The 57,671-nt window shown below is 33.5% G+C and carries 56 protein-coding genes, 2 tRNA genes and 1 riboswitch (2 of these 59 cut by a window edge); of the genes, 30 read left to right on the top strand and 28 right to left on the bottom strand.

The window, feature by feature from the left end; genetic code table 11:
* On the bottom strand, positions 1-113 hold the beginning of the coding sequence (gene ahcY / locus P0R33_RS09895; RefSeq protein ID WP_276175280.1) for an adenosylhomocysteinase. It extends 1,204 nt beyond the left edge of the window; only the first 113 of its 1,317 coding nucleotides appear in the window; the start codon lies at positions 111-113; the stop codon falls past the left edge of the window.
* Positions 114-432: 319 nt separating this feature from the next.
* On the opposite strand from ahcY, the gene P0R33_RS09890 reads away from it, so the two are divergent.
* The gene (locus tag P0R33_RS09890) at positions 433-1,083 is read left to right on the top strand and encodes a 4'-phosphopantetheinyl transferase superfamily protein (protein WP_276175279.1); all 651 of its coding nucleotides are present in this window, start codon (positions 433-435) and stop codon (positions 1,081-1,083) included.
* Positions 1,084-1,239: 156 nt separating this feature from the next.
* Here the strand turns inward: P0R33_RS09890 and P0R33_RS09885 are convergent, their stop codons facing one another.
* From P0R33_RS09885 to P0R33_RS09875, 3 genes are all read right to left on the bottom strand, one after another.
* Positions 1,240-1,638 carry a group III truncated hemoglobin gene (locus tag P0R33_RS09885; protein ID WP_276175278.1) on the bottom strand — a complete coding sequence of 133 codons (399 nt, stop codon included), beginning with the start codon at positions 1,636-1,638 and terminating at the stop codon, positions 1,240-1,242.
* Complete coding sequence (locus P0R33_RS09880) at positions 1,635-1,922, bottom strand: hypothetical protein (RefSeq protein WP_276175277.1); 288 nt, start codon at positions 1,920-1,922, stop codon at positions 1,635-1,637. The genes P0R33_RS09885 and P0R33_RS09880 overlap by 4 nt, the downstream gene beginning before the upstream one ends.
* A gap of 81 nt (positions 1,923-2,003) precedes the next feature.
* Positions 2,004-2,600 carry a Crp/Fnr family transcriptional regulator gene (locus P0R33_RS09875; RefSeq protein ID WP_276175276.1) on the bottom strand — a complete coding sequence of 199 codons (597 nt, stop codon included), beginning with the start codon at positions 2,598-2,600 and terminating at the stop codon, positions 2,004-2,006.
* Between the two features lie 94 nt (positions 2,601-2,694).
* Here P0R33_RS09875 and P0R33_RS09870 point away from each other — a divergent pair, with 94 nt between their 5' ends.
* From P0R33_RS09870 to P0R33_RS09850, 5 genes are all read left to right on the top strand, one after another.
* Positions 2,695-3,423, top strand: coding sequence for a geranylgeranylglyceryl/heptaprenylglyceryl phosphate synthase (locus tag P0R33_RS09870; RefSeq protein ID WP_276175275.1), 729 nt, complete (start codon positions 2,695-2,697; stop codon positions 3,421-3,423).
* A gap of 22 nt (positions 3,424-3,445) precedes the next feature.
* A complete protein-coding gene (gene pnuC, locus P0R33_RS09865) occupies positions 3,446-4,069 on the top strand; it encodes a nicotinamide riboside transporter PnuC (protein WP_276175274.1) in 624 nt (207 codons plus the stop codon).
* Positions 4,030-6,144, top strand: coding sequence for a DUF4301 family protein (locus P0R33_RS09860; protein WP_276175273.1), 2,115 nt, complete (start codon positions 4,030-4,032; stop codon positions 6,142-6,144). Before pnuC ends, P0R33_RS09860 begins: the two co-directional genes overlap by 40 nt.
* A gap of 1 nt (position 6,145) precedes the next feature.
* Complete coding sequence (gene arfB, locus P0R33_RS09855; RefSeq protein ID WP_276175272.1) at positions 6,146-6,547, top strand: alternative ribosome rescue aminoacyl-tRNA hydrolase ArfB; 402 nt, start codon at positions 6,146-6,148, stop codon at positions 6,545-6,547.
* Between the two features lie 288 nt (positions 6,548-6,835).
* On the top strand, positions 6,836-8,998 hold the full coding sequence (locus tag P0R33_RS09850) for a TonB-dependent receptor (protein ID WP_276175271.1): 2,163 nt from the start codon (positions 6,836-6,838) through the stop codon (positions 8,996-8,998).
* A gap of 54 nt (positions 8,999-9,052) precedes the next feature.
* Here P0R33_RS09850 and P0R33_RS09845 read toward each other — a convergent pair whose 3' ends face one another.
* Positions 9,053-9,469, bottom strand: a complete 417-nt coding sequence (locus P0R33_RS09845) for a hypothetical protein (protein WP_276175270.1) — start codon at positions 9,467-9,469, stop codon at positions 9,053-9,055.
* Between the two features lie 157 nt (positions 9,470-9,626).
* On the opposite strand from P0R33_RS09845, the gene greA reads away from it, so the two are divergent.
* Both greA and P0R33_RS09835 read left to right on the top strand, forming a co-directional pair.
* Positions 9,627-10,103, top strand: a complete 477-nt coding sequence (greA, locus tag P0R33_RS09840) for a transcription elongation factor GreA (RefSeq protein WP_276175269.1) — start codon at positions 9,627-9,629, stop codon at positions 10,101-10,103.
* Positions 10,104-10,169: 66 nt separating this feature from the next.
* Positions 10,170-10,559, top strand: a complete 390-nt coding sequence (locus P0R33_RS09835; protein WP_276175268.1) for an HIT family protein — start codon at positions 10,170-10,172, stop codon at positions 10,557-10,559.
* A gap of 80 nt (positions 10,560-10,639) precedes the next feature.
* Here the strand turns inward: P0R33_RS09835 and P0R33_RS09830 are convergent, their stop codons facing one another.
* On the bottom strand, positions 10,640-11,791 hold the full coding sequence (locus P0R33_RS09830) for a HAMP domain-containing sensor histidine kinase (protein WP_276175267.1): 1,152 nt from the start codon (positions 11,789-11,791) through the stop codon (positions 10,640-10,642).
* A 159-nt stretch (positions 11,792-11,950) separates the two neighbouring features.
* Between P0R33_RS09830 and P0R33_RS09825 the strand changes: the two genes are divergently transcribed.
* The 4 genes from P0R33_RS09825 to P0R33_RS09810 all read left to right on the top strand — a co-directional run bounded on the left by P0R33_RS09825 (position 11,951) and on the right by P0R33_RS09810 (position 14,780).
* Positions 11,951-12,826: a flavin reductase family protein gene (locus P0R33_RS09825; RefSeq protein ID WP_276175266.1), complete on the top strand. Its 876-nt coding sequence runs from the start codon at positions 11,951-11,953 to the stop codon at positions 12,824-12,826.
* 34 nt (positions 12,827-12,860) lie between these two features.
* The gene (locus P0R33_RS09820; RefSeq protein ID WP_276175265.1) at positions 12,861-13,232 is read left to right on the top strand and encodes a DUF3127 domain-containing protein; all 372 of its coding nucleotides are present in this window, start codon (positions 12,861-12,863) and stop codon (positions 13,230-13,232) included.
* Positions 13,233-13,338: 106 nt separating this feature from the next.
* Positions 13,339-13,983, top strand: a complete 645-nt coding sequence (aat, locus tag P0R33_RS09815; protein ID WP_276175264.1) for a leucyl/phenylalanyl-tRNA--protein transferase — start codon at positions 13,339-13,341, stop codon at positions 13,981-13,983.
* Between the two features lie 2 nt (positions 13,984-13,985).
* Positions 13,986-14,780 carry an MOSC N-terminal beta barrel domain-containing protein gene (locus tag P0R33_RS09810; RefSeq protein WP_276175263.1) on the top strand — a complete coding sequence of 265 codons (795 nt, stop codon included), beginning with the start codon at positions 13,986-13,988 and terminating at the stop codon, positions 14,778-14,780.
* On the opposite strand, the gene P0R33_RS09805 is transcribed toward P0R33_RS09810, so the two are convergent.
* From P0R33_RS09805 to P0R33_RS09755, 11 genes are all read right to left on the bottom strand, one after another.
* Complete coding sequence (locus P0R33_RS09805) at positions 14,777-15,487, bottom strand: HesA/MoeB/ThiF family protein (protein ID WP_276175262.1); 711 nt, start codon at positions 15,485-15,487, stop codon at positions 14,777-14,779. The genes P0R33_RS09810 and P0R33_RS09805 overlap by 4 nt on opposite strands.
* A gap of 86 nt (positions 15,488-15,573) precedes the next feature.
* Entirely contained in the window at positions 15,574-16,701 is a 1,128-nt protein-coding gene (gene thiH / locus P0R33_RS09800; protein ID WP_276175261.1) for a 2-iminoacetate synthase ThiH, read from the bottom strand.
* Positions 16,702-16,860: 159 nt separating this feature from the next.
* The gene (locus P0R33_RS09795) at positions 16,861-17,637 is read right to left on the bottom strand and encodes a thiazole synthase (RefSeq protein WP_276175260.1); all 777 of its coding nucleotides are present in this window, start codon (positions 17,635-17,637) and stop codon (positions 16,861-16,863) included.
* Positions 17,618-18,256: a thiamine phosphate synthase gene (locus P0R33_RS09790; protein WP_276175259.1), complete on the bottom strand. Its 639-nt coding sequence runs from the start codon at positions 18,254-18,256 to the stop codon at positions 17,618-17,620. The genes P0R33_RS09795 and P0R33_RS09790 overlap by 20 nt, the downstream gene beginning before the upstream one ends.
* On the bottom strand, positions 18,249-19,001 hold the full coding sequence (locus P0R33_RS09785; RefSeq protein ID WP_276175258.1) for a hydroxymethylpyrimidine/phosphomethylpyrimidine kinase: 753 nt from the start codon (positions 18,999-19,001) through the stop codon (positions 18,249-18,251). The genes P0R33_RS09790 and P0R33_RS09785 overlap by 8 nt, the downstream gene beginning before the upstream one ends.
* Complete coding sequence (locus P0R33_RS09780; RefSeq protein ID WP_276175257.1) at positions 18,959-19,570, bottom strand: thiamine phosphate synthase; 612 nt, start codon at positions 19,568-19,570, stop codon at positions 18,959-18,961. Before P0R33_RS09780 ends, P0R33_RS09785 begins: the two co-directional genes overlap by 43 nt.
* A gap of 30 nt (positions 19,571-19,600) precedes the next feature.
* Positions 19,601-21,424 (bottom strand): phosphomethylpyrimidine synthase ThiC, encoded by a 1,824-nt coding sequence (gene thiC / locus P0R33_RS09775; protein ID WP_276175256.1) that lies wholly within the window; start codon positions 21,422-21,424, stop codon positions 19,601-19,603.
* 85 nt (positions 21,425-21,509) lie between these two features.
* Complete coding sequence (thiS, locus tag P0R33_RS09770) at positions 21,510-21,716, bottom strand: sulfur carrier protein ThiS (RefSeq protein WP_276175255.1); 207 nt, start codon at positions 21,714-21,716, stop codon at positions 21,510-21,512.
* A gap of 64 nt (positions 21,717-21,780) precedes the next feature.
* A riboswitch (TPP riboswitch) is annotated at positions 21,781-21,877 on the bottom strand.
* A gap of 81 nt (positions 21,878-21,958) precedes the next feature.
* Complete coding sequence (locus tag P0R33_RS09765) at positions 21,959-22,519, bottom strand: DNA-3-methyladenine glycosylase I (RefSeq protein WP_276175254.1); 561 nt, start codon at positions 22,517-22,519, stop codon at positions 21,959-21,961.
* Complete coding sequence (locus P0R33_RS09760; RefSeq protein WP_276175253.1) at positions 22,519-23,067, bottom strand: hypothetical protein; 549 nt, start codon at positions 23,065-23,067, stop codon at positions 22,519-22,521. Before P0R33_RS09760 ends, P0R33_RS09765 begins: the two co-directional genes overlap by 1 nt.
* Positions 23,068-23,144: 77 nt before the next feature.
* The gene (locus P0R33_RS09755; protein WP_276175252.1) at positions 23,145-23,819 is read right to left on the bottom strand and encodes a queuosine precursor transporter; all 675 of its coding nucleotides are present in this window, start codon (positions 23,817-23,819) and stop codon (positions 23,145-23,147) included.
* Positions 23,820-23,988: 169 nt separating this feature from the next.
* Between P0R33_RS09755 and P0R33_RS09750 the strand changes: the two genes are divergently transcribed.
* A complete protein-coding gene (locus tag P0R33_RS09750) occupies positions 23,989-26,106 on the top strand; it encodes a M3 family metallopeptidase (RefSeq protein WP_276175251.1) in 2,118 nt (705 codons plus the stop codon).
* Between the two features lie 280 nt (positions 26,107-26,386).
* On the opposite strand, the gene tsf is transcribed toward P0R33_RS09750, so the two are convergent.
* The 6 genes from tsf to P0R33_RS09720 all read right to left on the bottom strand — a co-directional run bounded on the left by tsf (position 26,387) and on the right by P0R33_RS09720 (position 31,050).
* Positions 26,387-27,349, bottom strand: coding sequence for a translation elongation factor Ts (gene tsf / locus P0R33_RS09745; protein WP_276175250.1), 963 nt, complete (start codon positions 27,347-27,349; stop codon positions 26,387-26,389).
* Between the two features lie 140 nt (positions 27,350-27,489).
* On the bottom strand, positions 27,490-28,254 hold the full coding sequence (gene rpsB, locus P0R33_RS09740) for a 30S ribosomal protein S2 (protein ID WP_095927954.1): 765 nt from the start codon (positions 28,252-28,254) through the stop codon (positions 27,490-27,492).
* Between the two features lie 176 nt (positions 28,255-28,430).
* On the bottom strand, positions 28,431-28,817 hold the full coding sequence (rpsI, locus tag P0R33_RS09735) for a 30S ribosomal protein S9 (RefSeq protein ID WP_008466792.1): 387 nt from the start codon (positions 28,815-28,817) through the stop codon (positions 28,431-28,433).
* A complete protein-coding gene (gene rplM / locus P0R33_RS09730; RefSeq protein ID WP_276175249.1) occupies positions 28,817-29,272 on the bottom strand; it encodes a 50S ribosomal protein L13 in 456 nt (151 codons plus the stop codon). The genes rpsI and rplM overlap by 1 nt, the downstream gene beginning before the upstream one ends.
* 193 nt (positions 29,273-29,465) lie before the next feature.
* The gene (locus P0R33_RS09725) at positions 29,466-30,278 is read right to left on the bottom strand and encodes a ferritin-like domain-containing protein (RefSeq protein WP_276175248.1); all 813 of its coding nucleotides are present in this window, start codon (positions 30,276-30,278) and stop codon (positions 29,466-29,468) included.
* A gap of 25 nt (positions 30,279-30,303) precedes the next feature.
* Positions 30,304-31,050: a ferritin-like domain-containing protein gene (locus P0R33_RS09720; protein WP_276175247.1), complete on the bottom strand. Its 747-nt coding sequence runs from the start codon at positions 31,048-31,050 to the stop codon at positions 30,304-30,306.
* Positions 31,051-31,256: 206 nt separating this feature from the next.
* Between P0R33_RS09720 and P0R33_RS09715 the strand changes: the two genes are divergently transcribed.
* Positions 31,257-32,282 carry a LacI family DNA-binding transcriptional regulator gene (locus P0R33_RS09715; RefSeq protein WP_276175246.1) on the top strand — a complete coding sequence of 342 codons (1,026 nt, stop codon included), beginning with the start codon at positions 31,257-31,259 and terminating at the stop codon, positions 32,280-32,282.
* 217 nt (positions 32,283-32,499) lie between these two features.
* Here the strand turns inward: P0R33_RS09715 and polA are convergent, their stop codons facing one another.
* Complete coding sequence (polA, locus tag P0R33_RS09710; protein WP_276175245.1) at positions 32,500-35,343, bottom strand: DNA polymerase I; 2,844 nt, start codon at positions 35,341-35,343, stop codon at positions 32,500-32,502.
* 312 nt (positions 35,344-35,655) lie between these two features.
* Here polA and P0R33_RS09705 point away from each other — a divergent pair, with 312 nt between their 5' ends.
* The 6 genes from P0R33_RS09705 to P0R33_RS09680 all read left to right on the top strand — a co-directional run bounded on the left by P0R33_RS09705 (position 35,656) and on the right by P0R33_RS09680 (position 40,130).
* Positions 35,656-35,865 (top strand): hypothetical protein, encoded by a 210-nt coding sequence (locus P0R33_RS09705; RefSeq protein ID WP_276175244.1) that lies wholly within the window; start codon positions 35,656-35,658, stop codon positions 35,863-35,865.
* A gap of 182 nt (positions 35,866-36,047) precedes the next feature.
* Entirely contained in the window at positions 36,048-36,722 is a 675-nt protein-coding gene (locus tag P0R33_RS09700; protein WP_276175243.1) for a response regulator transcription factor, read from the top strand.
* Positions 36,723-36,731: 9 nt separating this feature from the next.
* Positions 36,732-38,066 (top strand): HAMP domain-containing sensor histidine kinase, encoded by a 1,335-nt coding sequence (locus P0R33_RS09695; RefSeq protein ID WP_276175242.1) that lies wholly within the window; start codon positions 36,732-36,734, stop codon positions 38,064-38,066.
* A 98-nt stretch (positions 38,067-38,164) separates the two neighbouring features.
* On the top strand, positions 38,165-38,353 hold the full coding sequence (locus P0R33_RS09690) for a hypothetical protein (protein WP_276175241.1): 189 nt from the start codon (positions 38,165-38,167) through the stop codon (positions 38,351-38,353).
* Between the two features lie 165 nt (positions 38,354-38,518).
* Positions 38,519-39,754 (top strand): metallophosphoesterase, encoded by a 1,236-nt coding sequence (locus tag P0R33_RS09685; RefSeq protein ID WP_276175240.1) that lies wholly within the window; start codon positions 38,519-38,521, stop codon positions 39,752-39,754.
* 73 nt (positions 39,755-39,827) lie between these two features.
* On the top strand, positions 39,828-40,130 hold the full coding sequence (locus P0R33_RS09680) for a thioredoxin family protein (RefSeq protein ID WP_276175239.1): 303 nt from the start codon (positions 39,828-39,830) through the stop codon (positions 40,128-40,130).
* A gap of 23 nt (positions 40,131-40,153) precedes the next feature.
* Here the strand turns inward: P0R33_RS09680 and P0R33_RS09675 are convergent, their stop codons facing one another.
* Together P0R33_RS09675 and P0R33_RS09670 are read right to left on the bottom strand one after the other, a co-directional pair.
* On the bottom strand, positions 40,154-40,795 hold the full coding sequence (locus P0R33_RS09675) for a polysaccharide deacetylase family protein (protein ID WP_229354738.1): 642 nt from the start codon (positions 40,793-40,795) through the stop codon (positions 40,154-40,156).
* Positions 40,796-40,890: 95 nt separating this feature from the next.
* Positions 40,891-44,169 (bottom strand): DUF2723 domain-containing protein, encoded by a 3,279-nt coding sequence (locus P0R33_RS09670; protein ID WP_276175238.1) that lies wholly within the window; start codon positions 44,167-44,169, stop codon positions 40,891-40,893.
* Positions 44,170-44,414: 245 nt separating this feature from the next.
* On the opposite strand from P0R33_RS09670, the gene P0R33_RS09665 reads away from it, so the two are divergent.
* Both P0R33_RS09665 and P0R33_RS09660 read left to right on the top strand, forming a co-directional pair.
* Positions 44,415-44,485 (top strand) — tRNA-Gln (locus tag P0R33_RS09665).
* Between the two features lie 109 nt (positions 44,486-44,594).
* Positions 44,595-44,665 (top strand) — tRNA-Gln (locus P0R33_RS09660).
* A gap of 63 nt (positions 44,666-44,728) precedes the next feature.
* Here the strand turns inward: P0R33_RS09660 and P0R33_RS09655 are convergent.
* Positions 44,729-45,553: a universal stress protein gene (locus tag P0R33_RS09655; protein WP_276175237.1), complete on the bottom strand. Its 825-nt coding sequence runs from the start codon at positions 45,551-45,553 to the stop codon at positions 44,729-44,731.
* A gap of 174 nt (positions 45,554-45,727) precedes the next feature.
* On the opposite strand from P0R33_RS09655, the gene rimP reads away from it, so the two are divergent.
* From rimP to P0R33_RS09635, 4 genes are all read left to right on the top strand, one after another.
* Positions 45,728-46,192, top strand: a complete 465-nt coding sequence (gene rimP / locus P0R33_RS09650) for a ribosome assembly cofactor RimP (protein WP_057117677.1) — start codon at positions 45,728-45,730, stop codon at positions 46,190-46,192.
* 19 nt (positions 46,193-46,211) lie between these two features.
* Entirely contained in the window at positions 46,212-47,465 is a 1,254-nt protein-coding gene (gene nusA / locus P0R33_RS09645; protein ID WP_223707140.1) for a transcription termination factor NusA, read from the top strand.
* A gap of 60 nt (positions 47,466-47,525) precedes the next feature.
* A complete protein-coding gene (infB, locus tag P0R33_RS09640) occupies positions 47,526-50,405 on the top strand; it encodes a translation initiation factor IF-2 (RefSeq protein WP_276175236.1) in 2,880 nt (959 codons plus the stop codon).
* Between the two features lie 127 nt (positions 50,406-50,532).
* Positions 50,533-51,042, top strand: coding sequence for a DUF4920 domain-containing protein (locus P0R33_RS09635; protein ID WP_276175235.1), 510 nt, complete (start codon positions 50,533-50,535; stop codon positions 51,040-51,042).
* A 67-nt stretch (positions 51,043-51,109) separates the two neighbouring features.
* Here P0R33_RS09635 and P0R33_RS09630 read toward each other — a convergent pair whose 3' ends face one another.
* Entirely contained in the window at positions 51,110-51,499 is a 390-nt protein-coding gene (locus tag P0R33_RS09630) for an SPOR domain-containing protein (protein WP_276175234.1), read from the bottom strand.
* Positions 51,500-51,718: 219 nt separating this feature from the next.
* Between P0R33_RS09630 and P0R33_RS09625 the strand changes: the two genes are divergently transcribed.
* The 4 genes in view from P0R33_RS09625 to P0R33_RS09610 are tightly spaced (at most 34 nt apart) and all read left to right on the top strand, a layout consistent with a single transcriptional unit that may run on beyond the window.
* Positions 51,719-53,047 carry a c-type cytochrome gene (locus P0R33_RS09625; RefSeq protein WP_276175233.1) on the top strand — a complete coding sequence of 443 codons (1,329 nt, stop codon included), beginning with the start codon at positions 51,719-51,721 and terminating at the stop codon, positions 53,045-53,047.
* Positions 53,048-53,079: 32 nt separating this feature from the next.
* Positions 53,080-56,136 (top strand): TAT-variant-translocated molybdopterin oxidoreductase, encoded by a 3,057-nt coding sequence (locus tag P0R33_RS09620; protein ID WP_276175232.1) that lies wholly within the window; start codon positions 53,080-53,082, stop codon positions 56,134-56,136.
* 34 nt (positions 56,137-56,170) lie between these two features.
* Positions 56,171-57,574 (top strand): NrfD/PsrC family molybdoenzyme membrane anchor subunit, encoded by a 1,404-nt coding sequence (nrfD, locus tag P0R33_RS09615; RefSeq protein ID WP_109191792.1) that lies wholly within the window; start codon positions 56,171-56,173, stop codon positions 57,572-57,574.
* A protein-coding gene (locus P0R33_RS09610) for a DUF3341 domain-containing protein (RefSeq protein ID WP_276175231.1) crosses the window boundary here: on the top strand, positions 57,567-57,671 show its beginning. 420 nt of this gene lie beyond the right edge of the window; the window shows 105 of its 525 coding nt (coding positions 1-105); it begins with the start codon at positions 57,567-57,569; its stop codon lies off the right edge, out of view. The genes nrfD and P0R33_RS09610 overlap by 8 nt, the downstream gene beginning before the upstream one ends.

Genomic DNA, 57,671 nt, shown 5'->3' with positions numbered 1-57,671 from the left:
GCCATTAAACCTGGCATTTCAGCTTCAGCTAGTTCAATTTCTTTTCTTCCCCAAGCAGCTAGAGAAATGTCTTTTACTTTGAAAGCCACATAAGGCGTAGTCGTTGTACTCATTTATGTTATATTTGTAGAATTGTAATTTTTTTGCAAATTTAAGGAATAGCTTTTGAATTTTACTAATTTCTGTAAGATTTGTGAAATCTTTAATTTCTTAATCTTTAGAATGTTAGTTTGCAAATCGTTTTAAACCATATAAGCGATATAAGTTCATTTTAAAAAAGATTCTTAAACTATTACCTTTGCTGTAAATTGCTTATATTTACTAATACAATTTTTTTAAGCCAGCAGATATATTTCTTATATGACTTACATGGTTTAAAATCAGCGATCTGCAATTTATAATTAACCATTCATAATTTACAATTAAAAAGTAATGCCTCTATTTCAGACCATACAGTTTAACGAAACCACAAAAATCTTAATTTGGGAAATAACAGAATCTTTTGAAGAGTTATTGAGCAGTGTTACATTGAAAGAAAAAACACAAAAAAGATTGGATGGAATGAAGTCTCAAATGCATCAGCGTGCTTTTTTGAGTGTTCGAATGCTGATTCAGGAAATGGGCTTTACAGATAAAGATTTACATTATGATGAATTCGGAAAACCTTATTTTGATTGTCATAATTACATTTCAATAACACATTCGTATCATTTTGCGGCAATCATTATAAGTCACGAAACTGTCGGAATCGACATGGAATTGCAGCGTGAAAAAATCCAAAGAATTGCAGATAAATTTACCGATTTTGAATGCAGTTATTTAAAACCAGAATTTACAGAAGAATACATAAAAAAACTTACCGTAATTTGGGGAGCCAAAGAGGCAATCTTTAAAATCAGAAATGAAAAAGGAATAAGTTTTAAGGATCACATTATGGTTGAGGATTTTTCTTTAAATAAACCACAAACTCAGGCAAGTCTTCATTTTGATGATTTGATTAAAGATTTCGATGTTCATTATGAAGAAATAAAATCAGATAATTTTGAAGGGACTTTTACTTTAGTTTATGCTTTCGAGAAGTAGTTTTTAGTTGGCAGTCTCAGTTTTCAGTCATAGCGTAATTTTGTCATTTCGACGTAAGGAGAAATCACACAAGAAACTCGCCAATCTTTGTAGACAAACTAGTGTGATTTCTCGTTCCTCGAAATGACATACTTGCTTGTAATTATTAACAAAGTTTTAAATCTCACTTTCTTTTTGTCGATGCTGAAACATGCTCATAAACAAAAAAGTACTCATTTTACGAGCACGGCGTTTTAAAGTTTCGGCATTTTCGCCTTCAAAATATTCTTCTATAGTTTGAAACCAATGATTTAACCAGATTCCGAACTCGTTTGCCGTTATTTTTTCGTCAAAATGTGCGTCAACTTCATTGTGTACCGCATGCGGATTTCCTTTGTATTTGCGAACTCCAAATAGATTAGTTTCCCAAAAATCAGTTAGCTTTTCTAGATGCGCATCCCAATCAGTAATTATTTCATTAAAATAAAAGCCGATTTCATTATCGGCTCTTATTTTATCGTAAAACTGATGAACCAAAAAGGCTACATCAGCTCTATTTTCTATTGGCTTTCTCACAGAATTAATGTGTTTAAAAGAATAAAAACAACACTTAAAATTGAACTTAAAAGTAAAAGGTTGAAAACTACTTTATGTTTCATTTGCGCCAAAATTGAAGTGTTTACAAAGATACAAGTTAATACAATAATAGCTAATTGCACCATTTGCGGAATTGAAGTTCCGTTAGATAAAACGTACATTGCAGCAGCGCCGCCTAAACAGCTTTGTCCAATTACTGCCATTGCAGCAGAACCCATATAATTTCTATTGAAAATGTCGAATGTTGTTTGGTATAGTGTCATGATATTCAGATTTTTATATGACAAAGATACGCCCGCAATACAACTGCATTTTATGATTAAAATCATAAAACAAGAACTTTTTTATCTGTATACTTTTCGATTAATAATCTTCAATTCGCCCTTTTTTTCGAGTGTTTTTATCGCTCTGATAACTGTTTCTACGCGTAAGCCTGTTAAATCTCCAATTTGCTGTCTAGTAAAATTAATAAGATAGCCATTTTGATCTTTTTGAAAATTGAAATACGCAATTCCGTGATCAATTAGTTTTAATACGCGATGTTCGGGATCTTGAGTAGATATTTCTGCTGCCATAACCGATTTGTAGTACAATCGTTGTGCTAGATTTTCAATAATTTTAATGCTCACTTTTGGGTTTTCTTCTAAAAGCTTCATGAAGTTTTCTTTTGGAAGAATAAGAATTTCGACATTTTCTACCGCAATGGCGTTGGCAGGATATTTTTGGTTTAGAAATAAAGGCGGTTCGCCAAAAGATTGTCCGCTGTAAAATATTCCCTGAATAAATTCACGTCCATCATCATTATAATTGCTCATTTTGATTTCGCCTGAAACAATTTGATAGTAGTTCAATGGCAGGTTTCCTTCTTCAAAAATAAAATCATTTTTGTCGAATATTTTTTTTACCGCACCATATTTTTCTATTAATTCGACTGTAATCATAATGTATTATTTCCGTTATCAAAACTCGTCACACAAATATAATTTATTCAAAATAGTTTTATGAGATTAAAAAACTTTTACTTTTACACTCAAGATGCAAGAACAAATACTCACGATAAGACAACAAATTTTAGAGGCTAAAAGTAGCGGTCAGAAATTATTGGCGATACTTTTGGATCCTGATAAAATCGAACTGAAAAACTTAGATAAATTAACTGAAAAAATCAATCAGTCGCCTGCAACTCATATTTTTGTGGGAGGAAGTATTGTTCAGAATAATATTTTAGAAGATTTAGTTTTGACATTAAAACAAAAAACGAATCTTCCAGTAATTTTATTTCCAGGAGATCCGTCGCAAATTTCCCCAAAAGCAGACGGTATTTTGTTTTTGTCTTTATTATCTGGTAGAAATCCAGATTATTTAATAGAATATCAAGTTCAAGCGGCACCAATTCTAAAGAAAACCAATTTAGAAGTTATTTCAACAGGCTATATTTTGATAGAAAGCGGAAACGAAACAGCCGTTGCGCGTGTAAGTAAAACGAAACCTTTAAGCCGAGAAAATCTTGATTTGGTTCTTGCAACTGCTCAAGCTGGTGAATTATTAGGAAATCAATTGATTTATTTAGAAGCTGGAAGTGGTGCAAAACAGCCTGTTCCGTTAGAAATGATCGAATTAGTTGCTCAAAATGTCAGAATTCCTGTAATTGTTGGAGGAGGAATTGTAGATTTGCACGGAATTCAAAAAGCATACGCTGCTGGAGCAGATTTGGTTGTTATTGGAACTGCTTTCGAAAATAACAGTCATTTTTTTGAGTTTTAATCTCTAAAATACCACAACTTCAATGATAGATTTTTTTCTAGACAGTTATAAAAATGCACCACTATGGCATATTGCTTTAGAGTTTTTAGTATTTGTTTTTGGAATTTTGAGTGTTTGGTTTGCTAAAAAAGAAAATATCTTGGTTTATCCAACCGGATTAATCGCTACCGTAATTTCGGTATATCTTCTTTACATAGCAGGCTACATTGGAGATATGATTATAAATGGATATTTTTCAATAATGAGTATTTACGGTTGGTATGTTTGGGCAAAAGGAGGAACCGTTGAAGACAATCTTCCAATTACTCGTACAACTTTTAATGAAAAAATAATTGGAATCTTACTGTTTATTGTAACCGTTTTTGTAGTTTTCGGGATTTATAAATATTTTGATTACGAAATTCGTCAAGACAATTATGTTGACATGATTTCATCAGGAATATTTTTCGCAGGAATGTGGTATATGGCCAGAAAAAAAATAGAAAACTGGACACTTTGGATTATTGGTGATATTATTGTTGTACCTCTCTACGCTTATCGTGGTTTAGGGATGCTGTCACTTCAATATTTAATTTTTACAATTTTGGCTATTTCAGCTTATTTAGAATGGAGAAAGATCTTAGACAGCAAAAAACAACAATCATAAAAATTGCTTTATTTGGTCCTGAGAGTACAGGTAAAACTACATTAGCAAAACAGCTTGCAGATTACTATGAAACCGAATGGGTTCCTGAGTTTGCACGCGATTATCTACAAGAGAAATGGGAAGAAAATAAGCATATCTGTGTTGCAGATGATATGATGCCAATTGCTTATGGTCAAACCGCACTAGAAAATAAAAAGCTTGAAACCGCAAATAAATATTTGTTTTGCGATACCAATTTGATGGTAACCAAAGTTTTTTCTGAAATGTATTATGATTTCTGTGATCCACTTTTGAATGAAGCGGCATTAAAACATGAATACGATTTGTTCTTTTTGACGGATATTGATGTTCCGTGGGAGAAAGATGATATTCGAGATACTCCAAACGGAAGAGAAACCGTTTTTTCTGTTTTTAAACAAACTTTAATAGATACTAAAAAGCCTTTTATAACACTTTCTGGTGACAAAGAATGTCGTCTAAAGAAAGCAGTTTCAATTATAAATGATTTGGCTTTGGCTAAAGAAAATGATTTTTCGTCTGAAGATTTTGTACAGATTTATAATAGAGGAATTTCTTTTAAAACGGTTTTAAAACAGTTAGAAAGCTTTAAAAAGGGCATTTCGAAAAGTAATTTAATAAGACCAGCCACAATCAACGATGGAATTTTAAGCTTTTCTGAAAATGAATTTCAAGAAAAAGCATTGATTTTTGATGAACTAAAAGATAAATTTAAAATCAAAAAGTTTGTTCCTGCTTCTGGCGCGGCGACAAGAATGTACAAGTTTTTGACAGCTTTTCTGAATGATTTTGATATCACAAAAGAAACAATTAATGCTTACATCAACAGAAAAAATGATAAGGAACTTGCCATTTTTATTGTTGGAATGGAGAAGTTTCCTTTTTTTAAAGAAGCTGATAAAAAGCTAAGAGAAGTTTATCCTGATTTTGAGAGTTTAGAAAGAGATTCTAAAAACTACTATTTTATAAAACTTTTACTTTCTCCTGATTTTTTTAATTCTGCAAACAAGCCAAAAGCAGTTTTACCGTTTCATTTATATAAAACACATATTGCCAATCCGATTGAAGAACATTTGAATGAATGTGTGCATTATGCATCATCCAACAATGTGTCTAATTTACATTTTACCGTTTCAGAAATACATCAAGATTTGTTTGAAAAAGCAGTTCTTGAAGTTAAAGATAAAGTTGAAAAACCTTCAGGAATTACTATCAATATCGGATATTCATATCAAAATAAAAGTACAGATTCTGTCACAGTTGATTTAAATAATAAACTTGTAAAAGATAAAAACGGTAATTTAATTTTTAGACCTGGCGGACATGGGGCTTTAATTGAAAACTTGAATAATTTAGATTCAGATCTTATTTTTATTAAAAATATTGACAATGTAATTCAAAATCATATTGATGAAATTACCCTTTATAAAAAAGCTTTGGCTGGTGTTTTAATTGAAATACAACAAAAGGTCTTTTCACGTTTGGACTCTATAGATCGTAATCTAATTAAAGAAGATCAATTAGAAGATATTATTCTTTTTTTGAAAGAAAAGCTTAATATTGAATTGAATGAAGATTTCAATAAGTTTACCTTCGAGAATAAAATAAGCAAAATAAAAGAACTGTTAAATCGCCCAATTCGTGTTTGCGGAATGGTAAAAAATGAAGGTGAACCTGGAGGAGGGCCATTCTGGATTGTTAATGATAAGGGATTAACTTCGCTTCAAATTGTAGAAACTTCGCAAGTTGATTTGCAAGATAAAAAACAACTCGGAATTTTAGCAGAAGCAACACATTTTAATCCAGTAGACTTAGTTTGCGGAATAAAAAATTACAAAAACGAAAAGTTTGATTTGCTACAATATGTAGATCAGAAAGCTGGTTTTATTGTAGAGAAAAGTGTTGAAGGGAATACCGTAAGAAGTTACGAATTACCAGGTTTGTGGAACGGATCTATGGCAAATTGGTTAACAGTTTTTGTCGCAGTTCCTTTAATTACTTTTAATCCGGTAAAAACGGTAAACGATTTATTAAAAGCTGCTCATCAGCCACAATAATATGGATTTAGATAAAATCATATCAGAATTAAACTTTAAAGCGGTTCGCAGTAGTGGAGCGGGTGGACAAAACGTGAACAAGGTTTCGTCTAAAATAGTTTTGAATTTTGATTTGAATGCTTCTCAAGCTTTGTCTAATGATGAAAAATTGCTTTTGCAAAATAATATTGCTGCACGTTTAACTTCTGAAAACATTTTGATTTTAAACTGCGACGAAGACCGAAGCCAACTCAAAAACAAAGAGATTGTTATCAAACGTTTTTTAGAAATCATCAAAAAAGGATTGTACGTTCCGAAAGTTAGAAAGGCTACAAAAATTCCAAAATCGGTAATCAAGAAAAGAATTAAAGATAAAAAGAATATTTCTGACCTTAAACAATCAAGAAGAAAACCCGATTTTTAGTATTAAGACTGCAGAATTAAGTATTGAGAAATCCAAAAATTAAAAATCTTAATACTTAATACATTTATCTTAATACTTAATACATTTATCTTAATACTTTTTTATATTTGCACTGTCTCAAAGGGGTGCTCTAAATAACGAGCTGAGATCATACCCAAAGAACCTGAGCGAGTAATGTTGCTAAGGGAAAAACGACACTATCGAGCGTGCACACTTTATTTTGTCGGGAAACACATTTATTAATTTAACAAAAGAATAATTCCCCCTTTTATTCGTAATTCTTTACGAATGAAAACTATTTTTCAAGGTGCTAAGGCGCTAAGGTACAAAGGTTCTAAGGTTAAAAACTTTAATAGAACCAAATCTATTTTATTTTCTCTATTTTCTATTTTCTTTTCTCTAATTTCTTCCGCGCAGCAGCAAGATTCTACCAAAGTAAACTCTCTTGATGAGGTTTTGGTTTCTGCAGTCCGTGTTACTTCAAAAACGCCAGTGAGTTTTAGTAATATGGATAAAAAGGAGATCAAATACAGAAATTTAGGTCAAGATATTCCTGTTTTGATGAACTATCTTCCATCGGTTGTTACAACTTCTGATGCTGGAAATGGTGTTGGATACACTGGAATTCGTGTGCGTGGAAGCGACGCTACACGTGTAAATGTAACCATAAACGGAATTCCGTACAACGACGCAGAAAGCCAAGGAACTTTTTGGGTAAATATGCCCGATTTTGCTTCTTCTGTAGAAAGTCTTCAATTACAGCGCGGAGTAGGAACATCTACAAACGGAGCTGGTGCTTTTGGAGCAAGTTTAAATATGCTGACAGATAGTTATGCTAGAAAAGCAACTGGCGAAATTTCAAGTTCTGCTGGATCTTTCAATACATTAAAAAATACCGTAAAGTTTAGTACAGGTTTATTAAATGATCATTTTGAAATTGCAGGTCGTTTATCGGCAATAAAAACAGATGGTTACATAGATCGCGGTAGCGCAGATTTAAAATCGTATTTCTTGCAAGGAACTTATGTTGGTAAAACGACTTTGATTAAAGCTTTGGTTTTTGGAGGAACGCAAAAAACGTATCAATCTTGGAACGGAATTGATAGCGAAAAATTAAGCGAAAACCGCAGATATAATTCGGCAGGAGAATATACAGATGAATTTGGTGTAACACGTTATTATGATAACGAAACTGATAATTACAATCAAGATCATTACCAATTACATTGGAGCGAATCTATTTCTGACAAATGGAGCACAAACTTTGCACTTCATTATACAAAAGGAAAAGGTTATTTTGAAAATTACAAAGAAGATGCTGAAATGTCTGAATATGGTTTGCCTGCCGTTGGAGCAGTAACTACAACAGATTTGGTGCGCCAAAAATGGTTGGATAATGATTTCTACGGAACTACTTTTTCTGCTAAATATGTAGCAGACGGTCTAGATGTTATTTTAGGCGGTGGATGGAACAAATACGAGGGAGATCATTTCGGAAAAGTAATTTGGGCTAGATATGCTTCAACATCAGAATTAGGTGATCATTATTACGATGATTTTTCGACAAAAACGGATGGTAATATTTTCGCGAAAGCAAATTATCAGTTTACAGAACAATTAAGTTTTTACGGAGATTTGCAATACAGAAATGTACATTATAAAGCTAATAGTGCAGAAACTGGTTTAGTAAATGATGATTTCAATTTCTTTAATCCGAAAGCAGGTTTAAATTATGCGTTTTCTCAAAAAAGCACTTTATACTTCTCGTACGCGAGAGCAAATCGTGAACCAAACAGAACTGATTATGAAGGAGGAAATGTAAAGCCAGAAAAATTAAATGATTATGAATTAGGCTGGAGATTCAATTCGGAGAAATTCCAGTTGAATTCTAACGTTTACTATATGGCATATAAAGATCAATTAATCTTGACGGGAAGATTGGATGATGTTGGAGCGCCAATTCGTGCCAATACAGAAAAAAGTTATCGTTTAGGTGTTGAGGTTGATGCAACAATTGCACTTTCAAGCAAGTTCACTTTAAGACCAAATTTTACATTAAGCAGCAACAAAAATGTTGATCTAGCTGTTGATGGCGAATATTACGGAACAACAAAAATTGCTTATTCTCCAGAAGTTATTGCAGGAAACGTAATTGTTTACAAACCAATTGAAGGACTATATCTGTCATTATTGCAAAAATATGTTGGAGAACAATTCATGAATAATATAGAATTGCCAGCTGCTAAATTGGCCGATTATTTTGTAAACGATTTTAATGCTTCTTATGAGATAAAACCAAAATCAGTATTTAAGTCAATTACGATTACGGCTTTGGTTAATAATATTTTAAATAAAAAATATATTTCAAACGGAGCGATGTATGATATTTATCCGTACTATTATCCGCAAGCAGGAACAAATTTCTTGATCGGATTGAGTTTGAAATTCTAAAATAAATTAGTGCACAAAAAAAGCCTGAAATCTATTTTCAGGCTTTTTTGTTTTTTAGTTATAAACGTGAATCACAGTTCCAGATACTTCAGCTCGATATTGCTTCATCGGATATTCTTTTCCTCCAAGTCCTGTAAATAAATTATACTCCGCTTTATCGCAAGAACAAACCGCATAAATACCACTAATTGTCATAGCCACACACGATGTAATTGCCTGATTTGGACAAGCAGCGTCAAAAGCGGTGTAAGTTCCTTCTCCAGTTTTCATTACTATAATTCCTTTTGCTCCATAATTGGCAACATAAACAGGATTGCTCACATATTTCAAATTATTATATGTTGGGAGATTATTGTCCAAATAAACATTAATAGAATAATTGGGAATATACGGATTATTGTTACTTCTGTTGTTGTCGCTGCAAGAGAAGAAAACAGTGGTAAAGGCGATAAAGAACCAGATTTTTTTCATTATTCGAATAAGAATTAGTTAAAACAAAAATAATTTATTTAGATTTGAAATCTATATGATTAACATATAATTATGTACTATTAAAAATAATAGTATATTTGTGGTAAGAAAATCCCGTCGCGATGGGATTTTTTGTATTTATATAAACGATGAAGTTATGAGTAAAGTATCTTATTATACAGCTGAAGGATTAAAAAAATTAAAAGATGAATTGGAGCATTTAAAAAGTGTAATGCGTCCAAAAGCATCTCAAGATATTGCAGACGCAAGAGATAAAGGAGATTTGTCTGAAAATGCGGAATATGATGCAGCAAAAGAAGCACAAGGTTTATTAGAAATGAGAATTGCTAAACTAGAAGAAGTTTATGTAAATGCACGATTAATTGATGAATCTCAATTGGACGTTTCTAAAGTTTTGGTTTTATCGAATGTGAAAATCAAAAACCAAAGCAACGGAATGGAAATGAAATATACACTTGTAGCAGAAAGCGAAGCCGATCTAAAAACAGGAAAAATCTCTGTAACTTCTCCTATCGGGAAAGGTTTACTTGGAAAATCTGTGGGAGAAGTAGCTGAAATTACAGTTCCAAACGGAGTTTTAAAATTTGAAATCCTTGAAATTTCAAGAGACTAAATTTTCGTTTAACCGTTTAATCGTTAAATCGGTTAAACGAATCAACGATTAAACAAATAAACAAAAATGGCATCAATATTCACTAAAATAGTAAACGGAGAAATTCCAGCTTATAAAATTGCTGAAGACGACAATTATCTAGCTTTTTTAGACGTAAATCCAAATGCTAAAGGACACACGCTTTGCATTCCAAAACAAGAAATCGATAAGATTTTTGATATGGATGAAGAACTGTATTTAGGTTTAATGAAGTTTTCTAAAAAAGTCGCTGCAGCTTTAGAAAAAACAGTTCCTTGCAAAAGAGTAGGAATTGCTGTTGTTGGACTTGAAGTGCCACACGCACACGTACATTTGATTCCATTAAACGAAATGGATGAAATGCGTTTTATTAATAAAGTTTCTCTTTCTAAAGAAGAATTTGAAGCTTTAGCAAAAGATATTCAATCGAATTTGTAACGATTTACGAATGTAAGGCTGAGCGATCCCGAGCCTTCGGGAGAAGCCTTTCTTAATATTAGATAGTGCAGTAAAATTATTTACTGCACTTTTTTATTTAAAGAAATCTGAAACGTAGTTCCTTTTCCAATTTCAGAATTTAAAACTTTAATTTTTCCGTTGTGGTATTCTTCTACAATTCTTTTGGTTAAAGAAAGACCGAGTCCCCAACCACGTTTTTTTGTTGTGAAACCAGGTTCAAAAATTGTTTTAAACTGTTTTTTAGAAATTCCGGTTCCAGAATCTTTAATATTGATTTTTACATGATGAGCATCTTGTTCAATCTGAAGATCTAAAGTTCCTTTTCCTTTCATGGCATCAATGGCATTTTTAACCAAATTTTCAATCGTCCAGCTATGCAAAGTTGGATTAATCATGCCGAAAATTGCATTTTCAGGAGCTTTAAACGAAAAAGCAACTTGTTTAGAAAATCGAGATTGAAGATATTCGTAAGCATTTTTTGTTTCTTCAACAATATCATAAAGTCCTAAAACAGGTACAGAACCAATTTTAGAAAAACGGTCTGTAATAGTTTGCAAACGTTCAATATCTTTTTCTATTTCTGTAGAAATAGAAGGATCGATTTCTTCTGTTTTTAAAATTTCAACCCACCCAATCAAAGAAGACAAAGGCGTTCCGATTTGATGCGCGGTTTCTTTTGCCATTCCTGCCCAAAGTTTATTTTGGGTAGCCATTTTTGTGCTTTTGTAGAAATTATAAATTAAGGCAATGCATAAGAAAATAATTAGTGCTAAAGCAATTGGGTAATATTTAAGTTTATTCAGTAATTCTGAATTTCCGTAATATAATGTCTGATATTTTCCAGGCGCATATTCAAAAGTGATAGGTTCATTTTCATTTTTTAACTTATTCAAAAAAGCAGTTCTTTTTTTCTTATCATTAAGAACTTCGTCAGGAACATTTTTAGCGCTCACAACTTTGTCGTACAACATTATAATACCAGGAATTGTGGTGTTGTTGCTAAAAATCTGAAGAGGTAGTTCTACATCGGTGTTTTCATTTGCGTTTACAAGCGTAATTTGAGCATTTACAAAAAGCTTCATTTTTAAGCGTTCCTCAATTTTAAATATTTGGAAGAAAGTATAAGTGTTCCAAAGAATTAGAGAAATGATGATAAAGCAAACCGAAATAATAATCCAGCGGGTTGTATTTGTTCTTTCAGAAAAAGACATATCAATTATTTTGAAGTATAAATATAACGAAATATACACATTTTATATTTTGCGTATACCGAAAGATTTTTAGTTTTATCTAGAAAAGTATTTCTTCTAATTAAACGATTTCAATACTTTTGCAATTACCAAAATGAGGTTTGGTTAAAAAGAAAATTTATGATTAGCATCAATCCAAAGGAAATACCGACAGTAAAACTACAAGGTTATCTGCAAAGTGCTGTGGGACCGAGACCAATAGCTTTTGCGAGTACAATAAGTGCAAAAGGAATTCCGAATTTGTCGCCTTTCAGTTTTTTTAATGTGTTTAGCTCCAATCCGCCAATTTTGGTTTTTTCGCCGTCAAGACGTGTTCGAGATAATACCGTAAAGCACACTTTGATTAATGCAGAAGAAACTCGCGAAGTTGTAATAAATGTTGTAAATTACGATATAGTTCAACAAACTTCATTGGCAAGCACAGAATATGCAGAAGGCGTAAATGAATTTATAAAAGCTGGTTTAACGCAAATCCCTTCAGATATTGTAAAACCATATCGAGTAAAAGAATCTCCGGTACAGTTTGAATGCAAGATTACGCAAATTATTCCGTTAGGAACTGAAGGAGGAGCAGGAAATTTGATTTTGTGTGAAGTAGTGAAAATTCATATTCATGAATCTATTTTAGATGAAAATGGAACAATCGACCAGCATAAAATTGATTTGGTTTCAAGGCTAGGAAAAGATTGGTATTCAAGATCTAATCAAGGACTTTTTGAAGTAGCAAAACCCTTGACAACACTAGGAGTAGGCGTAGATGCGATTCCAGATTTTGTAAAAGAAAGCGCTGTTTTTGATGGCAATGATTTAGGTAAATTAGGAAACATTGAGGTCTTGCCCACAAAAGAAGAAGTTAGTATATTTGTGAAGGAAAATTTTTCTGTAAAAGGAGTTTTAAGTTCTGATGACCAGAAAAAAGTACATTTAGAAGCAAAAAAATACTTGGATAATGGCGATGTAGAATCGGCTTGGAAAGTGCTTTTAGCAAAAAAATAAAGAAGAATAGAAACAATAATTAATATAAACGAAGATGGAAGTTATAGGAAAAGTAAAAGTGGTTAATCCTGAGCAACAAGTTAGTGCTTCATTCAAAAAAAGAGAATTAGTAGTTACTACAGATGAGCAGTATCCACAGCACATTTTAATCGAATTTACACAAGATAAATGCGATTTATTAAGCAGCTATAAACAAGGAGAGGCAGTAAAAGTTTCTATCAATTTAAGAGGAAGAGAGTGGGTTAATCCGCAAGGAGAAACAAGATATTTCAATAGTATTCAAGGTTGGAGAATCGAAAGAGTAGGTAACGAGGCGCCAACGCAAGCACCACCAATGCCAGCTGCACAAACTTTTGCTCCTGCAACAAATGTAAGCGAAGACGAACCAGACGATTTACCGTTCTAAGAATTTAGAAATTGTAATATAGTAAATTCCAAATTCCAATTCATTCGACTGAATTTGGGATTTGGAATTTTTTATTTCAACTTTTTGATATTGATTATTTTTAAAGATGTATTATTTATTCAACGATTTATTTTTTCCGCCTGTTACTGAAGCCGATGAAGAAGGTGTTTTGGCAATTGGTGGAGATTTAAGTTCAGAACGTTTACAATTGGCTTACAAAAGCGGAATTTTTCCTTGGTTTAATGAAGGAGAACCAATTCTTTGGTGGGCGCCAGATCCGAGAATGGTATTGTTTTTTGATGAATTAGTAATATCCAAAAGCATGAGGAACATTCTGAATAGAAGAATGTTTAAGGTTACTTATAATAAAAGTTTTAGAGAAGTAATTTCGAATTGCCAGCAAATAAAACGCGATGGACAAAACGGAACTTGGATTTCTAACGAAATGATTGATGCTTACTGCAAGTTAAATGAAGAAGGAATTGCAAAATCTGTTGAGGTTTGGCAAGATGAAAAGTTAGTCGGAGGTTTGTACGGAATTGATTTGGGAAAAGGAAATATCTTTTGCGGAGAAAGCATGTTTTCTAAAGTTTCAAACGCCTCAAAAGTTGCTTTTATCGCTTTAGCTTTACATTTGCAAAAAGAAAATTACAAATTATTAGATTGCCAGGTTTATAATCCTCATTTAGAGAGTTTAGGTTGTCGTGAAATTGAACGTGAAGAGTTTATGTCTATTTTAAAAAGTAAATAAAAATGAGCGCAGTTTACAGTGTAAAAGAAATCTATATTTATCCGATAAAAAGTTTGGCGGGGATTAGTTTAAAAAGTGCCAATGCAGAAGAAATGGGCTTTGAAAATGACCGTCGTTGGATGCTTATTAATACTGAAAATGTTCATGTTACTCAAAGAGAATATCCTAAAATGAGTCAGTTTTATCCTGAAATTTCGGGAGATAAAATTAGAATCAATTTTGAGGGAGAAACTCATGAATTCCTGATAAATGAATATCTTGAAAATGCTATCGATTCGCAAGTCTGGGATGATAAAAGTGAAGTTTTTGAAGTCAATAAAACTTCTTCAAATTGGTTTAGCGACAAATTGGGTTTTGACTGTAAATTGGTAAAAATCATTAAAAATGGCGACAGAAAACATGAAAGTTCTAAATTAAAAGAAACCTTCAATGTTAGTCTCGCTGATGGATATCCGTATTTATTAATCGGAACAGAAAGCCTTGATTTTTTGAATGAAAAATTAGAAGAAAAAATCACTATTAAAAGATTTCGTCCTAACATTGTCATAAGTACCAAAAAAGCTCATGAAGAAGATGATTTCAAGGATTTTAAAGTAGGCGATGTTCAATTTAAAAATATAAAACCCTGCGGAAGATGTATTATGGTTAATAATGATCCGCAGAAAGGAATTGTAAAAAAAGAACCTCTAAAAACGTTGAGCAAATACAGAAATGTAGATAACTCTGTTTTATTCGGGACTAATATTGTCAGCTTAAATTCTGGAATTATTAGTGTTGGCGATGAGGTTGTTTTCTAAAAATTCAACTTTGTAAAATTCCAATTTAGCGTATTAAAAATTACCAATTCGTTTTTTAAAGTAGGTAATTCTAGAATCAGTTTCAGTGTTTCATGCGCCATCATATTCCCTATAATTCCGGGTAGAGTTCCCAAAACACCATTCAAATTACAATTCGGAACGTCTTTTGGATCTGGCATTTCTGGAAACAAATCCCGAAGATTTTTACTTCCGTTATGATTGAAAACTGCAATTTGTCCTTCAAATTTTAAAATACTTCCGTAAACTAAAGTCTTTTTCAGTTTAACGCAAGTATCATTTACCAAATAACGAGTTGAGAAATTATCTGAACCATCTACAACAATATCAAATTGTTCAATGATTTTTGATGCATTTTCTAGAGTTAATTTTTCATTAATTGCCACAGCTTCGATCAACGGATTTAATTTTGAAACTACTTTTTGTGCCACAATTGCTTTTTGTTGACCGATCTCATTTTCAGTATATAAAATCTGTCGATGAAGATTGTGAATTTCAATAGAATCAAAATCCATAATTCCGATAAAACCAACTCCAGCCGTTGCAATATATTGTAAAATCGGACAGCCTAAACCGCCAGCGCCAATGACTAAAACGCGTGCTTTTTTTAGTTTTTCCTGACCTTCATCGCCAATTTCAGGAAGAATGGTTTGTCTGTTGTAACGAAGGAATTCTTGTATAATGCTCACTTTAAATTTTAGATTTTAGATTGTTGATTTTAGATTGATGTTGGAATTTAAATATTTCTGATTTTTAGATTGCTTTAATCTGAAATCTACAATCTAAAATCTGAAATAAAACTTTTGCTCCAATCTTTCCAAACAGGTTCGTAACCTTTATTTTTAATAATTTTTGAAATTTCCTCAGCAGAACGTTCATCGCTGATTTCAAATTGTTCTAAAGATTGCGGATCTACAACATAACCGCCAGGATTTGTTTTTGAACCAGCACTCATACTTGTAACGCCAATCGGAATTATATGGTTTCTAAATTTTTCGTTTTCACGAGTCGAAATGGAAATTTCTAAATCTTCATTCCACAATCTATAAGCGCAAATTAACTGGGTTAAATCTTTATCATCCATAATAAAATTCGGTTCGATAATTCCTTCGGCGGGGCGGAGACGTGGAAAAGAAACAGAATATTTAGTTTGCCAATATTTTTTCTGCAAATAATCTAAGTGTAAAGCATTGAAAAAGCTATCGGTTCGCCAATCTTCCAAACCTAATAAAACGCCTAAACCAATTTTATGAATTCCCGCAGTTCCAATTCGGTCAGGAGTTTCCAATCTATAGTCAAAATTTGATTTTTTACCTTTAGTATGATACTTTTTATAAACTTCTTGATGATACGTTTCCTGATAAACCAAAACCGAATATACTCCAGCATTATGCAAACGTTCATAATCTTCTGTAGAAAGTGGTTGAACTTCAACAGAAATAATAGAAAAGTCTTCTTTGATTAAGTTAATGGCATTTAGAAAATAATTGATATTCACAGTATAATTTGCCTCGCCTGTAACTAGTAAAACATGATCAAAACCAGTTTTTTTTAAGGCTTCGACTTCTAGTTTTATTTCAGCATCAGAAAGTGTTTTTCTTTTGATTTTATTGTCTAAACTAAATCCGCAGTATGTACAGATGTTTTGGCATTCGTTGCTTAAATACAACGGCGCATACATTTGAATGGTTTTTCCGAAACGCTTTTTTGTTATTTCATGACACTTTTGTGCCATTTGTTCTAAATAATTTTGAGCAATTGGAGAAATCAAAGTCAGAAAATCATCAAGATTGTATTTGGTTTTAGCCAAAGTTAGCTCGACATCTTTTGATGTGGTTTGGTATATTTTGGATTTAATTTGATCCCAATTATATTGCTCAAAAATAGCTTTAAATGTGTTCATTTTGAATGTGTTTTTTTTACCGCAAAGCGCGCTAAGAATACGCAAAGTTCCCAAAGCTTTGGGTTCTTGTTTTTGACTTTAAAGCACACAAAGCTTTGTGAACTTTGCGAAAAAACTTTGCGTTCTTTGCGGTAAAAAAACTTTTGCGGTTAATATTATTTAGTCATATAAAAATGAAGTCAAAGGACTTGAAGCAACTGCATAATTTTGCTGATTAGCAACTTTGGCTTCAAAAGCTTTTCTTCCTGCTATTACAGCTTGCTTAAATGCCTCTGCCATTAATTTTGGATTTCCAGCAACAGCAATTGCAGTGTTTACCAAAACAGCATCGGCACCTATTTCCATTGCTTTTGCAGCGTCAGAAGGAGATCCGATTCCTGCATCAACAATAACAGGCACAGCGCTTTGCTCGATTATGATTTCTAAAAAATCAATAGTTTTTAAACCTTTATTACTTCCAATCGGTGAACCTAAGGGCATTACGGCGGAAGTTCCAGCGCTTTCTAAATGTTTGCATAAAACTGGATCAGCATGAATGTACGGAAGAACGATAAAGCCTAGTTTTGCCAATTCTTCTGTGGCTTTTAATGTTTCAATCGGATCTGGCATTAAATATTTGGGATCTGGATGAATCTCTAATTTTACCCAATTGGTTTCTAAAGCTTCACGAGCCAACTGCGCCGCAAAAACAGCTTCTTTAGCATTTCTTGCACCTGAAGTATTTGGCAATAAACTAATATTTGGATGTTGTAAATGCGAGAGGATTGCATCGGTTTCTGTTTCAAGATCAATGCGCTTAAGTGCAACGGTTACCAATTCACTTTCTGAAGCTAAAACTGCTTGCGCCATTTCTTCATTCGAACCAAATTTTCCTGTTCCTAAAAACAAACGAGAATTAAAAGTTTTGTTTCCTATGTTAAGCAACGATGTTTGCATATAATTTTTCATTTAATTGTTGAATCAATTTTTCTTTTTCTTCACTTTCTGTGATGATTCCGGAAAGGGCAATTCCGTAAATTCCAGTTTCCATCAGCGGAGCTACGTCGCGTAATGTGATGCCTCCAATAGCGTAAACAGGAATTTGAAGTTTGTTTTTTTTTATTTTTTCAAGAATATCAAAATAACCCGCCAAACCTAAAATCGGACTTAATTTTTCTTTTGTGTTTGTAAATCGAAATGGTCCTAAACCAATATAATCACAGCCGTTTTTTACATGATTTTCGATGTCTTCAAAAGTATTTGCCGTGCCTCCGATTATTTTGGTTGTGCCTAAAATTGCTCTTGCTTCATCAATTTTGGTATCAGTTAAACCTAAATGAACACCATCTGCGGCGATTTGTTGGGCAAGATGTAAATCATCATTTACAATAAAATTTGCAAGATATTCTTCGCACAAAGGTTTCACAGCTTCCGCAAGAGTAAAAACATCTTTTTGGGTTTGGTTTTTAAATCGCATTTGCACCCAATTGCATCCCGCATCTAATGCTTGATTTATATTGTATAATTGTTCTTCGATAGTTTCGCCTTGCGAAATGTATTGTAATTTGTTATACATAATGATATCCGATTAAGGTTGAGGTTGAACTTAGATAGTTTTCAATGTATTTTTTGCCATTTTTGCAAGCCTCTTCTAAACTTTGATTTAAAGCTAAATTTGCTGCAATTGCTGACGAAATAACACAACCAGAGCCATGTTTTTCAAAGCATTTTTTATTTGAAGGAAGCAATTCTAAAATTTCATTTTTTAGAAATAGAAGATCGGTTCCTATTGCCGTTTTGTTATGTCCGCCTTTTAAGAGAATATTAGTCGCAACTTTGTTTTCTTTCCAGTAATCTTTTGCAACAAAACCAGGAAACAAAACTTCAATCTCATCAAGATTTGGAGTAATGAGATCAATTTTTGATATGATTTTATTTAAATCCAAATAATCTTTGATATTCAAAAAATCAAATTTTGTCGTCGATTTTAAAACGGGATCCCAAACAATTTTTGTTGATGGAGAAAGAAGTTTTATGGTTGAAACAATTCGACTTAAATCATATAGAGAAGAAAGAATTCCGATTTTCACGGCGCTTATTTTATAATTTAAAAACAAAGTTTCAATAGAACGAATAACAAAACTCAAATCTGTCCATTGAATTTCATAAAATTGATTCTCAGTCTGAATGGTATTGGCCGTTGTAATGGCAAAACCAGAAACTTTATGCTGTTCAAATGTCTTGATGTCAGCCAAAATTCCTGCACCGCCCGATGGATCTAGACCTGCGATTGAAAGTACGAATGGACGATTTTCTGACATGATTTAAATTGTTTTAAAGGATTTTCGTTTTTCCAAATTGTTCCTAAAAGCGCAATATCGTCAAAACCATTTTCAAGTGTTTTTTGAATGTTTTCTGCATCAATTCCGCCTAAAGCGATGGCTTTTGTTTTATGATTTGTTCTTGATTTTAATGCTTCGAAAAGATCAGTTTTTGGATGATAATTTTCTTTAGAAATACTATTAAAAACAGGGCTTAGAAATGCGTAGTCAAAATCATTTTCTAAAGAATTAAAATCTTCGATAGAATGCGTTGATGTTGATAGAAACCTACAAGGTTTTGAAAACCTTGCAGGATGATTAAGATTCTGTTTTCTTTCTTTCTCAGAAAAATGAAATCGGTTAATTCCAAAATCTTTTGCCAAATCATAATGATTTTGCAGAACCAATTTATTTCGAAATTCTAGTTTTATCTGATGAATAAATTGAGCCATTTCTACTTCTGAAAAATCAGGTTTCCGAATATGAAGCAAAGTCAATCCTTCTTCAAATAAAGAATGAATTATTTTGATTTCATCTGCAATAGCAAACGGATTAGAAATCACAATCATATCTTTTCTCTTTATTCTTTCTTCTATTTTCTAGATATAAATCTCTTTGCCCTGCTCAATAAACTCTTCTGATTTCTCTTGCATTCCTTTTTCTGCGGCAGCAACATCTCTAATTTCCTGAGATATTTTCATAGAACAGAACTTAGGTCCACACATCGAACAGAAGTGCGCCACTTTTGCCCCATCAGCAGGAAGTGTTTCATCATGAAATTCTCTTGCAGTATCTGGATCTAAAGCCAAATTAAACTGATCTTCCCAACGGAATTCAAAACGGGCTTTACTTAATGCATTATCGCGATATTGCGCTCCCGGATGGCCTTTTGCTAAATCTGCAGCATGAGCAGAAATTTTATACGTAATTACACCGTCTTTTACGTCTTTTTTATTCGGTAAGCCCAAGTGTTCTTTTGGCGTTACATAACACAGCATCGCACAACCGTACCAGCCAATCATCGCGGCACCAATTGCAGAAGTAATATGATCGTAGCCCGGTGCAATATCTGTTGTTAACGGACCTAAAGTGTAAAATGGAGCTTCATGGCAATGCTCTAATTGCTTGTCCATATTTTCTTTAATCATGTGCATTGGCACGTGTCCTGGACCTTCAATAAAAACTTGAACATCATGTTTCCAAGCAATTTTTGTCAGTTCGCCTAAAGTTTCTAATTCTGCAAATTGTGCTGCATCATTAGCATCTGCAATCGAACCTGGACGTAGGCCATCTCCTAAAGAAAAAGCGACATCATATTGTTTCATGATTACGCAAATTTCTTCAAAATGAGTATACAGGAAGTTTTCTTTATGATGGAATAAACACCATTTTGCCATAATAGAACCACCGCGCGAAACAATTCCAGTAACACGATTTGCGGTTAAATGAATGTAGCGAAGTAAAACGCCGGCATGAATTGTAAAATACGAAACACCTTGTTCTGCCTGTTCAATTAAAGTATCGCGGAAAATTTCCCAAGTCAAATCTTCGGCAATTCCTTTTACTTTTTCTAATGCCTGATAAATCGGAACTGTGCCAATTGGAACAGGAGAATTACGGATAATCCATTCTCTTGTCTCGTGAATGTTTTTTCCTGTAGAAAGATCCATAATCGTGTCAGCTCCCCAACGGCATGCCCAAACGGCTTTTTCTACTTCTTCTTCAATACTAGAAGTAACGGCGCTATTTCCAATATTGGCATTGATTTTTACCAAGAAATTACGTCCCACAATCATTGGTTCACTTTCTGGGTGATTAATATTGTTTGGGATAATGGCTCTTCCGCAGGCAACTTCAGAACGTACAAATTCTGGGGTGATTTTACTTTTTGGAGTATTCGCACCGAAACTATGACCGCTGTGTTGACATTGCATCGCTTTGGTTTGTTGGTTTAAAAGTTCAATTCGTTGATTTTCGCGAATAGCAATATATTCCATTTCGGGAGTTATAATTCCTTGTTTGGCATAGTATAATTGAGTGACGTTTGCTCCTTTTTTAGCACGTTTTGGCTGATGTAAATATTCAAATCTAAGGTGATTTAAACTTTCATCTTTTAATCGGCTTAAGCCATAATCGGAAGTTATTTCGTTTAAAATTTCGACATCATTTCGGTCAAGAATCCAGCTTTCGCGTAAGCGTGGCAATCCTTTTCGAATATCAATTTCAACATTCGGATCTGTATATGGACCAGAAGTATCATAAACTGTTACGGGAGGATTTTTCTCAATTCCTCCGTTAGAAAGTTTGGTGTCGCTAAGATTAATTTCGCGCATTGCCACTTTTATAGGATGAATTTCTCCATCGATATAAACTTTTTTAGAATTCGGAAATGGGGTTCTTGATATTTGTTCTTCGTTTGTCATAGTTTGTATATTGTAAGATGTAAGATGTGAATTATAGATACGCACTGCAGTGCGTCTACGCCCGGTATGTAATTGGAATTTTATTCTATCCTCCCTGCGTAGCAGAAATAATTAAGATTTCGTCAGTTTCTTGTACGAAGAATTCGTTCCATTTAAGTTTTGGAACAATGGTATTGTTGACAGCAATGGCGATTCCGTTTTGTTTGTGCGGAATTTCGAGATCGAGCAATGATTGAACGCTTAGCGATTCAGCATTGAAATGTTTAGTTTGTTGATTGATTTTTAGTTCCATTCCTTTGAGTTTAGTGTATAGTTACACATTAGGAATGGCTACAAGAACGCATAAAAATGCGCGCAGAAGTCATCTTACTTTTCCCTACGCTAGTATGAACTAGATCAGGTTCAGAGGGTAAAATCTCAGCCTACAAGTTGTAGACACCCCTAAAGTGTGAAGCAAATATATGTAATTTTTGTTTAAAAAGTTTCAGTTTTCAAGTTTCAGGTTCAAAAAAAACTGAAAATTGCGACTGAAAACTATTTTGTTCTCGTCCAGCAATCTTCGATATGATCATTGACCATTCCAGTTGCTTGCATATGCGCGTAAATAACAGTTGAGCCAACGAATTTGAAACCACGTTTTTTTAAATCTTTGCTGATAGCATCAGAAATTGGAGTGGTTGCTGGGACATCTTTTAATGTTTTAGGATTGTTATCAATTGGTTTTCCGTCGACGAATTTCCAGATGTATTTGGAGAAAGTTCCAAATTCTTCTTGAATCTTCATAAATGCCTGCGCGTTTGTTACAGCTGATCTTATTTTAAGTTTGTTACGAATGATTCCTGTATTTTGCAGTAATTCTTCGATTTTATCTTCAGAATAATTGGCGATTTTTTTATAATCGAAATTGTCAAAAGCGACTTTGAAATTTTCTCTTTTATTTAAAATGGTAATCCAGCTTAAACCTGCTTGAAAAGTTTCAAGAATTAAAAATTCGAAAATAGTGGGATCATCGTAAACAGGAACTCCCCATTCTTCGTCATGATACTTTTTGTATAAATCACTTGCTGAACACCAGCCGCATCTTATTTGTTCCATTATTTTCCAATTTTCCAGTGATAACCTTTTACGGTTGGTATGTAAGCTTTTGTTCCAATTATGATCAAATCAGTATAGATTTTCTTTTTATATTTAATTCCAATTGCATTTCCAGAAGTATACATTTTATTGGCCTCAAATTTGAATTTTATTTTCGCATCTCTAAATTTCGCGTCAGAAATTTTTTCTATAAACCAAGTAGATTTCCATTTTATTTCAATTTCATCTTCAGAAGTTTTAGTAATGCTTTTTATTAGTTTTATTCCGTCAGCAGGAACATCATGATTTTCTATAAGTTCTTTTTGAGTTAAAGTTTCACCAGTTTTGCAATCTGATATAAATTTTTTAAAAGAAGTGATTCCTAAAAACTTATCATTTTCAATTTTAGGTTTTACAACGCTATCATTTAATGTTGAGGCATTCTCGGTCAGAATTTCTTCTGTTGTAATTTGATCTACAATTGTGTTTTTATATTGTTTTACGGTTTCAATAGTGCTTTCAGAAATCGTTTCTATTTGGTTTGAAATCTTATCAGTGACTTCTAACATTTGTTTTTTAGCATTTTTGGAACAGCCTATTATGCAACCTGCAATAATTACTAAAAAGTATATTTTATAATTTTTCATTATTGTAGTTCCTCGTTTTTTTTCAGATTGTCTTTTTCTAAATATTTTTTAATTAAATGATGGCCTAAATAAATGGCGGGAGTTAGCAAAATAGCGATTGCTAATTTGAAAGTGTATCCGATTAATCCTGAAGAGATAAACGTATCAAAATCTATTTTTCCAGGAAGCCAAAATGCAATTCCTAAGACAATAAAAGAATCAAATAATTGCGAAATTACAGTAGAACCAGTAGCTCTAAGCCATATTTTTTTTTCGCCCGTTCTGTTCTTAAAAAACCAAAAAATCCAGACATCAATAAGCTGCGATGCCATAAAGGCGATTAAGCTTCCAACAATAATCCACATACTTTGTCCGAAAACGGCTTGAAATTGCTCGTCATTTACGGGACTTATTCCTTTTGCTGCGGGAATAACAATCGCCATAAACAAGATTAAAAAAGCATAGGCAATTAAACATGCTGTGATGAAAGAAAGTTTTTTTACGCCTTTTTCTCCAAAATACTCATTAATTAAATCTGTTGTTAAAAATACAATTGGCCAAGGCAAGATTCCGATACTCATTACAAATGGACCGATCTGAATTAATTTTCCTCCGATAAGTTCGGCAACAACTGCATTGGTAATAAAGATTCCGGCTAGAATTACAAAAACAATTTCTCTTCGAGTTTTAAACATGATAATTTGGATATTAGCGTTTCAAATTTAAACTATTTCCTTTTTAACTGAAAGTTGTTTTTTGAATTTGCATTTTCGTCAAGTTAAAAGTTAAAAATTATTCATTGGTTTTCTTTTTAGTTATTTTTGAAACAATTACTAATTCTATTATTAAATCTAATTAATGAGAATGAAAAAAATATTATCAATTTTTATCATGAGTACAACCTTTTTTGCGTCTAACGCACAAACAAATTCTAACAATCCTCTTCTAAAGAAATGGACAGGTCCGTATGGTGGCGTTCCAGCTTTTAATGAGTATAAAGTTTCGGATTTTAAACCAGCAATTGAATTTGCAATTCAGGAAAAACTTAATGAAGTAGATGCTATTGCGAACAATACAAAACCTGCTACTTTCGAAAATACTATTGTTGCTTTGGAGCGCTCTGGTGAAACAATCGAGAGAATTATGACAGTTTACGGTATTTACAGATCGAATTTAAGCAGTCCTGAGTTTAGCGTAATTGACAGAGAAATGTCGCCTAAATTTTCTGAGTTTTCAGATAAAATCAATCAAAATAAAAAATTATTTAATAGAATCGAAACGGTTTATAATTCAAAAGATAAAAGCAAGCTTACAGGTGAGCAACAACGTTTAATTTGGTTGTATTACACTAATTTTGTGCGTCAAGGTGCTCAGTTAAATGACGCCGACAAAGCTAAAGTTGCAGGAATAAACAAAGATTTGGCTTCACTTTTTACTCGTTTTAGCCAAAATTTATTGGTAGAAGAGAATAACCAATACGTTGCTTTAAAAACAGAAAGCGATTTTGATGGTCTACCAGCTGAAGTTAAAAATGCTGCGATTGCAGAAGCAAAAGAAAGAAAATTAGACGTTATGGGTTGTATTGCCAATACACGTTCATCAATCGAGCCATTTTTGACTTTTTCAACACGTAGAGATTTAAGAGAAAAAGCATTTGATATTTTTGTGAAACGAGGTGATAACGGAAATGAAAATGACAATAACGCAACACTTGTTTCTATTTTGCAATTGCGTACGCAAAAAGCAAAATTATTAGGTTATCCAACATTTGCTGATTGGAGTTTGTCTAATAAAATGGCAAAATATCCTAAAAAGACTTTGGCTTTGATGGAATCTGTTTGGGAACCAGCTGTTGAGCAAGTTCATAAAGATGTTGCCGAAATGCAGAAAATTGTTGATGCTGAAGGAGGAAATTTTAAAATTCAGCCTTGGGATTACCGTTTTTATGCTGAAAAAGTTAGAAAAGCTAAATACGATTTAGATCAAAATGAAGTTAAGCCTTATCTTCAGTTAGAAAATTTACGCGAAGGAATGTTTTGGGTTGCCGGAGAGTTATTTAATTTAAGCTTTAAGCAAATTACGAATGTTCCGGTTTATCATCCAGATGTACGTGTTTGGGAAGTAAGCAATAAAGTAACTGGCAAAGTTGTAGGTTTATGGTATTTTGATCCTTACGCTCGTGCAGGAAAGCGTTCTGGAGCATGGATGAATGCTTACCGAGCTCAAGAGAAACTTGATGGAGATGTATTGACAATTGTGTCTAATAACTGTAATTTTATTAAAGGAGCTGCAAATGAACCAATTTTAATTTCTTGGGAAGATGCTTCGACTTTATTCCACGAATTTGGACACGCACTTCATGGATTATGTTCTAATGTTACTTACCCAAGTTTAGCAGGAACAGCCGTTGCGAGAGATTATGTAGAGTTTCCATCGCAATTATTAGAACATTGGCTGGCAACTCCAGAAGTGTTGAATAAATTCGCTTTGCATTATAAAACAAACCAGCCATTGCCACAGGCTTTAGTAGATAGAATTGAAAAAGCATCAAACTTTGGTGAAGGCTTTTCTACTGTTGAAACGATTTCAAGTTCTTTGGTCGATATGAAGCTTCATTTAGCTACACAACCTATTGATCCGAAGAAATTTGAAAAAGAAACGTTAGATGCGCTTCATATGCCTTCTGAAATTGTAATGCGTCACCGTATTCCGCAATTTGGACATATTTTCTCAAGCGATGGCTATGCTGCAGGTTATTATAGCTATTTATGGGCAGATGTTATCAATGCTGATGCTTGGGAAGCTTTTACAGAAGGAAAAGGTGCTTATGATAAAACTGTTGCAAAAAGACTTTACGATACTGTTTTTAGTGTAGGAAATACTATTGATCAGGAAAAAGCGTACGAGAATTTTAGAGGAAGAGCTCCGAAATCTGATGCTTTAATGCGCGCAAGAAACTTTCCAATTAAGGCTAAGAAATAATAAGATTAAAATCTGATTAAAGTCCCCAGATAATTATTTATTTGGGGATTTTTTTTGAATTGTTTTGCAGTTCTTATTTTAGTTTTTTTTACATTTTGAAATCCGACCGAAGTTCTATCTTTCAGAATAAAAAAGCCGAAGGTTTTTTTTAGTAGTTCCGAAAGGAACGGATTATATTGTAGAGCTGTCCCGAGGCTTCGGGATCAGTCCAGTTTGTAGAATAACAAAAAAAAGCCCTGAATTGTAAAATTCAGGGCTTTTATATTGAAATACTTTTAGATTAACCTAAAGATACTCTTTTGAAACCAGTGATTTCAACATTGAATCCTTTAACATAATCACCAACTTTTTTACTGTCATCTTTGATGAAGTTTTGATCAAGTAAAGCTTTTTCTTGATCTAAAGTAGTGTTGTCAGAAATGAAACGTTGAACTTTTCCTGGAAGAATTTTGTCCCAGATTTGCTCTGGTTTTCCTTCAGCTTTTAATTCAGCTTTAGCATCTTCTTCAGCTTGTTTGATAACTTCAGGAGTTAATTGAGAGAAAGAGATGTATTTAGGAACATTTTTTAAAGTTTTTCCTAAACGTGCAGCTTCTTCATTATCTTTTTCAATTACAGCAATACGAGCTGCAAGTTCAGATTCAACGAAAGCAGGATCAAAATCTTTGTAAGATAATGTGTCAGCTCCCATAGAAGCAACTTGCATAGAAACGTCTTTTGTTAAAGCTTCAGCGTTAGCCACTGGAGCAGAAATTGCAGTTAAAGCAGCAATTTTGTTAACGTGAACGTAAGATCCAACGTAAGCACCTTCTAAAATTTCGAAACCACCGATTTCGATTTTCTCACCGATAACACCTGTTTGCTCGATTAATTTTTCAGCAACAGTGATTCCGTTGAAATCAGAAGCTAAGAAATCTTCTTTAGAAGAGAAGTTAATAGCTCTTTCAACTAAATCTTTAGCTAAAGTTACGAAAGCTTCATTTTTACCTACGAAGTCAGTTTCACAGTTTAAAGTGATGATAGCTCCTTTAGTGTTGTCCGCATTGATAAAAGAAACAGCAGCTCCTTCAGAAGACTCACGGTCAGAACGGTTAGCAGCAACTTTTTGTCCTTTTTCTCTAAGAATTTGGATAGCTTTATCGAAATCTCCTTCAGCTTCAACTAAAGCTTTTTTACAGTCCATCATTCCGGCACCTGTAGATTGTCTTAATTTATTTACGTCTGCAGCAGTAATTGTTGCCATAATATTTTAAGTTTTAATGTGTTTAAAAGTAAAAAATTCCAGCTTTTAAATCCCAAACTCCAATTTTAATAAATTATCAACATAACGTTTTTAATTCTGGTTGGATTTTGGAATTTAAAATTTGGAATTTAAATTTTGATTTATTCTTCAGTTGCAGGAGCAGCTTCAGCTTCAACAGCAGGAGCTTCTTCAGCAGCTTCAACTTCTTTTTCAGCACCTCTGTCAGAAAGACCTTCGATTACTGCAGTAGTTACTAAAGATAAAATTTTGTCAATTGATTTAGAAGCATCATCATTTGCAGGAATTACGTAATCAACCTCTCTTGGGTCAGAATTCGTATCAACCATTGCGAAAACTGGAATGTTTAATTTTTGAGCTTCTTTTATTGCGATGTGTTCAGCTTTGATATCTACTACGAACAATGCTGCAGGTAGTCTAGACATATCAGCAATTGAACCTAAGTTTTTCTCTAATTTAGCACGTAGACGATCAACTTGTAAACGCTCTTTTTTAGATAAAGTGTTGAAAGTACCATCTTTCTTCATTTTATCGATAGAAGACATTTTTTTAACTGCCTTTCTGATAGTTACGAAGTTAGTCAACATACCACCTGGCCATCTTTCAGTGATGTAAGGCATGTTTGCAGCTTTTGCTTTATCAGCAACGATGTCTTTTGCTTGTTTTTTGGTAGCTACGAATAAGATTTTTCTACCTGATGCAGCGATTTTTTTCAAAGCTTCGTTAGCCTCTTCAATTTTAGCTGCAGTTTTATATAGATTGATAATGTGAATACCATTACGCTCCATATAAATGTAAGGAGCCATGTTTGGATCCCATTTTCTAGTCATGTGTCCGAAGTGAACACCTGCTTCTAGTAATTCTTTTACTTCTATTTTGTTTGCCATTTTTGTACTAGTTTACGTTCTGTTGATTAGCAATGTATAAATGGCGATTTCTCTGGCTTTATACATTTAGATGCTAAACTATATCCTACCTCGATAGGAGAGCAACAATAACTGTGTTTTTTAATTTCAATAAATAATTGATAATGTCTTGTCCCATCTGAACAAGACAGGTAATATTAACGTTTAGAGAATTGGAATCTCTTACGAGCTTTCTTCTGACCGAATTTCTTACGTTCAACCATTCTTGGGTCTCTTGTTAATAAACCTTCTGGTTTAAGGATAGCTCTGTTTTCAGCGTTAACTTCACACATTACGCGTGCTAATGCCATTCTTACAGCTTCTGCTTGACCAGTTGTACCACCTCCGTAAACGTTTACTTTTACGTCAAAGTTACTAGCGTTTTCTGTCATAGAAAGCGGTTGCAAAACTTTGTATTGTAAAGTTGCAGTTGGAAAGTAAGTTGCGAATTCTTTTTTGTTTACAGTGATGTTTCCAGTTCCTTCAGAAACGTATACACGTGCAACAGCGGTTTTTCTTCTACCGATTTTGTGAATAACTCCCATTACTTAAGATCATTTAGGTTAACAGTTCTAGGTTTTTGAGCTCCGTGTTTGTGCTCAGATCCTACAACAACATTTAGATTTCTAAAAAGTTCTGCTCCTAATTTGTTTTTAGGTAACATACCTTTTACAGCTTTTTCTACTAATAATGCAGGGTTTTTAGATTGCAATACTTTAGCAGTTAAAGTTCTTTGTCCTCCTGGGTAACCTGTATGACGCATGTAAATTTTGTCATTCAATTTTGTACCTGTAAGGTTAATTTTTTCTGAGTTGATAACAATTACGTTATCTCCACAGTCAACGTGCGGTGTGTAACTTGGCTTGTACTTACCTCTCAAGATCATTGCAACTTTAGAAGCAAGACGTCCTAAGTTATGACCTTCAGCGTCAACAACAATCCACTCTTTAGTTACAGTGGCTTTGCTAGCTGAAACTGTTTTGTAGCTTAATGCGTCCATAATATTATTTTAATTAAACATTCCATCCCCAATAAAGGGGATGCAAAAGTACAATTAATTATTTTAAAACCAAATACCTGAAAGAATATTTTATCTGCTGAAAATCAGGGGTTATGTTTTTTAATTAATTCATGAATAAAAAAACCGTCTCCACAATAAAGTGAAGACGGTTAAATATTTAGAAAAAAAGTGACTATACAATAAATATATTGGCAATGTCAACTACTTGCTGAGTCGTAAGTGGCTCATCATAAGCTTCGGAGCCTGCTGCTGCCCCAAAAGCAGTTGCAGTATTAAATCCTGCCTGCATTGTTACACCTTCGCCATCGTAAACAGCTTGTGTCGCTGCTGGCATACCTGCGCCTCTTTCGGAATTAGAAATCCATCCTTTTAAACCTCGCAATCTTCTAACTTCTGAAGCATGACGAGCTTCAACAGAATGAATTTGCAATGCCGCGGTCAATAAATCGGGTGTTGTAATTAAGTTTGCGGCTTGTCCTTTATATGCTCTAACTCCAGTATCTTCAAAAGCTTGTGCTAATGCTAAAAAGGTTGGGTAATCTCCAAACGGATTAAATGCGCCTCCAACTGTAAAGTCAAAAGTTGGTTTTGGAACAAAATTGGCACTTGCTGAGCCGCCTAAACCTGCAATCAAAAATTTTACGTGATCTGATTCGTGTGCAGCAATTTGCTGAAATACTTTTAAATCGCGTCCGCCATTTTCAGAAGCAGGAATTACACCTGAATCTAATGCCATGGCGTAAAACTCGTTTTCAAGATATTCTAAGGTCAAAGCAAATTGCAAAGCTCCAATTGGAGTTGCTGGTGTTGCTGTAATGTCTTTAGCGAAAGCTTTATTAGTAAGAGCGGACAATCCGAATGGAATTGATGCTAAGGCTAAATTTTTTCCAATATTTCCAAACTGCGAAAAACTGTCTCTTCGAGAACCAGTACTATTCATTAAATTATTGTCAGTAAAGGATTCTATAAATTTTAAAATGTTCATAATTTCTAAGTTTTAGCGGTTAAGATTAAGGCAGGTATTTAGCTGTAAATTTTGTTGTAATAAAACCAGCGGCAATCGGCAGGATTTTAGACGGATCTTTTGCATCGTCTAAACCTGTTGACATATTTACAATATCATCTCCGGCGAAATCTTTAGAATTCGGATTAATCAAACTTCGTATAGCAGCGGCATGTCTTGCTTCTACAGAAACAATTTTCCCTGCTAATAATAGGTAGTCGGCTGTTTTGATTAATTTACCAGCACCGTTATAGGCGGCAACTCCAGTATCTTCTAATGCTTTTGCGGTCGCTAAAACTTCGGTACGGCTGTTGAAATTCAATGATCCATAATTAAAGGCTAAAGAAGGGAGTAATTGTGAACTTGGATCAGGAAGTGCTCCGTTTAAAGCGGCTTTGAAGAAATCTCTATGAACGACTTCATGATGGTATAAATCTGTTAAAACCTCACGTTCAAGGCTGCTAAATACAGTGTTAAAACTACTGGCATTAACAACCTTAGTATAAAAGTCGGCTTCTAGTTGTTCGAGAGCGTATGCATAAGTCAAAACTCCAAAATCTCCAGAGCCTAAATCAAAAACACCATTTCTTATTCCAGGTAAAGAGGTGTCTGGCATATCATTATCGTTGTCATTGTCGCTGCAGCCAGCAAAAACCAAACCTGCGGTAACTAATGTTAGTCCACTGAGCTTAAGAAAGCTCCTTCTGCTATCCAGGGAAGGATTAACTTCCTGAATCTTAACTTCGTTTTTCATAATTAAGTTTTTTTAATAGTTAACAACATTGGTTTAGTTATTAGGTATTTATTTATTAACGAAATTTTAGGAGATGCGGTTTCAGAAAAATCTGCTTTTTTAATATTATTTCGAATAAATGGTATAATTTGAAAGACTGCTTATTGTTTTTTGTTTTATTTTCGGTAATTCTACTATATTTGTATTAATTACATAAACTTTTATAGATGAAAGCTAAAGCAACTCTAAAACAAATTGCGAAAGAACTAGGAGTTTCTGTGTCAACAGTGTCTAAAGCTCTGAATGACAGTCCAGAAATTAGTGAGCAAACGAAGGTTAAGATTAAGGAGTATGCAAAACTCAAAAATTATAAGCCGAATGTTATTGGTCTTAATTTGAAGAATCGTAAAACAAAAACGATTGGAGTAATTATTCCTAATATTTTAAATTCTTTCTTCGCGAAAGTTTTTAGCGGTATTGAGAAAGTTGCCGATAAAAAAGGATATAATGTAATTACATGTATTTCTAATGAATCTCTAGAAAAAGAAGTCCATACTTTAGAAATGTTAAGTAACGGAACAATCGACGGATTTATTCTGTCTGTTTCGAAAGAGGCTCAAACACTTCAAGATTACAATCATTTTTCTGAGATTATTAATGATGGAACGCCAATCGTGATGTTTGATCGTATTGCAGATGAAGTAGATTGTGATAAAGTTGTAGTTGATGATTTTGATTCGGCTATAAATTCTACTCAACATTTAATTGATTTAGGATGTAAAAATATTGCGTTGATTTCTTCTGTAGATAATATAAGTGTTGGAAGATTGAGAACAGAAGGATATTTAAAAGCTTTAAAAGACAATAATATTCCAGTAAACGAAAAAATTATTCTTCGTACCGATTCTGAAGAAGACATGAAAGCTAAAATCGATGGGATTTTTGATCATAAAATTGACGGAATTTTTGCTTTGGACGAAAATGATTCAGTTGCGGCATTAAGAGTAAGTTTGAAAAAAGGATTTAGAGTTCCAGAAGATATTTCGATTATTGGTTTCGCAGACGGAATTTTAGCTTCGAGACGTTTATCGCCAAGTTTGACGACAATAAGTCAGCATGGGGTTGAAATTGGAGAAGTTGCCGCTAAAAGATTAATCGAAAGATTGGAAGAACCAGAAGGAACAGTTTCAGAATACGAAACGATTGTTATTAAAACAAAATTGAAAGAAAGAGAATCTACTCGAAAAAAATAAAAATAAATATGAAATTAAAAAAGGATTGTTCGAGAGAACAGTCCTTTTTTATTATATGTAATTTATGTCATTTCGACGAAGGAGAAATCTTCGCGAGAAGCTCTACAAAGATTGGCTTATTGGAATGGAGTTACTTGCAAAGATTTCTCCTTCGTCGAAATGACAAGATTGTGTTCTTTGTTCTTTAGAAATCTAAAATCAACAATCTAAAATAAATTTAATGCGCTTCTAACCAATCTTTACCCATTCCTAATTCAACTTCCAAAGGAACAGACATTATAAATGCATTTTCCATTTCGTGTTTAATCATTGGCTGAATTTTTTCGAGTTCATCATTGTGAACATCGAACACAAGCTCATCATGCACTTGAAGCAACATTCTTGATTTCCAGTTTTCGTCACGAAGTTTTTTATGAATATTGATCATTGCAATTTTAATCACATCGGCAGCGCTTCCTTGAATTGGTGCATTTACAGCATTTCTTTCGGCTGCACTTCTAACAACCGCATTTGCAGAATTGATATCTTTTAAATAACGACGACGACCTAAAATGGTTTGAACGTAACCTTTTTCACGAGCAAAATCAACTTGTTCTGAAATATAAGATTTAAGACGAGGATAAGTTTTGTAATATGCATCAATTAAAGCGGCACTTTCGCTTCTTGAAAGAGAAGTTTGGTTACTCAATCCAAAAGCAGAAACACCATAAATAATTCCAAAGTTTACTGTTTTGGCATTACTTCTTTGTTCGCGAGAAACTTCTTCTAATGCAACATCAAAAACTTTTGCGGCAGTTGCTCTGTGAATATCTTCTCCATTTTGAAAAGCTGCAATCATATTTTCTTCACCGCTCAAAGCGGCAATAATACGCAACTCAATTTGAGAGTAATCGGCAGAAATTAAAGTATAATTTTCATCGCGCGCTACAAAAGCTTTACGAATCTGACGTCCTCTTTCGGTACGAATTGGAATATTCTGCAAGTTCGGATTATTAGAACTCAAACGTCCCGTAGCCGCAACAGTTTGCATATAATCGGTATGAACGCGCAAAGTCTTTTTATCAACTTGTTCTGGTAAAGCCAAAATATAAGTACTTTGCAATTTTACCATCTGACGCCAATCTAAGATCTGTTTTACAATCGGATTATCATTCGCCAAATAAGTCAAAACTTCTTCGCCAGTTGCATATTGACCAGTTTTGGTTTTCTTTTGTTTTGCGCCGCCAATTTTAAGTTTGTCAAATAAAATATCTCCTAATTGTTTTGGAGAAGCCAAATTGAATTTCTCGCCCGCAGTTTCGTATATTTTTTCTTCTAAAGATTTGATTTCAACTTCCATTTCAGAAGACATTCCTTTTAAGAAATCTACATCTAAACGAATTCCTTCCGTTTCCATATCGGCTAAAACACTAACTAACGGAATTTCGATTTCATCAAATAACTTTTTAGTTTCTGTTTTGTCTAATTCTGAAGTAAAAATTTCTTTTAATTGTAAAGTAATATCAGCATCTTCGGCTGCGTATTCTTTAATGTCTTCTAAAGGAACATCACGCATCGAAAGCTGGTTTTTTCCTTTTTTGCCAATTAAAGTTTCAATAGATTTTGGAGAATATTTCAAATACGTTTCGGCTAAAATATCCATATTATGACGCATATCTGGATTAATCAGATAATGTGCAATCATCGTATCAAAAAGTTTTCCTTTTACAGTAACACCATAATTAGAAAGGATTTTTAAATCGTATTTTAAGTTTTGTCCGATTTTCTCAATATTTTCATTTTCAAAAAATGGAACAAATTTGTTAATCAAAGTTTGAGCTTCTTCCTGACTTTCCGGAAACGGAACGTAAAATGCTTTTCCTTTTTCATAAGAAAAAGACATTCCGACCAATTCTGCGTGAAGCGCGTCGATTCCTGTTGTTTCAGTATCAAAACAAACTGAAGTCTGTTTTTCTAAATTTTGCAAAAGCATTTTAATACCTAAATCGCCTTGAATAGTTTGGTAAAAATGCTCTGTGTTTTCTAAAGTGTTGTAAAATGAAGTTCTTTCGATTTCAGCATTTTCTCCATTTGTATTTCCGCCTCCAAAAAGATCAAATTGATCTTCATTTTTTGGCTGTGGTTTCTTGTATAATTTGGCATCCGCAACTTCTGGTGCAGCAGTTTGAGTTCCGTCTGTTTTAAATAAATTATCAAACTGTTCGGCCATTCTTCTAAATTCCAATTCCTGAAAAATAGCATCTGTTTTTTCAATATCGGGACGAGAAAGTTCATAATCGTCTTCATTAAAGGTAACATCACAATCGCAGATAATGGTTGCCAGTTTTTTAGATAAAATACCTTTCTCTTTATTGGCTTCAATATTTTCTTTCATTTTGCCTTTTAGTAAATGGGTATTTTCTAAAAGGTTTTCCATTGTGCCGTATTCTTTCAGGAATTTTTTAGCTGTAACTTCACCAACACCTGGCAAACCTGGAATATTATCCACAGCATCGCCCATCATTCCAAGAAAATCAATTACTTGTTCAGGTCTTTCTATTTCAAATTTTGCCAAAACCTCTGGAATTCCCCAGATTTCGATTCCGTTACCCATACGGGCAGGTTTGTACATGAAAATATTTTCAGAAACCAATTGCGCAAAATCTTTATCGGGTGTTACCATAAAGACTTTGTAATTTTGTTTTTCGGCCTGTTTTGCAATTGTTCCAATTAAATCGTCAGCTTCACAACCTTCAACTTCTATAATCGGAATATGCATAGCGCGTAATAATTCCTGAATATAAGGAACGGCAATTTTAATAGCCTCAGGCGTTGCATCACGATTGGCTTTATATTCTACGAACATTTCTGTTCTTACATGACTTCCGCCTTTGTCAAAAGCTACAGCCAAATGATCTGGTTTTTCTCTTTTAATAACATCCAAAAGTGAGTTCATAAAACCCATAATTGCAGATGTATCCATTCCTTTAGAGTTGATTCTCGGGTTTTTAATAAAAGCATAATAACCGCGAAAAATTAATGCGTAAGCATCTAGAAGAAAAAGGCGTTTTTGAGTCGACATATAAAAAATATTAGTCTGTAAAAATAAACAATTGAGGTTTGAAACATTAATCAAAAAAGAAAAATTTTACCATATAAGTTATATAAGTTCATTTTAGCGGAGGCGCACATTGTAGAGATGCACTGCAGTGCGTCTAAATTATATACGCTCAATATTTAAATTAACTTATATAACTTATATGGTAGAAAAACAAGAAGAGTTAATATCAAGTTAAAATTTTTTATTCGGCAGTTTCTTCATTTTTTCTTCATGTTGTGAAAGTAATTTTGACATATAAATTAAAAGGTTATTAATTCTTAAATCTTAGAAATCATGAGAAATTTATTAATGTTACTAGTAGCAGTTTTAGGAACAAGTGCAATGGTTCAAGCATTTCCAGCAAAAACAGAAAAAGCAGTTGCAACAAAAGAAGTAAAAGCAACTAAACATCCTAAACACAAATCTTCTAAAAAAGCGAAAGCAGAAAAAACAGAAGCTAAAACAGAAGCCCCAAAAACAGAAACTGCAAAAATGAATAAATAGTATGTTTTTTGTTTTGTTTTCAGAAGAGTATTACGAAAGCAAAACAGGAAGGATAATTATGAAGAATGCAGGAGTTAAAAGCTGATAAAGAAATTTGTCAGCTTTTTTCGTTAATATTTTAATAACGCATAATTTGGTTTTTTAGAATTGATTACTTTTAATTGTGCTAAACACTTTTGGTTATGAATGTTTTGATTGTAGAAGATAATCGAGAACTTGCGGTAGAAGTTTATGATTTTTTGTGTAATGCAGGATATATCTGCAAGATTGCTCACACTTGTGCCGATGCTTTAGAAGAATTTAATAGTAACGATTATGATGCCATGCTTCTAGATTTAGGACTTCCAGACGGCGATGGTTTTGAGGTTTTGCAAACCGTTAGAAAAACAAAATCAAAAATGGCGGTAATTGTCTTAACAGCAAGAGGAGAATTAGATGACAGAATTAATGGCCTGCATCTTGGAGCCGATGATTATCTGACAAAACCTTTTGCGCTGACTGAACTTAGCGCCAGATTATTTGCTGTTATCAGAAGAATTCATGGCTTTACTTTAAACAATCTTTCTATAAATGGTTTTGTCTTACAACTTCAAGATTATAAAGTGAGTTATAATGAACAGCCAATTAATTTAACCAAAAAGGAATTTGATATTTTTCAATATTTAGTTTTGAATAAAAATCGAGTAATCACACGTCTTCAGCTTACAGAACATATTTGGGGAGATATTTTAGAAGTCAATTCAGATTCTAATTTTATTGATGTTCATGTTCGAAATCTTAGAAAAAAACTAGACAAACACGCACCAATAGATTGGTTTGAAACAGTTCGAAATGTCGGTTATCGTATAAACGAATAAATAATTCTTGTGAAAATAAAACATCAATTAGCCATTTTTAATGCACTGACAAGATTGTTGGTAATTTTGATTTTATGGCTAATGCTTCCCATTTTGGTTCAAAATGTGGTTTATCATCATATAAATAATAGTCTTCTCGAAAAAAAGAAAAAATTTATAGAACACTTAAATAAGGAAGAAATTAATGATTTTATAGAAAATCCTGATGATTCTACCGAAACTTTTTCAGAGTTTTCAACACTCCACAGCGAGTTTTTAGTTCTTTCTCGTGTTCCAATCAAACCGCATCAAAAGAAAACCACTTTTACAAATGAGTATCGTAAGATTGAAAATGAAGAAAGCGAATATCGAATTCTACAGCATCATTTTACCTACGAAGGCGAAGATTATCAACTTGAAATTGGAAGCAGTTTGTCTGAAGTTAACGATTTGACTTTTGTGATTCGTTTCTTTATACTAATTGTTTTTGTTGTCATCTTATTTATTACTTTTTTGGCTGATACTTTTTATATAGAATATCTTCTCAAACCATTTTATAAAATTATCGATACAAAAATTAGGCGTGTAAACGAACCTGAAACATTCGATCACACTCCGATAAAAGCGGCTTCGCGAGATTTTAGAGAATTGGATTTTGTTTTAAATCAAATGATGGATCGTATTTCGGAAGTTTTTAAAAAAGAAAAACAATTTATTTCGAATGTTTCGCACGAACTTCTAACGCCAATTGCGCTTCTTAAAAATAAACTCGAAAATTTATTGCAAAACGAATCTTTAGATGACAACGCTGTAGATAAAATCGCAGGTTCGTTGAAGACTTTAGATATGCTGAAAAAAATCATTAATAATTTATTGCTGATTTCCAGAATAGACAATAATCAATATGAGGCAAATGAAGAAATCAATCTTCGCGAAATAGTTACAGATTTACAAGAAGATCTTCAAGATCGTATTGATGATAGAGGAATTCAGTTTGTAAATAAAATGCAAAACCGTTTTATCTTTTTGGGAAACAAAACCTTAATTCATATTTTGATTTATAATTTGGTTACAAATGCCGTAAAATACAATAAACCAAATGGGAATATTCTTGTTGAAGATGGTTTTGTTGATGAACAATATTTCATTAAAGTAAAAGATTCTGGAATTGGAATGGACGAATCGCAATTGGAAAAAATATTTAGCAGGTTTGCCAGAATTAGTTCAGATCAAGAAGGGCAGGGGTTAGGGCTTGCAATTGCGCAAAGTATTGCATCTTTTCATCATATAGAAATTAAAGTAGAATCTGAACTGGGAAAAGGAACTTCTTTTATTTTATGGTTTCAAAAGCCAATTAAAAGTTAAAATTTCCTGTAAGACTTTATCTTCATTTTGTCTTCATTTTACGATTATATCTTTGACTTATAAATAATGAAATAATAATCATCATAAAATTTAAAGTCATGAAAAAATTAGCAATTTTAACAGTAGCAGTATTAGGAACATTCTCAATGGTAAACGCTCAAACAACTCCAGCAGCAGCACCAGCAAAAGAAGTAAAAGTCGCTAAACACGATAAAAAAGGAAACAAAAAAGCTAAAGGAGAGAAAAAAGCAGAAGCTGTAAAAGCAGAAGCTCCAAAAGCAAAATAAAAACAACATTATATGTTGAAGATTAAATAGTTTTAAAAAGGTTGGTAGGGAAAAAGCTAAAAGAGTATTCTTTTAGCTTTTTCTATTTAATAGCGTTAAATTTTTTATAATAATAAGCGATAGCATTTTCATTCTTTGTTACTTTTGTTTAAAACTATAAAGTAAATGATCCTTCGTTTTGTAATTCTATGCGCTCTTTTTATATTTATTGAGTTCTATTCTTATCAAGCCTTTCGCACTTTAATTAAGCTTAGATGGGTTTTGATAAGTTATCAGGTTATAAGCCTGCTAATTCTATTATTTATTATCTATTCATTTTCTCAGGTCGATCGCTCAGTAGGGCAGACTCGCCAATTCATGTTTACTACGGGTTTAATGCTTTTGGTTTATGTGCCAAAAATTGTTCTTACTTTGGTAATGTTTGGAGAAGATATTATTAGAATTGGAGCAAGTATCTTAAACTATTTTATTTATAATACGCCGCGTAAAGAAATGATGCCAGACAGACGAAAGTTTGTAAGTCAGATTGCTTTAGGTTTGGCTGCAATTCCATTTTTATCTTTGATTTATGGAATTTTTGAAGGGAAATATAATTTTAAAGTTTTTAAACAAACTATATTTTTTCCAGATCTTCCAGATGCTTTTGATGGTTTTAAAATCACTCAGATTTCTGATGTTCACAGCGGAAGTTTTGATAATCCAGAAAAAATAAATTATGCGATTGATTTAATAAATCAGCAAGAATCTGATATAATTCTGTTTACTGGAGATATTGTAAATACGCATGCAAAAGAAATGCATCCTTGGTTGGAGACTTTTAATCGAATAAAAGATTACAAGTACGGAAAGTTTGCGGTTCTAGGGAATCACGATTACGGAGAATATGTTACTTGGCCTTCTGAAAAGGAAAAAGATGAAAATTTCCAGCAAATTAAAAAGCTTTACGGTCAAATTGGTTTTAAACTTATGTTGAATGAACATACGTATATCCAAAAAGGAAATGATAAAATTGCATTGGTTGGAGTGGAGAATTGGGGTGTGAATTTCAAAAAAGCGGGAGATTTAAATAAAGCTTCACAAAATGTACATCAAGACGATTTTAAAATTTTGATGAGTCATGATCCAAGTCATTGGGATGCTGAAATTAAAGAACATCCAAAGAATTTCCATTTAACATTTGCGGGTCACACACACGGAATGCAATTTGGAATTGAAATCCCGGGATATTTCAAATGGAGTTTAGCCCAATATATTTATAAACAATGGGCAGGCTTGTACGAAAACCTCGGAAGATACGTTTATGTTAACCGCGGGTTTGGTTTTCACGCTTATCCAGGACGAGTTGGAATTATGCCTGAAATAACAGTCATTGAACTAAAAAAGGGCCGTAATGTCGCTTAATTCGTTAAAAATGCTAAATTTGTATTATATTTAATTCTATTAATAGATTTAAAAACTTAAAATTTTTGGTTTTATGTCAAAATTTGGAGAACTAATAAATGCTCAAGTTCCAGTGTTAATTGATTTTTACACCGATTGGAATGAATCTTCAGTTTCTATGCATCCTGTAATTAAGGATGTTGCTGCGGCGCTTGGTGATAAAGCCAAGGTGATTAAAATTGATGTAGATAAAAATCAGGAACTAGCAGAAGCACTTCGTATAAAAGGACTTCCAACTTTAATGATTTATAAAGATGGGCAAATGATCTGGAGACAATCTGGAGAACTTGACGCGAATACTATTATCGGAATTGTGCAAGATCAATTCAACATTTAAATAACTTCTCTTATTGATGTTATTTAGTGAATAATATCAAACTTATATCCGTTTTCTTTTAAAAAATGCAGTGTTCTAGGTAAAGCAAATCTCAAGTTTGGAGAAGCTTTAATGCTGTCGTGAAAAACAATCACGCTTCCTGATTTTACATTCTTGGTGACATTTTCCAAGCATTTTTCAGGAGTAATGCTTTGATCGAAGTCGGCACTCAAAACATCCCACATTACTATTTTATAGCCTAATTTTCTAAGAACTTTAGATTGTGCTTTTTTGATTTTTCCGTAAGGAGGACGAAATAATAAACGGCGTGGAGCTTTTTCTTGTTCGTCTAAAACTTCGGCGCAGTTTTTCACGTTTTCGATATAATCATTAGTATGGATTTTCCATCCATTTACATGATTCATAGTGTGATTGCCAATAGAGTGGCCTTCAGTTATTAGTTTTTCGAATAAAGCTAAGTTAGCTTTTATGTTTTTTCCGATGCAGAAAAAAGTGGCTTTTGCATCAAATTTTTTCAATTCAGATAAAACCCAGTCTGTAATTTCTGGAGTTGGGCCGTCATCAAATGTTAGGTATATTTTCTTTTCATTGTTAGGAATGTCCCAGCAATATTTAGAAAATACCCTTTTAATAAATGAGTTCGTTTTTACCCAATAAAAGCTCATCTTGAGTTGAATTTAATTGTATGTATAAAATTAAAAAATGCAGCGCTATTTATCAAACAGTGCTGCATTTTTTTAATTGTTAAAAATTACGTATATTATTCTTTCTCACGTCCAAAACGCTCAAATACATTTACGTAAGTGTTAAATGTTGTTTTGTGTTTGTTGTAGAAAGCGTTGTCTTTGTTTTCCTGCATTACATGCAATAAACTTCTGTAGCGCTCAATATCTGTAATGATATCAATTGCCAAATCAGATTGATCAGAAGGAGTTAGTGTACTGTAATAGTTAAGGTTTTCCTTGTATTTTTCAACTAATTTATTCAAAAGATCTTGCGCTTTAGCAGTTTCTCCAACTTTATAATAACCGCCCGCAAAAGGTTCAACTAGAGAATAATAGCCATACTTGTCTAAAGGCATTTTTGTCATTGCTAAATTTATTACATTTTTAGCTTTATCAATTTTGCCTTCTTCAATAAGCTGATTCATTAATCTAGAAAGATTAGTACGGTATGTAATGCTGTTTCTTCTTGTTTCTGGATCGTGATAGATGTTTCTGTTACTATTTCCCCAATCCCATTTCATTACAATGTCATACATTTTTTCTGAATCAATTTGTCCCATATCTAATGGGCCACCATCTTTAGAAGGAGTAGTTTTTATAGGCACCAATTTGTAAACCATTCCATCTAACTGTAAATAGTCTTTTAGCCATAAATAATCCTCGTCGTCAAATGCACCTCCACTAAAGTAAATTGGTCTTTTCCAATTATTATTAGCTAAGATGTCAAGCATCATTAAGCGGTTTTTGTATAAAGCACTTCCTTTGATGTCTATATCTAAATAAGGAACGATAGAATCATGGTATTTTGGATTAACAATTTTATTTTGAATGATGGCGTTTTTGTCAACATTCACTCTAATTTTATTTGTTGGATAAAAATGAATTGTTTGCCCATTTTGCAATCCTACAGTTGATTTAGGATTTTTAATAAAATCGATAAAATCCTTAATATTCCAACGAGTATCAATTTTTTGAATGTAAGCTGTATAGTCCAGATTGTCTCCTACATATTGTTTGTGCTCAAAAGAAATAGGAAGCGGATTAGATTCGTACGACTTAGCTTTCATCTGGTCGATATACCAATCTGTCATAAATAGACTCGTATTTACAATCTTAACATCCGTTCTGAAGTGTTCAATTTCTTGCGCATACCAAAGTGGGAATGTGTCATTATCTCCGATTGTAAATAAAATAGCATCTTTATCACAAGAACTTAAATAAGCTTTTGCCATTGCAACAGCTGTATATCTGCCAGATCTATCGTGATCATCCCAGTTTTGAGAAGCCATTAAAATAGGAGCAGCCAACAAACTTCCAGCAATAATTACTGGTCCAGCAATTTTTGGAGCAACATATTTCTGGAAACTTTCGTAAAGCGAATAAACTCCAAAACCAATCCAGATGGCAAAAACATAAAACGAACCTACAAGTGCATAATCTCTTTCACGAGGTTCAAAAGGTCTTTCGTTTAAGTATATTTTTAATGCAATCCCTGTAAATAAAAACAACGCTAAAAGCACGTAGAAGCTTTTCAAATCTTTATTTGCATGATACATTAATCCTATTAAACCTAAAATGAAAGGAAGGAAATAATAAACATTTCTTCCTTTATTGTTTAATACGTCAGCAGGTAAATTATCCTGAGAACCTAAATGAATTGAATCTAAAGGTTTGATACCACTAATCCAGTTTCCATCTAGATTGTCATATTTACCTTGAATGTCATTCTGACGTCCAACAAAATTCCACATCAAATATCTCCAATACATATATCCGAACTGATATTCGAACATAAAACTAAAGTTGTCTCCAGCAGAAGGTTTTTCTATAATTAAATAATCTTTGTAGCTGCTTAAGAATTTAACATAACCCTCGTTGTCAATTTGTTTTTGAGCGTAAGCTTTTCTAAATTCAGAAACTGTTTTTTCAACTTCGTTGCGCAATTGAGCTGTAGCTTTATTGTATTCGTCTTCGCTTAATTGGCTTGCATCAATTCCGTATTTTGCCAATTCTTCATCATAATTGTAATTTAGGTTAATTCGGAATTTAGGAGGACTTGTAAAGTTGATATAATTCTGAATATGAGATGTTTCGGTGCTCCATAATCTAGGCAGAAAAGTTTTTTGATTGTCATCAGAATTCTGCTCTGCATTTTTATAATTGTTGGTAATAACGTATTTACCTGTTTTATAATCTCTTTCGTAGTTTGGTTTTTTATCCGAATATGGGTTTTTAGCATCAAGTCCGGCATAAACCTCAGTATATTGAGGTCCGTAAAACAATGGATTTACACCATATTGTTCACGATTGTAATAAGCTAAAACCTCTGTAGCATCTGAAGGTTTGTTTTCGTTGATAACTGTATTAGCGTTTGCTCTGACAGGAAGCATTAACCAAGTTGAGAAACCAATCAAAATGAATAAAATGCATAAGATAATAGTATTGTAGAATATTAATCCTTTTTGCTTAGTGTATTTTAATCCAAAATAGAAGAAAGCGATAAATAGTAGGGCAACGAAAATAGTTCCTGAGTTAAAAGGAAGTCCCATGCTGTTTACCATGAAAATTTCGGTTTTTCCGAAAAATGCCATAGTTAACGGAAGAAGTAAAATGAAAATAAATAATAAAATTCCAACAACCACAAGGTTTGCAATGATGAAATTTTTGATTGTTACTTTTTCGTAATGTTTAAAATAGTATAAAAATCCGATGGAAGGAATTGTAAGAAGAGCCATAAAGTGAACTCCAAAAGAAAGACCAACAACTAAAGAAATAATTAAAAGCCATTTGTTCCCTTTAGGTTTATCCATATCTTGTTCCCAACGTAAACCAAGCCAGAAAAGCAATGCAATTAATAAAGAAGCCATCGCGTAAACTTCGGCTTCAACCGCATTAAACCAGAAACTATCGGAGAATGTGTAAGCTAAAGCTCCAACAAAAGAACTTCCTAAAATAACAATCGAATTGTTTTGGTCGATTTCTGCAAAACGAGCCACAATCTTTTTTAAGATCATAGAAGAAGACCAGAACATAAATAATATGGTAAATGCGCTAGAAAAAACAGACATCATGTTAACCATAAGAGCGACATGTTTGGCATCTATTGCAAACATTGCAAAAAATGCGCCCATCATCTGAAAAAGTGGAGCTCCTGGAGGGTGACCTACTTCAAGTTTGGCTGCGGTTGCAATATATTCTCCGCAATCCCAAAAGCTCATTGTAGGTTCAACTGTTAATGTGTAAGTAATTAAAGCGATTGCAAATGCAAACCAACCAATAATTGTATTCCATTTATTGAAATTGAATTGTGCCATATTTAGGTGTTAAAAATTTGAAAGTTTTCTATCCTACAAAGAAAATGTTTTTTTATGTAAAGAATAGAGCATTAACAAAAAATTCTATAAAAGTATCTAGCGATAGTAATTTATTGTGTATGAAGTGTTTTGCGTGTTGAAGAAAATTTGAAAGTGAAAAAAAGCTAAAAAAAATATTTTTTTTAGCTAAAAAGTTTGCGAAAACTAAATAAAGCCTTAAATTTGCACTCGCTTTACAGCACTGCTGGTCTATGGTGTAATGGTAACACTACGGTTTTTGGTGCCGTCTTTCTAGGTTCGAGTCCTAGTAGACCAACAGAAAAGTCTCTCAGAAATGAGAGGCTTTTTTTTATGCAAAAAAAGTTGTTTTAAAATTTGCATAAACTAAATAAAGTTTTAATTTTGCACCCGCTTAACAGCACTGCTGGTCTATGGTGTAATGGTAACACTACGGTTTTTGGTGCCGTCTTTCTAGGTTCGAGTCCTAGTAGACCAACATAAAAAGCCTCTCAGGAATGAGAGGCTTTTTTTTATGTGCTAAAATTATTTTTTTATTTCCTTATATTTTTAAAGTGATTACCGGTCTAACAGCATGATTGACTAATCCTTCGCTAATGCTTCCGTTAAAAAAGTGCGCAAAACCTGTTCTGCCGTGCGTACACATTCCTATGATGTCGGCATTTATTTTATTAGAAAAATTAATAATTCCTTTTTCGATATTAGTGTCGTTATAAATTTGAGTGGTATAATTGCTAATGTCAAATTGAGAAGCAAAATCATTCATTGCTTTTTCTGCAACGTGAGTAGGTTTGAAACTGTTTGGAGTGCAAATGTTTACTAAATGTAGTTTTGAATCAAATAATTGAGTGAAATTTAAAAGTTTTTTAAACGGTTTTTTTGCTTCTTCAGAAAAATCAGATGCAAAAACAATATTAGCGGCGTCGAAATTTGAAATGTTTTTCTTGATGATTAAAACAGGAATTTCAGAATTGCGGACAACTTTTTCGGTGTTAGAACCAATAAGTAATTCTTCGATGCCAGACGATCCGTGAGAACCCATGATAATTAGGTCGACTTCATAATCTTTGCTTATTTGCGTTATGCCATGTATTGGTTTGTCCATTTTTACAACTTCGGTTATTGATATTCCGTCAAGATAAGATCTTGAAGAAACTTCATCAAGCATTTCGTTTGCTTTTTTCATAAAAAGCATGCTTTCAGGAATGCTGATTCCGCCCATAATAGCATCGTTTGATTGATGTGGTAATTCGAGCATGTGCAGGATGATAATCTCAGAATTATTTTTTTTTGCGATTTGGGAGGCAACTTTTAAAGCATCTTCTGCGTGTTCTGAGAAGTCGGTAGGTACTAAAATTCGTTTCATAATTTTAAAGTTAAATAATATGAATAATTCTCTGTTTTAATGCTCTTATAAAGGTAAGAAATATTTTTAGAGCAATCAATTTATTTGATTTATAAAAAAAACACTATATTTGCACAGTTATTTATTAAAATCTAAATAATGAGGGGACTAAGTGTCCCCTCTTTTTATAAAATTATGACATTCAAAGAAAAAGTAAACGGATTAATTACAGAAGCTCTTCTGGAAAAGCCATCAATCTTTTTGATTGATCTTGCTGTTTCGGATTCTTTTAAGATTAGCGTTGGTTTAGACGGGGATAATGGAGTGGCACTGCAGGATTGTATTGATATTAGTCGTGCAATCGAGAATAATCTAGATCGTGAAGAACAGGATTTTTCGCTTGAAGTAGCGTCAGTTGGAGTAGGATCGCCTTTGAAATTGATAAGACAATACAAGAAAAATATTGGTAGAACGCTGATTGTTACTACAAATACTGAAAAAATTGAAGCAGAATTGATAGAAGCTAACGATGTTTTTATAATTTTGTCTTGGAAAGCAAGGGAACCAAAAAAAGTAGGAAAAGGAAAAGAAACAGTTCAAAAAGAGCAACAAATACCTTATACAGAAATTAAAGAGGCAGTTGTTACAGTAACATTTTAATTTTAATTAAAGAATTCGCATGGAAAATTTAGCATTAATCGATTCATTCTCAGAGTTTAAAGATAATAAACTTATTGATCGTGTAACGCTTATGGCAATTTTAGAGGATGTGTTTAGAAATGCATTGAAGAAAAAATACGGATCTGATGATAACTTCGATATTATTATAAATCCTGATAAAGGAGATATGGAGATATGGAGAAGAAGAGTAATCGTTGCTGATGAAGATCTGGATTTTGAAAACGAAGAAATTACCTTGACCGAAGCAAGAATGATTGAGGCGGATTTTGAAATTGGCGAAGAAGTTTCTGAAGAAGTTAAATTGATTGATTTAGGAAGAAGAGCTATTTTAGCGCTTCGTCAAAACTTAATATCTAAAATTCACGAACACGATAATACTAATCTTTACAAACAGTTTAAAGATATTATCGGTGATATTTATACAGCAGAAGTACATCACGTGCGTCCTAGAGTAGTTATCTTGGTTGATGATGAAGGAAATGAAATTGTTCTTCCGAAAGAAAAACAAATTCCATCTGACTTTTTCCGTAAAGGAGATAACGTTCGTGGAATTATTGAAAGTGTGGAATTAAAAGGAAATAAACCTCAAATTATTATGTCTAGAACTTCAGAAAAGTTCTTGGAAAAATTGTTTGAGCAAGAAATTCCAGAAGTTTTCGACGGATTAATTACAGTTAAAAATGTAGTTCGTATTCCTGGAGAAAAAGCAAAAGTAGCTGTTGATTCTTATGATGATAGAATTGATCCAGTTGGAGCTTGCGTTGGAATGAAAGGTTCTCGTATTCATGGAATTGTTCGCGAGTTAGGAAATGAAAATATTGACGTTATAAACTATACAAACAATATTCAATTGTTTATTACAAGAGCATTAAGCCCTGCAAAAGTTTCTTCTATTAAAATTGATGAAGAAAATAAAAGAGCTGAAGTTTTCTTGAAATTAGAAGAGGTTTCTAAAGCAATCGGTAGAGGAGGTCACAACATTAAATTAGCAGGTCAATTGACAGGTTATGAATTGGATGTAATCCGTGAAGGTGATGTTGCTGGTACAGTTGCGGATGAAGATGATGTTGAATTAACAGAGTTTTCAGATGAAATCGAAGAATGGGTAATTGAAGAGTTTGCTAAGATAGGTTTGGATACTGCAAAAAGTATCTTGAAACACGACGTAGAAGATTTAGTAAGAAGAACAGATTTAGAAGAGGAAACTATTCTAGATGTTATGAAGATACTAAAAGAAGAGTTTGATAGCTAGGCAATAGCTGAACATCTGGCTCTAACAACACAACGAAAAAGGTAATAATAAAAAGGTTATATGTCTGAAGAGAGAGTAATAAGAATAAACAAGGTTTTAAGGGAATTAAATATTTCGTTAGAAAGAGCTGTAGATTATCTAAAAGATAAGGGAATTGCTATTGATGCAAATCCAAATGCAAAAATTTCTGATAGTGAATTTAATATCCTTCAAAGCCAATTTGCGGGCGATAAGGGGAATAAAGAGGCTTCTAAAGAGGTTGGAGAAGAAAAAAGAAAAGAAAAAGAAGCATTACGTGTAGAACGTGAGAAAGAGATTGAAGACAAACGCAGACAAGAAGAAGAGCGTCAAAAGCAGCAAGAAATAATCAAAGCGAGAGCGGTTGTTTCGGGACCTGTGCAAGTTGGAAAAATTGACTTAAATCCAAAAAAACCTGCGATTACTCCTTCTGAGGAAACAGTTAAGGCTGAAGAGCCAAAAGCTGTTGTTGCACCTGTGCAACCAGAGAAACCTGTTCAAAATGAAACGGTAAAGTCGGAACCGGTGGTAACTCCTCCAGTTTCAGAAACCAAAAAAGAAGAACCTGTTATTACTGAGAAAAAAGAGGCTAAAGTTGAATCTTCTAAAGTTGCGCAAGAACCGATTGTGTCTACAGATCCAACAACTTCAGAAGAAACTATTACAACGCAATATCAAAAACTTTCAGGAACTACTCTTACTGGGCAGACAATTGATTTATCTCAATTCAATAAACCTAAGAAAAAGAAGGAAGATCCTAAAGCGGCTCAAAATAATAAGCCTGGAACTCCTGGAGTAGGCGGTAATAATGCAAATAAAAATAAGCGTAAAAGAATAGCTCCAAAACCAGGTGCGCCTGGAGCGCCAAAACCTGTTGCGGGTAATAACGCGCCTGGAACGCCAAATCCAAATAAAATTACGCCAAATAATAATGGTGGAGGCTTTAATGCAAACAGAAGTCAGAGGCCAGGTTTTGTAAAAGGAAACCGTCCTGCAATTGTTGCTAAAGTTGAGCCGACAGAAGAAGAAGTAAAAAACCAAATTAGAGAAACTCTTGAAAAACTTCAAGGTAAAGGAGGTAAATCTAAAGCGGCTAAATATAGAAGAGATAAAAGAGAAACACACCGTCAGAAATCTGATGATGAGCAAAGAGCTCTTGATGAAGGAAGTAAAACTATTAAGGTTACAGAATTCGTTACAGTAGGAGAAATTGCTATTATGATGGATGTGCCGATTACTAAAGTAATTGGAACTTGTATGTCTCTTGGAATCATGGTTACCATGAATCAACGTCTTGATGCTGAAACTCTAACAATTGTAGCAGATGAGTTTGGTTATGAAGTTGAATTTATCACGGTTGATATTGAAGAAGCTATTGAGGTAGTTGAAGATAAAGAAGAAGATTTAGTTACTAGAGCACCAATTGTTACTGTAATGGGACACGTCGATCACGGTAAAACATCTTTACTAGATTATATTCGTAAAGAAAATGTGATCGCGGGTGAGTCTGGAGGTATTACACAGCACATTGGAGCTTATGGTGTAACTTTAGATAATGGTCAAAAAATTGCATTCTTAGATACACCAGGTCACGAGGCGTTTACCGCGATGCGTGCGCGTGGAGCTCAAGTTACAGATATTGCCATTATTGTTGTTGCGGCGGATGATGATATCATGCCACAAACAAAAGAAGCAATTTCTCACGCACAAGCTGCGGGAGTACCAATTATATTTGCAATCAATAAAATTGATAAACCAAACGCAAATGTTGATAAAATTAAAGAGCGTTTGGCTGGTATGAATTTACTTGTTGAAGATTGGGGTGGAAAAATTCAATCACATGATATTTCTGCAAAAGTTGGAACAGGAGTTAAAGAATTATTAGAGAAAGTTTTATTAGAAGCTGAAATCTTAGATTTAAAAGCAAATCCAAATAAAGCTGCTCAAGGAACAGTTGTTGAAGCTTTCCTTGATAAAGGAAAAGGATATGTTTCTACAATTTTAGTTCAACAAGGGACATTGAAAATTGGGGATTACATGTTGGCTGGAAAGCACCATGGAAAAGTTAAAGCAATGCATGACGAAAGAGGGCATACAGTTTTATCTGCAGGTCCTTCAACGCCAGTATCAGTTTTAGGTTTGGATGGAGCTGCAACAGCTGGTGATAAATTCAATGTTTTTGAAGATGAAAAAGAGGCTAAACAAATTGCTTCTAAGCGTTCTCAATTAATGCGTGAACAATCAGTTCGTACACAAAGACATATTACACTTGATGAGATCGGTCGTCGTATCGCTCTTGGACAGTTTAAAGAATTGAACGTAATCCTTAAAGGGGATGTTGATGGATCTGTTGAAGCATTATCAGATTCGTTCTCTAAACTTTCTACCGAAGAAGTTCAAATTAATATCATCCATAAAGGAGTTGGCGCAATTACAGAAACCGATGTTAACTTAGCTTCTGCGTCAGATGCTATTATTATCGGATTCAATGTTCGTCCTGCTGGAAATGCCAGACAACTTGCAGATAAAGAAGAAATCGATATCCGTTATTACTCTATTATCTATGCAGCTATCGATGACTTGAAAGATGCAATGGAAGGAATGTTGGCGCCAGAGATGAAAGAAGAAGTTTTAGGAAACGCAGAAATTCGTGAGATTTTCAAAATTTCTAAGGTGGGTTCAATCGCTGGATGTATGGTTACTGATGGTAAAATCTTAAGAACTTCCAAGATCAGGGTTATTAGAGACGGAGTTGTGGTTCATACAGGTGAGCTTGTGGCTTTAAAACGTTTCAAAGACGATGTTAAAGAGGTAACGAAAGGTTATGATTGTGGTATTCAAATTAAAGGATTTAATGATATTGAAATTAATGATGTTATTGAAGCTTATCACGAAGTAGCAATTAAAAAGAAATTGAAATAAAATTCAATCATTATAAAAAAAAGTCTCAATGAAAATTGAGACTTTTTTTGTGAAAAGAATTTATTTGTCCTGCTATAATTTATTTCAAGTTTTAATGTTATTTTTGATTGAATTAAATTGATTTAAAATGAAATTAGGTATATATTCTGTTGTTTTGTTTTTAAGCTTTTCTTCTTTTTGTCTTGCGCAAGAAGATGTAGAGAAGCCTTCTCCACCTCCGGGAAATGCATTGGTAGGAGATTATTATGGGGCAGATGTTTCGGGTTCTTCTGTAAACAATGCTGTTTCTGTTAGTGAATTGAGTAGTAAATTGCAATCTTCAGCTAAAATTGAAAATGTTGCTGTAAAAGGTGAGGTTACTGGTGTTTGTCCAAAAAGAGGTTGCTGGGTTAGTGTTAAGGCAGATGACGGCACTTCTTTCTTTGTTAAAATGAAAGATTATTCATTTTTTGTGCCAACCGCATTAAAGGGTAAAAATGTTGTTCTAGAAGGAAATGCTGAGAAAAAAGTTACTTCCGTAGAAGAATTAAAGCATTATGCAAAAGATGCTAAAAAATCGAAAGCAGAAATTGATGCAATTAAAACGCCGAAAGAAGAAATACGATTTATGGCAAGTGGTATTAAAGTTGTGAATTAGTCATCTTTGAGTATTCTTAAAACAAAAAAAGCGGGATAATTTCCCGCTTTTTTTGTTTTAAAATGATTTATTTGCCTGGTTTAAGAAGGAAGACAGTTTTGTATCGTTTTTTAATTTCAGCTAAATTTCTTTCTGCTTCAATTCGAGTTTTAAAATTGCCGACAATTACTTTGTAATTTGGTGTGTTAAAAATTATTGTCCCATCGATATTAGAATTTTCTCGTTTAAAATCTGAAAGTGTTTTCTTGGCTTCGTCGCTTTTGCCGCTAAAGATTTGAATTCTGTAAGTATCGTTTGTATTTATTGACGTGTTAATTTTACGCTTCTCATTTAACAATTGCTCAAATTTGGGGTCTTGGTTCAATGTTAAATTTTGGTCTTGTGCATTAATATTGTGCGAGAAAGCAATCGTTGTAATTGCTAATAACATTTTTTTTGAAGGACTTAAAATTCTCATAATGTGATGGTTTTTATGCAAAAATACTATTTAAAGTTTGAGTGTAAAATTTTAATATTATTTAGAATTGATATAAATTGATATTTAAGGGTATTTTAAGGTTTTGAGAATAGTTCATAAGTCGTATTTTTGTGCAAGTTTTAAAAGAGGGTGTGTGTTTTTACTGCTTTAATACAGAAAAAATCATACCAAAAATTAGTAGACAATTATTTATACTATATGAAAAAGGTGGGTAACCATAATTCGATCTCAAGAAAATTGCTGTTTGGCTTATCGCTGACGTTAATTTTCTCCCTAACTTCATTTGCTCAAGATGCTGCTGCTCCGGCGGCGCCTGAAGCTGCGGCTGCTGCTCCAGCTGCGGGAGGCGGTGATCCAGTAAAAGGGAAGGAACTTTTTAATGCAAATTGCGCTGCATGTCACAAATTAGATGCTAAATCAACAGGTCCTGCTTTAAGGGGTGTTGCTGCTAAGCATGATATGGCTTGGATTTACAAGTGGGTGCATAACAGTTCTGACATGATTAAGTCAGGTGATCCTGTTGCTGTTAAACTTTTTGAGGAAAATAACAAATCTGTTATGACTTCTTTTCCTCAATTGTCTGAAGGTGATATTGATAATATTATCGCTTATACTTCTGAAGTTAAGGCTGAGCCTGCTGCTGATGCTAAAGCATTGCCAACTGGTCCTCAAGAAGGCGGAAGTGGAATTTCAAACAATATTATTTTAGGGGCTCTTGCTCTAGTAATGGCTATCTTAGTTGTGATGTTGTTCATGGTGAACAAGGTTTTAACTAAGGTTGCAAATAAGAATGGTATTGAGGTTGCTCCTAAAGAGGCTAAAACTCCAATTTGGAAAGCTTTCGTTAAAAATCAATTTTTGGTTTTGGTAACGTCTATCTTTTTGCTTTTGGCAAGTGGTTATTTTGTTTATGGTTACTTAATGCAAGTAGGTGTGGATCAGAATTATGAGCCAATTCAGCCAATTCACTATTCTCACAAAATTCACGCTGGTGATAACGAAATCAATTGTAAATATTGCCACTCTGCTGCACGTGTAAGTAAAACGGCTGGTATTCCTTCTTTAAATGTTTGTATGAACTGTCATAAAAATATTTCTGAAGTTGCTGAAACAACTGCTACACCTGAGTACAGCAAAGCTTTTTACGATGCGCAGATTCAAAAATTATATGATGCTGTTGGGTGGGATAAAGCAAAACAAGCTTACACTGGAAAAACGCAGCCTGTTAAATGGGTTCGTATTCATAACCTTCCTGATTTTGTTTATTTCAATCACTCACAACACGTTTCTGTTGCTGGAATTGAATGTCAAACTTGTCATGGACCAGTTCAGGAATTTGAAATCATGAAGCAATACTCTAAATTAACAATGGGATGGTGTGTTGATTGCCATAGAAAAACTGATGTTAAGATGGAAGGTAACGCTTACTATGACAAAATTCATGCTGAGCTTTCTAAAAAATACGGTGTAGAGAAATTAACTGCAGCGCAAATGGGAGGTTTAGAATGTGGTAAATGCCACTATTAATCGATTTATTAAGATTTTAATATATATATACAATGTCATCAAACAAAAAATACTGGAAAAGTGTTGAAGAGCTAGAAAATAGCTCTATTGTTGAGGCGCTTAGAAATAACGAATTTGTTGAAGAAATTCCTACTGATGAGTTTTTGGGTAATGCTGATGCTTTATCTACATCTGGGACTTCACGTCGTGACTTTTTAAAGTACGTAGGATTTAGTACTGCAGCTGTTACTTTGGCTGCTTGCGAAGGTCCTGTTCACAAGTCTATCCCTTATGTTTTACAGCCAGAACAAATCATTCCTGGTGTTGCTGATTATTATGCAACTACAGTTTTTGATGGTTTTGATTTTGCTAACCTTTTGGTTAAAACTCGTGAGGGTCGTCCAATTAAAATTGAAAACAATACAATTGCTGGTGCTAAATTTGCAGCGAACGCAAGAATTCATGCTTCTATTTTAGGATTGTATGATAGTGGTCGTTTGAAAGAGCCTAAGGTAGATGGTAAAAATTCTACTTGGTCAGCAGTTGATTTAAAAATTAAATCAAGCTTAGCTGATGCAAAAGCTAAAGGAGGACAAGTTGTATTATTGACTAATACTTTAGCTAGTCCATCTACAGAAAAGTTAATTGCTGAATTTATTGCTAAAAACCCAAATGCAAAACATGTGGTTTATGATGCAGTTTCTTCTTCAGAAGCTTTAGATGCTTTTGAATCAGTTTATGGTCAAAGAGCTTTAGTTGATTACGATTTTTCAAAAGCTTCATTAATCGTATCTGTTGGTGCTGATTTCTTAGGAGACTGGCAAGGTGGTGGGTATGATTCTGGATATGCAAAAGGACGTATTCCTCAAAATGGAAAAATGTCTCGTCACTTCCAGTTTGAATCAAACATGACATTGTCTGGTGCTGCTGCTGATAAACGTGTTCCAATGACTACTGCTGTTCAAAAACAGGCTTTAGTTCAAATTTATAATATTATTACAGGTGCTTCTGTTCCTGTTGCTTTAGACGGAAACGTTAAGGCTGAAGTGGTAAAAGCTGCACAACAGCTTAAAGCTGCTGGATCAAAAGGAGTTTTAGTATCTGGAATTGAAGATAAAAATGCTCAATTATTAGTTTTGGCTATCAATCAAGTGTTAGCTAGTGAAGCTTTTAGTACTGCAGGAGCAAGACAAATTAGAAAAGGTTCTAATGCTGTTGTTTCACAGTTTATTAAAGATTTGAATGCGGGAAGTGTTCATACTTTAATTATGAGTGGTGTTAATCCAGTTTATACATTAGCTGATTCTGCTGCTTTTGTTTCTGGATTGAAAAAAGTTAAAACTTCTGTTGCTTTTGCATTAAAAGAAGATGAGACTGCATCAATTGTAAATGTTGCGGCTCCAACTCCTCATTATTTAGAATCTTGGGGTGATGTTGAAATTACAAGCGGAACTTATAGTTTAACTCAACCAACTATCCGTCCTATTTTCAATACAAAACAATTTCAAGATGTTTTATTGTCATTAAATGGTGCTGCTGGTACTTTTTATGATTACTTAAAAGCTAACTCTGGAGTATTTACTGCAGGTTCTTCTTGGAATGAAGTATTGCATGATGGTGTAGCTGTTGTGGGCTCTACAGTATTATCAGGAGGAGCTATTGATGCTACTTCTTCTGCAAATGCTGTTGCTAAATCTAAATCAGCTGGAGAGTATGAGTTAGTTTTGTATACTAAAACAGGTCTAGGAGACGGACAACATGCAAACAATCCTTGGTTGCAGGAGTTTCCAGATCCAATTACAAGAGTTTCTTGGGATAACTATGTTACAGTTTCTAACGCAGACGCTAAAAAACTTGGTTTGTCAAACGAAATTGTTGCAAACGGAGGTTTAAATGGTAGTTATGCTACTATTACTGTTGACGGAGCTAAGTTAGAAAATGTTCCAGTTATCGTTCAGCCAGGTCAGGCAGTTGGGACTATTGGTCTAGCTCTTGGATATGGGCGTAAAGCTTCTCTAAAAGAAGAAATGCAAGTAGGTTTAAATGCTTACGCTTTATATAAAGGATTTAATGGAGTTCAATCTGTATCTATAGTAAAAGCTGGAGGAGAACATGAATTTGCTTGTGTTCAAGGTCAGAAAACATTAATGGGTAGAGGAGATATCATTAAAGAAACTACTTTAGAGGTATTTAATACTAAAGATGCAGAACATTGGAATGAAAAGCCAATGGTATCTTTAGATCACCAAGAAGTTGAAGCTACAACTGTTGACTTATGGGAATCTTTTGATCGTACTACAGGTCACCACTTCAACTTATCAATTGACTTAAATGCTTGTACTGGATGTGGTGCTTGTGTTATTGCTTGTCACGCTGAAAACAACGTACCAGTTGTTGGTAAAGCAGAAGTTAGAAGAAGCCGTGATATGCACTGGTTACGTATCGATAGATACTATTCTTCAGAAAGTACATTTGAAGGTGACAATGAAAGAAAAGAGGGAATAGCTGGTTTATCAAGTTCATTATCTACATTTAATGAAATGGAAAAACCTGGGGATAATCCACAGGTAGCATTCCAACCAGTAATGTGTCAGCACTGTAACCACGCACCTTGTGAAACAGTTTGTCCTGTTGCTGCTACATCTCACGGTCGTCAAGGTCAAAACCATATGGCATACAACAGATGTGTTGGTACTCGTTACTGTGCAAATAACTGTCCTTATAAAGTACGTCGTTTTAACTGGTTCTTGTATAACAAAAACAGCGAATTCGATTATCATATGAATGACGATTTAGGTCGTATGGTGTTAAACCCAGACGTAAACGTTCGTTCTCGTGGAGTTATGGAAAAATGTTCTTTCTGTATCCAAAGTACTCAAGCTGTAATTCTTCAAGCAAAACGTGAAGGTAGAGTAGTGGCAAAAGATGAGTTCAACAATGCTTGTGCTTGTTCTGCTGCTTGTTCTTCTGGAGCTATGGTTTTTGGAGATGTTAATGATAAAGAAAGTGAAGTTGCTAAACTTGCTGAAAGCGAAAGAGCTTATCACTTATTAGAGCATGTGGGTACAAAACCAAATGTTTTCTATCATGTAAAAGTTAGAAATACTTAGAAAAATTATTAATTAAGAAACAATATAAAGGATTATGTCGTCTCATTACGAAGCACCCATTAGAAAACCTTTAGTTATAGGTGATAAATCATATCACGATGTAACTGTAGATGTGGCAGCGCCTGTTGAAGGACCTGCAAATAAACAATGGTGGATTGTATTTACAATCGCATTAGTAGCCTTCCTTTGGGGGTTAGGTTGTATAATTTACACCGTATCTACCGGTATCGGAACATGGGGATTAAATAAAACAGTTGGTTGGGCTTGGGATATCACTAACTTCGTTTGGTGGGTAGGTATTGGTCACGCCGGAACATTAATTTCTGCGGTATTATTACTTTTCCGTCAACGTTGGAGAATGGCTATTAACCGTTCTGCAGAAGCCATGACTATCTTCTCGGTAGTTCAAGCAGGTCTATTTCCAATTATTCACATGGGGCGTCCATGGTTAGCTTATTGGGTATTACCTATTCCAAACCAATTTGGATCTCTTTGGGTAAACTTTAACTCGCCATTACTTTGGGACGTATTCGCGATTTCAACGTATCTTTCAGTATCATTAGTTTTCTGGTGGACTGGTTTGTTACCTGACTTTGCAATGCTTCGTGATAGAGCTATTACTCCATTTAACAAAAGAGTTTATTCTATCTTAAGTTTTGGATGGAGCGGTAGAGCAAAAGACTGGCAACGTTTTGAAGAAGTATCTTTAGTATTAGCTGGTTTAGCTACTCCACTTGTACTTTCTGTACACACAATTGTATCTATGGACTTTGCTACTTCTGTAATTCCTGGATGGCATACAACAATTTTCCCTCCATACTTCGTTGCTGGAGCGGTTTTCTCTGGATTCGCGATGGTAAACACATTGTTGATCGTTATGAGAAAAGTATCTAATCTTGAAGCATACATTACATTACAGCATATTGAGTTAATGAACATCATTATCATGATTACGGGATCTATTGTTGGTGTAGCTTACATCACTGAGTTATTCGTAGCTTGGTATTCTGGTGTAGAATATGAGCAATATGCATTCTTAAACAGAGCTACTGGACCTTATTGGTGGGCATATTGGTCGATGATGACATGTAATGTGTTCTCTCCTCAGTTCATGTGGTTCAAAAAATTAAGAACAAGTATCATGTTCTCATTCATTATTTCGATTGTTGTAAACATCGGTATGTGGTTTGAAAGATTCGTAATTATTGTTACTTCTTTACATAGAGATTACCTTCCATCTTCTTGGACAATGTTCTCACCAACATTTGTTGATATTGGAATTTTCATTGGAACAATTGGTTTCTTCTTCGTATTGTTTTTATTGTATTCAAGAACTTTCCCTGTAATTGCTCAGGCAGAGGTTAAAACAATTTTGAAAGGAACAGGAGATAATTATATTAGAGAAAGAGCAAACAGTAAAGATTCACATCATGAGTAATAAAGTTATATACGCCATTTATAATGACGATGACGTTTTGATGAATGCAGTAAAGAAAACTAGAGCTGCTCATCATCATATTGAGGAGGTTTTTACT

The organism is Flavobacterium sp. YJ01 (genome assembly GCF_029320955.1).
In the GTDB taxonomy this organism is placed as follows: Bacteria; Bacteroidota; Bacteroidia; order Flavobacteriales; family Flavobacteriaceae; genus Flavobacterium.
The sequence above is the reverse complement of the archived record's forward strand: the minus strand, read 5'-3'. Positions and strand labels throughout refer to the sequence as shown.

Bases quoted from the DNA above. Each gene is read 5' to 3' on its own strand.
- P0R33_RS09890 (WP_276175279.1), top strand. From the start codon at position 433: ATGCCTCTATTTCAGACCATACAGTTTAACGAAACCACAAAAATCTTA.
- P0R33_RS09880 (WP_276175277.1), bottom strand. From the start codon at position 1,922: ATGACACTATACCAAACAACATTCGACATTTTCAATAGAAATTATATG.
- P0R33_RS09875 (WP_276175276.1), bottom strand. From the start codon at position 2,600: ATGATTACAGTCGAATTAATAGAAAAATATGGTGCGGTAAAAAAAATA.
- P0R33_RS09870 (WP_276175275.1), top strand. From the start codon at position 2,695: ATGCAAGAACAAATACTCACGATAAGACAACAAATTTTAGAGGCTAAA.
- pnuC (WP_276175274.1), top strand. From the start codon at position 3,446: ATGATAGATTTTTTTCTAGACAGTTATAAAAATGCACCACTATGGCAT.
- P0R33_RS09860 (WP_276175273.1), top strand. From the start codon at position 4,030: ATGGAGAAAGATCTTAGACAGCAAAAAACAACAATCATAAAAATTGCT.
- arfB (WP_276175272.1), top strand. From the start codon at position 6,146: ATGGATTTAGATAAAATCATATCAGAATTAAACTTTAAAGCGGTTCGC.
- P0R33_RS09850 (WP_276175271.1), top strand. From the start codon at position 6,836: ATGAAAACTATTTTTCAAGGTGCTAAGGCGCTAAGGTACAAAGGTTCT.
- P0R33_RS09845 (WP_276175270.1), bottom strand. From the start codon at position 9,469: ATGAAAAAAATCTGGTTCTTTATCGCCTTTACCACTGTTTTCTTCTCT.
- greA (WP_276175269.1), top strand. From the start codon at position 9,627: ATGAGTAAAGTATCTTATTATACAGCTGAAGGATTAAAAAAATTAAAA.
- P0R33_RS09835 (WP_276175268.1), top strand. From the start codon at position 10,170: ATGGCATCAATATTCACTAAAATAGTAAACGGAGAAATTCCAGCTTAT.
- P0R33_RS09830 (WP_276175267.1), bottom strand. From the start codon at position 11,791: ATGTCTTTTTCTGAAAGAACAAATACAACCCGCTGGATTATTATTTCG.
- P0R33_RS09825 (WP_276175266.1), top strand. From the start codon at position 11,951: ATGATTAGCATCAATCCAAAGGAAATACCGACAGTAAAACTACAAGGT.
- P0R33_RS09820 (WP_276175265.1), top strand. From the start codon at position 12,861: ATGGAAGTTATAGGAAAAGTAAAAGTGGTTAATCCTGAGCAACAAGTT.
- aat (WP_276175264.1), top strand. From the start codon at position 13,339: ATGTATTATTTATTCAACGATTTATTTTTTCCGCCTGTTACTGAAGCC.
- P0R33_RS09810 (WP_276175263.1), top strand. From the start codon at position 13,986: ATGAGCGCAGTTTACAGTGTAAAAGAAATCTATATTTATCCGATAAAA.
- thiH (WP_276175261.1), bottom strand. From the start codon at position 16,701: ATGAACACATTTAAAGCTATTTTTGAGCAATATAATTGGGATCAAATT.
- P0R33_RS09795 (WP_276175260.1), bottom strand. From the start codon at position 17,637: ATGCAAACATCGTTGCTTAACATAGGAAACAAAACTTTTAATTCTCGT.
- P0R33_RS09790 (WP_276175259.1), bottom strand. From the start codon at position 18,256: ATGTATAACAAATTACAATACATTTCGCAAGGCGAAACTATCGAAGAA.
- P0R33_RS09785 (WP_276175258.1), bottom strand. From the start codon at position 19,001: ATGTCAGAAAATCGTCCATTCGTACTTTCAATCGCAGGTCTAGATCCA.
- P0R33_RS09780 (WP_276175257.1), bottom strand. From the start codon at position 19,570: ATGATTGTGATTTCTAATCCGTTTGCTATTGCAGATGAAATCAAAATA.
- thiC (WP_276175256.1), bottom strand. From the start codon at position 21,424: ATGACAAACGAAGAACAAATATCAAGAACCCCATTTCCGAATTCTAAA.
- thiS (WP_276175255.1), bottom strand. From the start codon at position 21,716: ATGGAACTAAAAATCAATCAACAAACTAAACATTTCAATGCTGAATCG.
- P0R33_RS09765 (WP_276175254.1), bottom strand. From the start codon at position 22,519: ATGGAACAAATAAGATGCGGCTGGTGTTCAGCAAGTGATTTATACAAA.
- P0R33_RS09760 (WP_276175253.1), bottom strand. From the start codon at position 23,067: ATGTTAGAAGTCACTGATAAGATTTCAAACCAAATAGAAACGATTTCT.
- P0R33_RS09755 (WP_276175252.1), bottom strand. From the start codon at position 23,819: ATGTTTAAAACTCGAAGAGAAATTGTTTTTGTAATTCTAGCCGGAATC.
- P0R33_RS09750 (WP_276175251.1), top strand. From the start codon at position 23,989: ATGAAAAAAATATTATCAATTTTTATCATGAGTACAACCTTTTTTGCG.
- tsf (WP_276175250.1), bottom strand. From the start codon at position 27,349: ATGGCAACAATTACTGCTGCAGACGTAAATAAATTAAGACAATCTACA.
- rpsB (WP_095927954.1), bottom strand. From the start codon at position 28,254: ATGGCAAACAAAATAGAAGTAAAAGAATTACTAGAAGCAGGTGTTCAC.
- rpsI (WP_008466792.1), bottom strand. From the start codon at position 28,817: ATGGGAGTTATTCACAAAATCGGTAGAAGAAAAACCGCTGTTGCACGT.
- rplM (WP_276175249.1), bottom strand. From the start codon at position 29,272: ATGGACGCATTAAGCTACAAAACAGTTTCAGCTAGCAAAGCCACTGTA.
- P0R33_RS09725 (WP_276175248.1), bottom strand. From the start codon at position 30,278: ATGAACATTTTAAAATTTATAGAATCCTTTACTGACAATAATTTAATG.
- P0R33_RS09720 (WP_276175247.1), bottom strand. From the start codon at position 31,050: ATGAAAAACGAAGTTAAGATTCAGGAAGTTAATCCTTCCCTGGATAGC.
- P0R33_RS09715 (WP_276175246.1), top strand. From the start codon at position 31,257: ATGAAAGCTAAAGCAACTCTAAAACAAATTGCGAAAGAACTAGGAGTT.
- polA (WP_276175245.1), bottom strand. From the start codon at position 35,343: ATGTCGACTCAAAAACGCCTTTTTCTTCTAGATGCTTACGCATTAATT.
- P0R33_RS09705 (WP_276175244.1), top strand. From the start codon at position 35,656: ATGAGAAATTTATTAATGTTACTAGTAGCAGTTTTAGGAACAAGTGCA.
- P0R33_RS09700 (WP_276175243.1), top strand. From the start codon at position 36,048: ATGAATGTTTTGATTGTAGAAGATAATCGAGAACTTGCGGTAGAAGTT.
- P0R33_RS09690 (WP_276175241.1), top strand. From the start codon at position 38,165: ATGAAAAAATTAGCAATTTTAACAGTAGCAGTATTAGGAACATTCTCA.
- P0R33_RS09685 (WP_276175240.1), top strand. From the start codon at position 38,519: ATGATCCTTCGTTTTGTAATTCTATGCGCTCTTTTTATATTTATTGAG.
- P0R33_RS09680 (WP_276175239.1), top strand. From the start codon at position 39,828: ATGTCAAAATTTGGAGAACTAATAAATGCTCAAGTTCCAGTGTTAATT.
- P0R33_RS09675 (WP_229354738.1), bottom strand. From the start codon at position 40,795: ATGAGCTTTTATTGGGTAAAAACGAACTCATTTATTAAAAGGGTATTT.
- P0R33_RS09670 (WP_276175238.1), bottom strand. From the start codon at position 44,169: ATGGCACAATTCAATTTCAATAAATGGAATACAATTATTGGTTGGTTT.
- P0R33_RS09655 (WP_276175237.1), bottom strand. From the start codon at position 45,553: ATGAAACGAATTTTAGTACCTACCGACTTCTCAGAACACGCAGAAGAT.
- rimP (WP_057117677.1), top strand. From the start codon at position 45,728: ATGACATTCAAAGAAAAAGTAAACGGATTAATTACAGAAGCTCTTCTG.
- nusA (WP_223707140.1), top strand. From the start codon at position 46,212: ATGGAAAATTTAGCATTAATCGATTCATTCTCAGAGTTTAAAGATAAT.
- infB (WP_276175236.1), top strand. From the start codon at position 47,526: ATGTCTGAAGAGAGAGTAATAAGAATAAACAAGGTTTTAAGGGAATTA.
- P0R33_RS09635 (WP_276175235.1), top strand. From the start codon at position 50,533: ATGAAATTAGGTATATATTCTGTTGTTTTGTTTTTAAGCTTTTCTTCT.
- P0R33_RS09630 (WP_276175234.1), bottom strand. From the start codon at position 51,499: ATGAGAATTTTAAGTCCTTCAAAAAAAATGTTATTAGCAATTACAACG.
- P0R33_RS09625 (WP_276175233.1), top strand. From the start codon at position 51,719: ATGAAAAAGGTGGGTAACCATAATTCGATCTCAAGAAAATTGCTGTTT.
- P0R33_RS09620 (WP_276175232.1), top strand. From the start codon at position 53,080: ATGTCATCAAACAAAAAATACTGGAAAAGTGTTGAAGAGCTAGAAAAT.
- nrfD (WP_109191792.1), top strand. From the start codon at position 56,171: ATGTCGTCTCATTACGAAGCACCCATTAGAAAACCTTTAGTTATAGGT.